At 53.9% G+C, this 56403-nt stretch carries 54 protein-coding genes, 1 tRNA gene and 1 pseudogene (1 of these 56 only partly in view); 31 read left to right on the top strand and 25 right to left on the bottom strand.

What is annotated here, in order from left to right:
* Together yjfF and FDX01_RS22385 are read left to right on the top strand one after the other, a co-directional pair.
* Positions 1–692, top strand: partial view of a galactofuranose ABC transporter, permease protein YjfF gene (gene yjfF, locus FDX01_RS22390; protein ID WP_096758532.1) — the 3' portion only. It extends 310 nt beyond the left edge of the window; only the last 692 of its 1002 coding nucleotides appear in the window; the start codon falls outside the window, past its left edge; its stop codon occupies positions 690–692.
* Positions 693–770: 78 nt separating this feature from the next.
* Entirely contained in the window at positions 771–1283 is a 513-nt protein-coding gene (locus FDX01_RS22385) for a DUF2569 domain-containing protein (protein WP_096758531.1), read from the top strand.
* Positions 1284–1321: 38 nt separating this feature from the next.
* On the opposite strand, the gene fbp is transcribed toward FDX01_RS22385, so the two are convergent.
* On the bottom strand, positions 1322–2320 hold the full coding sequence (gene fbp, locus FDX01_RS22380) for a class 1 fructose-bisphosphatase (RefSeq protein ID WP_096758530.1): 999 nt from the start codon (positions 2318–2320) through the stop codon (positions 1322–1324).
* A 175-nt stretch (positions 2321–2495) separates the two neighbouring features.
* Between fbp and mpl the strand changes: the two genes are divergently transcribed.
* The gene (mpl, locus tag FDX01_RS22375; protein WP_115259583.1) at positions 2496–3875 is read left to right on the top strand and encodes a UDP-N-acetylmuramate:L-alanyl-gamma-D-glutamyl-meso-diaminopimelate ligase; all 1380 of its coding nucleotides are present in this window, start codon (positions 2496–2498) and stop codon (positions 3873–3875) included.
* Positions 3876–3974: 99 nt separating this feature from the next.
* Here the strand turns inward: mpl and yjgA are convergent, their stop codons facing one another.
* Positions 3975–4526, bottom strand: a complete 552-nt coding sequence (gene yjgA / locus FDX01_RS22370) for a ribosome biogenesis factor YjgA (protein ID WP_115259582.1) — start codon at positions 4524–4526, stop codon at positions 3975–3977.
* A gap of 95 nt (positions 4527–4621) precedes the next feature.
* Between yjgA and pmbA the strand changes: the two genes are divergently transcribed.
* The 13 genes from pmbA to FDX01_RS22305 all read left to right on the top strand — a co-directional run bounded on the left by pmbA (position 4622) and on the right by FDX01_RS22305 (position 14851).
* Positions 4622–5974 (top strand): metalloprotease PmbA, encoded by a 1353-nt coding sequence (gene pmbA, locus FDX01_RS22365; RefSeq protein WP_096758525.1) that lies wholly within the window; start codon positions 4622–4624, stop codon positions 5972–5974.
* 80 nt (positions 5975–6054) lie between these two features.
* Positions 6055–6441 carry a cytochrome b562 gene (cybC, locus tag FDX01_RS22360; protein WP_096758524.1) on the top strand — a complete coding sequence of 129 codons (387 nt, stop codon included), beginning with the start codon at positions 6055–6057 and terminating at the stop codon, positions 6439–6441.
* A gap of 344 nt (positions 6442–6785) precedes the next feature.
* Positions 6786–7106 (top strand): glycine dehydrogenase, encoded by a 321-nt coding sequence (locus tag FDX01_RS22355; protein ID WP_115259581.1) that lies wholly within the window; start codon positions 6786–6788, stop codon positions 7104–7106.
* A 10-nt stretch (positions 7107–7116) separates the two neighbouring features.
* Complete coding sequence (locus FDX01_RS22350; RefSeq protein ID WP_096758522.1) at positions 7117–7479, top strand: SFCGS family glycine-rich protein; 363 nt, start codon at positions 7117–7119, stop codon at positions 7477–7479.
* 2 nt (positions 7480–7481) lie between these two features.
* Positions 7482–7781, top strand: a complete 300-nt coding sequence (locus FDX01_RS22345; protein WP_096758521.1) for a DUF4312 family protein — start codon at positions 7482–7484, stop codon at positions 7779–7781.
* Positions 7782–7803: 22 nt separating this feature from the next.
* On the top strand, positions 7804–8580 hold the full coding sequence (locus tag FDX01_RS22340) for a DUF4311 domain-containing protein (protein WP_096758520.1): 777 nt from the start codon (positions 7804–7806) through the stop codon (positions 8578–8580).
* 11 nt (positions 8581–8591) lie between these two features.
* Positions 8592–9236: a DUF4310 family protein gene (locus tag FDX01_RS22335; protein WP_096758519.1), complete on the top strand. Its 645-nt coding sequence runs from the start codon at positions 8592–8594 to the stop codon at positions 9234–9236.
* Between the two features lie 113 nt (positions 9237–9349).
* Positions 9350–10483 carry an amidohydrolase/deacetylase family metallohydrolase gene (locus FDX01_RS22330; protein WP_137400483.1) on the top strand — a complete coding sequence of 378 codons (1134 nt, stop codon included), beginning with the start codon at positions 9350–9352 and terminating at the stop codon, positions 10481–10483.
* Positions 10467–11585: a DgaE family pyridoxal phosphate-dependent ammonia lyase gene (locus tag FDX01_RS22325; RefSeq protein ID WP_096758517.1), complete on the top strand. Its 1119-nt coding sequence runs from the start codon at positions 10467–10469 to the stop codon at positions 11583–11585. The genes FDX01_RS22330 and FDX01_RS22325 overlap by 17 nt, the downstream gene beginning before the upstream one ends.
* The gene (locus tag FDX01_RS22320) at positions 11582–12322 is read left to right on the top strand and encodes a KDGP aldolase family protein (RefSeq protein WP_115259578.1); all 741 of its coding nucleotides are present in this window, start codon (positions 11582–11584) and stop codon (positions 12320–12322) included. Before FDX01_RS22325 ends, FDX01_RS22320 begins: the two co-directional genes overlap by 4 nt.
* A gap of 21 nt (positions 12323–12343) precedes the next feature.
* The gene (locus tag FDX01_RS22315) at positions 12344–14257 is read left to right on the top strand and encodes a BglG family transcription antiterminator (protein WP_137400482.1); all 1914 of its coding nucleotides are present in this window, start codon (positions 12344–12346) and stop codon (positions 14255–14257) included.
* A gap of 77 nt (positions 14258–14334) precedes the next feature.
* Entirely contained in the window at positions 14335–14577 is a 243-nt protein-coding gene (locus FDX01_RS22310) for a type II toxin-antitoxin system RelB/DinJ family antitoxin (RefSeq protein ID WP_115259576.1), read from the top strand.
* A complete protein-coding gene (locus FDX01_RS22305; protein WP_000220581.1) occupies positions 14567–14851 on the top strand; it encodes a type II toxin-antitoxin system RelE/ParE family toxin in 285 nt (94 codons plus the stop codon). The genes FDX01_RS22310 and FDX01_RS22305 overlap by 11 nt, the downstream gene beginning before the upstream one ends.
* Positions 14852–14854: 3 nt before the next feature.
* Here FDX01_RS22305 and nrdG read toward each other — a convergent pair whose 3' ends face one another.
* From nrdG to treR, 5 genes are all read right to left on the bottom strand, one after another.
* On the bottom strand, positions 14855–15319 hold the full coding sequence (gene nrdG / locus FDX01_RS22300) for an anaerobic ribonucleoside-triphosphate reductase-activating protein (RefSeq protein WP_096759476.1): 465 nt from the start codon (positions 15317–15319) through the stop codon (positions 14855–14857).
* A gap of 121 nt (positions 15320–15440) precedes the next feature.
* Entirely contained in the window at positions 15441–17579 is a 2139-nt protein-coding gene (gene nrdD / locus FDX01_RS22295; RefSeq protein ID WP_115259574.1) for an anaerobic ribonucleoside-triphosphate reductase, read from the bottom strand.
* A gap of 418 nt (positions 17580–17997) precedes the next feature.
* Positions 17998–19650 carry an alpha,alpha-phosphotrehalase gene (gene treC, locus FDX01_RS22290; protein ID WP_137400481.1) on the bottom strand — a complete coding sequence of 551 codons (1653 nt, stop codon included), beginning with the start codon at positions 19648–19650 and terminating at the stop codon, positions 17998–18000.
* Between the two features lie 49 nt (positions 19651–19699).
* Positions 19700–21118: a PTS trehalose transporter subunit IIBC gene (treB, locus tag FDX01_RS22285; RefSeq protein WP_137400480.1), complete on the bottom strand. Its 1419-nt coding sequence runs from the start codon at positions 21116–21118 to the stop codon at positions 19700–19702.
* Between the two features lie 110 nt (positions 21119–21228).
* Positions 21229–22176: a trehalose operon repressor TreR gene (gene treR, locus FDX01_RS22280; protein WP_137400479.1), complete on the bottom strand. Its 948-nt coding sequence runs from the start codon at positions 22174–22176 to the stop codon at positions 21229–21231.
* 387 nt (positions 22177–22563) lie between these two features.
* On the opposite strand from treR, the gene mgtA reads away from it, so the two are divergent.
* The 4 genes from mgtA to FDX01_RS22260 all read left to right on the top strand — a co-directional run bounded on the left by mgtA (position 22564) and on the right by FDX01_RS22260 (position 28526).
* Entirely contained in the window at positions 22564–25281 is a 2718-nt protein-coding gene (mgtA, locus tag FDX01_RS22275; RefSeq protein WP_137400478.1) for a magnesium-translocating P-type ATPase, read from the top strand.
* 378 nt (positions 25282–25659) lie between these two features.
* Positions 25660–26637 (top strand): TRAP transporter substrate-binding protein, encoded by a 978-nt coding sequence (locus tag FDX01_RS22270; protein WP_096758508.1) that lies wholly within the window; start codon positions 25660–25662, stop codon positions 26635–26637.
* Between the two features lie 62 nt (positions 26638–26699).
* Positions 26700–27209: a TRAP transporter small permease gene (locus tag FDX01_RS22265; protein WP_096758507.1), complete on the top strand. Its 510-nt coding sequence runs from the start codon at positions 26700–26702 to the stop codon at positions 27207–27209.
* 30 nt (positions 27210–27239) lie between these two features.
* On the top strand, positions 27240–28526 hold the full coding sequence (locus FDX01_RS22260; RefSeq protein WP_006686394.1) for a TRAP transporter large permease: 1287 nt from the start codon (positions 27240–27242) through the stop codon (positions 28524–28526).
* A 91-nt stretch (positions 28527–28617) separates the two neighbouring features.
* Here the strand turns inward: FDX01_RS22260 and ridA are convergent, their stop codons facing one another.
* From ridA to pyrL, 4 genes are all read right to left on the bottom strand, one after another.
* Complete coding sequence (gene ridA / locus FDX01_RS22255) at positions 28618–29004, bottom strand: 2-iminobutanoate/2-iminopropanoate deaminase (RefSeq protein ID WP_006686395.1); 387 nt, start codon at positions 29002–29004, stop codon at positions 28618–28620.
* A 76-nt stretch (positions 29005–29080) separates the two neighbouring features.
* A complete protein-coding gene (gene pyrI / locus FDX01_RS22250; protein WP_003025816.1) occupies positions 29081–29542 on the bottom strand; it encodes an aspartate carbamoyltransferase regulatory subunit in 462 nt (153 codons plus the stop codon).
* 12 nt (positions 29543–29554) lie between these two features.
* A complete protein-coding gene (gene pyrB, locus FDX01_RS22245; protein WP_115259569.1) occupies positions 29555–30490 on the bottom strand; it encodes an aspartate carbamoyltransferase in 936 nt (311 codons plus the stop codon).
* 2 nt (positions 30491–30492) lie between these two features.
* Positions 30493–30627, bottom strand: coding sequence for a pyr operon leader peptide (gene pyrL / locus FDX01_RS22240; RefSeq protein ID WP_096758504.1), 135 nt, complete (start codon positions 30625–30627; stop codon positions 30493–30495).
* A 239-nt stretch (positions 30628–30866) separates the two neighbouring features.
* On the opposite strand from pyrL, the gene FDX01_RS22235 reads away from it, so the two are divergent.
* A complete protein-coding gene (locus FDX01_RS22235; RefSeq protein WP_117342398.1) occupies positions 30867–31319 on the top strand; it encodes a YhcH/YjgK/YiaL family protein in 453 nt (150 codons plus the stop codon).
* Between the two features lie 117 nt (positions 31320–31436).
* Here FDX01_RS22235 and argF read toward each other — a convergent pair whose 3' ends face one another.
* On the bottom strand, positions 31437–32441 hold the full coding sequence (gene argF / locus FDX01_RS22230) for an ornithine carbamoyltransferase (RefSeq protein WP_137400477.1): 1005 nt from the start codon (positions 32439–32441) through the stop codon (positions 31437–31439).
* A gap of 164 nt (positions 32442–32605) precedes the next feature.
* Here argF and rraB point away from each other — a divergent pair, with 164 nt between their 5' ends.
* From rraB to FDX01_RS22215, 3 genes are all read left to right on the top strand, one after another.
* On the top strand, positions 32606–33031 hold the full coding sequence (rraB, locus tag FDX01_RS22225; RefSeq protein ID WP_137400476.1) for a ribonuclease E inhibitor RraB: 426 nt from the start codon (positions 32606–32608) through the stop codon (positions 33029–33031).
* A gap of 51 nt (positions 33032–33082) precedes the next feature.
* The gene (gene miaE / locus FDX01_RS22220; RefSeq protein ID WP_137400475.1) at positions 33083–33841 is read left to right on the top strand and encodes a tRNA isopentenyl-2-thiomethyl-A-37 hydroxylase MiaE; all 759 of its coding nucleotides are present in this window, start codon (positions 33083–33085) and stop codon (positions 33839–33841) included.
* A gap of 148 nt (positions 33842–33989) precedes the next feature.
* Complete coding sequence (locus tag FDX01_RS22215) at positions 33990–34820, top strand: topoisomerase II (protein ID WP_137400474.1); 831 nt, start codon at positions 33990–33992, stop codon at positions 34818–34820.
* 25 nt (positions 34821–34845) lie between these two features.
* Here FDX01_RS22215 and FDX01_RS22210 read toward each other — a convergent pair whose 3' ends face one another.
* From FDX01_RS22210 to pepA, 4 genes are all read right to left on the bottom strand, one after another.
* On the bottom strand, positions 34846–35349 hold the full coding sequence (locus FDX01_RS22210) for a GNAT family N-acetyltransferase (RefSeq protein ID WP_115259564.1): 504 nt from the start codon (positions 35347–35349) through the stop codon (positions 34846–34848).
* Positions 35350–35556: 207 nt separating this feature from the next.
* The gene (locus FDX01_RS22205) at positions 35557–38412 is read right to left on the bottom strand and encodes a valine--tRNA ligase (protein ID WP_137400473.1); all 2856 of its coding nucleotides are present in this window, start codon (positions 38410–38412) and stop codon (positions 35557–35559) included.
* A complete protein-coding gene (holC, locus tag FDX01_RS22200; protein WP_096758490.1) occupies positions 38412–38855 on the bottom strand; it encodes a DNA polymerase III subunit chi in 444 nt (147 codons plus the stop codon). Before holC ends, FDX01_RS22205 begins: the two co-directional genes overlap by 1 nt.
* A gap of 129 nt (positions 38856–38984) precedes the next feature.
* Positions 38985–40496: a leucyl aminopeptidase gene (gene pepA, locus FDX01_RS22195; RefSeq protein ID WP_115259562.1), complete on the bottom strand. Its 1512-nt coding sequence runs from the start codon at positions 40494–40496 to the stop codon at positions 38985–38987.
* Positions 40497–40649: 153 nt separating this feature from the next.
* On the opposite strand from pepA, the gene FDX01_RS23215 reads away from it, so the two are divergent.
* From FDX01_RS23215 to lptG, 3 genes are all read left to right on the top strand, one after another.
* Positions 40650–40700 carry a hypothetical protein gene (locus FDX01_RS23215; protein WP_212723231.1) on the top strand — a complete coding sequence of 17 codons (51 nt, stop codon included), beginning with the start codon at positions 40650–40652 and terminating at the stop codon, positions 40698–40700.
* A gap of 62 nt (positions 40701–40762) precedes the next feature.
* The gene (gene lptF / locus FDX01_RS22190; RefSeq protein WP_115259561.1) at positions 40763–41863 is read left to right on the top strand and encodes an LPS export ABC transporter permease LptF; all 1101 of its coding nucleotides are present in this window, start codon (positions 40763–40765) and stop codon (positions 41861–41863) included.
* Complete coding sequence (gene lptG / locus FDX01_RS22185) at positions 41863–42945, top strand: LPS export ABC transporter permease LptG (RefSeq protein ID WP_115259560.1); 1083 nt, start codon at positions 41863–41865, stop codon at positions 42943–42945. Before lptF ends, lptG begins: the two co-directional genes overlap by 1 nt.
* A gap of 123 nt (positions 42946–43068) precedes the next feature.
* Here lptG and FDX01_RS22180 read toward each other — a convergent pair whose 3' ends face one another.
* From FDX01_RS22180 to idnD, 5 genes are all read right to left on the bottom strand, one after another.
* Complete coding sequence (locus FDX01_RS22180) at positions 43069–44571, bottom strand: helicase HerA-like C-terminal domain-containing protein (RefSeq protein ID WP_115259998.1); 1503 nt, start codon at positions 44569–44571, stop codon at positions 43069–43071.
* A 79-nt stretch (positions 44572–44650) separates the two neighbouring features.
* On the bottom strand, positions 44651–45649 hold the full coding sequence (locus tag FDX01_RS22175; protein ID WP_096758486.1) for a LacI family DNA-binding transcriptional regulator: 999 nt from the start codon (positions 45647–45649) through the stop codon (positions 44651–44653).
* A 51-nt stretch (positions 45650–45700) separates the two neighbouring features.
* Positions 45701–47023 carry a gnt-II system L-idonate transporter gene (gene idnT / locus FDX01_RS22170; RefSeq protein ID WP_324187049.1) on the bottom strand — a complete coding sequence of 441 codons (1323 nt, stop codon included), beginning with the start codon at positions 47021–47023 and terminating at the stop codon, positions 45701–45703.
* Between the two features lie 79 nt (positions 47024–47102).
* Positions 47103–47867, bottom strand: coding sequence for a gluconate 5-dehydrogenase (gene idnO, locus FDX01_RS22165; protein ID WP_096758485.1), 765 nt, complete (start codon positions 47865–47867; stop codon positions 47103–47105).
* An 11-nt stretch (positions 47868–47878) separates the two neighbouring features.
* Positions 47879–48922, bottom strand: a complete 1044-nt coding sequence (gene idnD / locus FDX01_RS22160) for an L-idonate 5-dehydrogenase (protein ID WP_096758484.1) — start codon at positions 48920–48922, stop codon at positions 47879–47881.
* 217 nt (positions 48923–49139) lie between these two features.
* Here idnD and idnK point away from each other — a divergent pair, with 217 nt between their 5' ends.
* Complete coding sequence (idnK, locus tag FDX01_RS22155; protein WP_096758483.1) at positions 49140–49661, top strand: gluconokinase; 522 nt, start codon at positions 49140–49142, stop codon at positions 49659–49661.
* A 31-nt stretch (positions 49662–49692) separates the two neighbouring features.
* On the opposite strand, the gene FDX01_RS22150 is transcribed toward idnK, so the two are convergent.
* From FDX01_RS22150 to FDX01_RS22140, 3 genes are all read right to left on the bottom strand, one after another.
* The gene (locus FDX01_RS22150; RefSeq protein ID WP_096758482.1) at positions 49693–50712 is read right to left on the bottom strand and encodes an NAD(P)-dependent alcohol dehydrogenase; all 1020 of its coding nucleotides are present in this window, start codon (positions 50710–50712) and stop codon (positions 49693–49695) included.
* A gap of 74 nt (positions 50713–50786) precedes the next feature.
* Positions 50787–51368, bottom strand: a complete 582-nt coding sequence (locus tag FDX01_RS22145) for a class I SAM-dependent methyltransferase (RefSeq protein WP_096758481.1) — start codon at positions 51366–51368, stop codon at positions 50787–50789.
* Positions 51368–52381, bottom strand: a complete 1014-nt coding sequence (locus FDX01_RS22140; protein WP_137400472.1) for an HNH endonuclease — start codon at positions 52379–52381, stop codon at positions 51368–51370. Before FDX01_RS22140 ends, FDX01_RS22145 begins: the two co-directional genes overlap by 1 nt.
* A gap of 289 nt (positions 52382–52670) precedes the next feature.
* Between FDX01_RS22140 and FDX01_RS22135 the strand changes: the two genes are divergently transcribed.
* The 3 genes from FDX01_RS22135 (at position 52671) to FDX01_RS22120 (ending at position 55808) form a co-directional block, all read left to right on the top strand.
* Positions 52671–52755: transfer RNA gene (locus FDX01_RS22135), tRNA-Leu, on the top strand.
* Between the two features lie 198 nt (positions 52756–52953).
* Entirely contained in the window at positions 52954–54216 is a 1263-nt protein-coding gene (locus FDX01_RS22125; protein WP_137400471.1) for an integrase arm-type DNA-binding domain-containing protein, read from the top strand.
* Positions 54217–54419: 203 nt separating this feature from the next.
* Positions 54420–55808 (top strand): DNA methyltransferase, encoded by a 1389-nt coding sequence (locus FDX01_RS22120; RefSeq protein ID WP_212734024.1) that lies wholly within the window; start codon positions 54420–54422, stop codon positions 55806–55808.
* Between the two features lie 11 nt (positions 55809–55819).
* On the opposite strand, the pseudogene FDX01_RS22115 reads toward FDX01_RS22120, so the two are convergent.
* A pseudogene (locus tag FDX01_RS22115) lies at positions 55820–56365 on the bottom strand (IS3 family transposase); the annotation flags it as partial.
* Positions 56366–56403: the final 38 nt, after the last annotated feature.

The raw sequence follows: 56403 nt of genomic DNA, 5'->3' as shown, positions 1-56403 counted from the left end.
TTATGGGGTTACTGATTGATGCCCTGAAGATCCCGGCGTTTATTATTACGCTGGCGGGAATGTTCTTTCTGCGTGGCGTCAGCTATCTGGTCTCCGAAGAGTCTATCCCGATCAACCACCCGATTTATGACACGCTCTCCAGCCTTGCCTGGAAGATCCCCGGCGGTGGTCGTCTGAGCGCCATGGGACTGTTGATGCTGGGCGTAGTGGTGATCGGTATCTTCCTTGCGCACCGTACACGCTTTGGCAATCAGGTGTACGCCATTGGCGGTAGCGCGACGTCAGCTAACCTGATGGGGATCTCGACCCGCAGCACGACAATCCGCATCTATATGCTTTCTACTGGGCTGGCGACGCTGGCCGGGATTGTCTTCTCCATTTATACCCAGGCCGGTTATGCGCTGGCAGGCGTCGGCGTCGAGCTGGATGCCATTGCCTCGGTGGTGATTGGCGGTACGTTGCTGAGCGGTGGCGTGGGCACGGTGCTGGGCACCCTGTTTGGCGTGGCAATCCAGGGATTGATTCAGACCTACATTAACTTTGACGGCACATTAAGCTCATGGTGGACGAAGATCGCCATCGGTATTCTGCTGTTTGTTTTTATCGCCTTACAGCGCGGTCTGACGGTGCTATGGGAAAACCGCCAAAGTTCACCGGTCACACGGGTGAATACCACGAGCGCGTCAAAATGATGTCGTGGGCTGTTTTTCGCGTATAGCGGGTAATGCGTATACACTAGGAGGCTACACTTACTTAATGGAATCAAAAGCATGAAAGGAATCGAAGGCGAAGGGCTACCGACAGCATGCGCCAGCTGCGGGGAGAACGTACTGCCTCCGGATACCCACTGCACGCGTTGTGAGAATAAAAAATATACGGGAATTGGCGGCTGGCTTTATTTACCGGCGGTGACGCTGGTGATGTCCGTCATTTCTGGGGTCATTGGCTTTTTCGGTGTGGCGATGTTTGTTTTGCACACTGAAACGGACGTGAGTGCGCTGGTTATTTTTGAACTCGTCTGTATGGCCGTTCTCTTAATGCTGCTGGTTTACACGACGTTTTTGTTTTTCAAAAAGAAACGTCAGCTACCCAAGTTTTATACTGCCTTCATTTTAGGCACCACGCTTTACTACGCGATGGACAGCTGGCTGGGCGCCACGTTCTATGGCGTGGGGCTGAGCACTGACGATATAAAAGCGTTTGTCTCCTGCGCGGCGCAGATCCTTATCTGGATACCGTATTTCCGCGTATCAAAACGGGTCAAACTGACCTTCGTCAACTAAGCACGTAAAGGACGCCGGATTGCTCCGGCGTCTGAGTCTTACGCGTCCGGGAACTCACGGATTAAACGTTCAACGTCTTCAACCATATGGTCGTTACCGACGAAGAATGAACGACGCTGGTGCAGGCTCTCCGGGATAATATCCAGAATACGGTTTTTACCGTCACTTGCTTTGCCGCCCGCTTGCTCGGCCAGCAGGGCCATTGGGTTGCATTCGTACAGCAGACGCAGTTTTCCATCCGGATGGCTGGCCGTGCTCGGGTACAGATAGATCCCGCCTTTCAGCAGATTGCGGTGGAAATCCGCCACCAAAGAGCCAATGTAGCGCGAGGTATACGGGCGCTGGGTGGCTTTATCTTCTTCCTGGCAGAACTTAATGTACTTCTTCACGCCATTCGGGAATTTGATGTAGTTGCCTTCGTTAATGGAGTAGGTGCTGCCTTTGGCCGGGAAACGCATGCGCTCCTGGCTGAGGCAAAATACGCCCAGAGAAGGATCGTAGGTGAACGCATGTACGCCACAACCGGTGGTATACACCAGCATGGTGGATGAACCGTAAACGACGTAGCCCGCCGCCACCTGCTTGTTGCCCGGTTGCAGGAAATCCTCTTCCGTTACCGGCGTACCGACAGGGGTGACACGACGATAAATCGAGAAGATCGTGCCGACAGAGACGTTAACATCGATGTTCGATGAACCATCCAGTGGATCCATGAGTACAACGTATTTTGCGTGTTCACAGCCTTCGAAGACGACGATTTCATCTTCTTCTTCAGAGGCAATGCCCGCCACAATATCGCGTGCCTTCAGTGCAGCTTTCAGTTTTTCGTTCGCGAACAGATCGAGCTTCTGCTGAACCTCTCCCTGCACGTTCTCAGCACCGCTGGCACCCAGGATATCGACCAGACCGGCCTTGTTGATATCGCGGTGGATGATCTTGGCGCCCAGCTTTATTGCCGATAACAAAGCAGTCAGCTCACCGGTAGCATGAGAGAACTCGTGCTGCTTTTCGACAATAAATTCACCTAACGTTTTCATAACACTTTCCCTGCAAATTGTATGGAGTAAAGCGACCGCCATAATCTTAACAAATATTTCAGCCCTCGCGCTTAGGTGAATCGCGCCAGCAAACTGCGGATTATCCTGAAATGCGTTTCTCAGTTGCCTGACATGTGCGTAAAATGACCCCCAGATTAAAAAAGGATAGTGACGTATGCGCATTCATATTTTGGGAATTTGTGGCACCTTCATGGGCGGTCTGGCGATGCTGGCTCGCTCGCTCGGTCATGAAGTAACGGGTTCGGACGCCAATGTGTATCCGCCGATGAGCACCTTACTTGAGAAGCAGGGCATCTCACTGATTCAGGGTTACGATGCCAGCCAGCTCGACCCGCAACCGGACCTGGTGATCATCGGCAATGCCATGACACGCGGTAATCCGTGCGTGGAAGCGGTGCTGGAGAAGAACATTCCGTACATGTCTGGCCCGCAGTGGCTGCATGACTTTGTGCTGCGCGATCGCTGGGTGCTGGCAGTGGCGGGAACTCACGGCAAAACCACCACGGCTGGAATGGCGACCTGGATCCTCGAAGTCTGCGGCTATAAGCCAGGCTTTGTCATCGGCGGTGTGCCGGGGAACTTCGAGGTTTCTGCGCGTTTGGGTGAAAGCGACTTTTTCGTTATTGAAGCGGACGAGTACGACTGCGCATTCTTCGATAAGCGTTCCAAATTCGTACATTACTGCCCGCGTACGCTGATCCTCAACAACCTTGAGTTCGATCACGCGGATATTTTTGACGATCTGAAAGCCATTCAGAAACAGTTCCACCATCTGGTACGTATCGTGCCGGGTCAGGGACGCATCATCTACCCGGAAAACGACATCAATCTGAAACAGACGATGGCGATGGGCTGCTGGAGCGAACAGGAACTGGTTGGTGAGCAAGGTCACTGGCAGGCGAAGAAACTGACGACCGATGCCTCCGAATGGGAAGTGTTGTTAGACGGTGAAAAAGTGGGCGAAGTGAAGTGGGGCCTGGTCGGCGAACACAACATGCACAACGGCCTGATGGCCATTGCTGCCGCTCGCCACGTTGGTGTTCAGCCTGCGGATGCCGCTAATGCGCTGGGCTCGTTCATTAACGCACGTCGACGTCTTGAACTGCGCGGCGAAGCCCATGGCGTGACGGTGTATGACGATTTCGCCCATCACCCGACGGCGATTCTGGCAACGCTCGCCGCGCTGCGCGGAAAAGTCGGTGGCACGGCGCGCATTATTGCCGTGCTGGAACCACGTTCTAACACCATGAAAATGGGACTGTGCAAAGACGATCTGGCGCCGTCGTTAGGTCGTGCAGATGAAGTGTTTCTGCTGCAACCGCCGCACATTCCGTGGCTGGTATCGGAAGTCGCGGAAGCCTGCGTGCAGCCTGCTCACTGGAGCGGTGATGTTGACGCGCTGGCGGACATGGTGGTGAAAACCGCGCAGCCTGGCGATCACATTCTGGTGATGAGCAACGGCGGGTTTGGCGGTATTCATCAAAAACTGCTGGACGGCCTGGCGAAGAAAGCGCAAGCACAAGCAGAAGAGTAAAAAAATGCCCGGTGGCGCAATGCTTACCGGGCCTACGATCGACTGTAGGCCGGATAAGGCGTTTACGCCGCCATCCGGCACTTTCAGCATACGAAGAAATTAGACTTCGTTTTCTGCCAACTCACGCAAATACTGAAAAATCTGACGTGCTGATTTTGGCGGCTTATTGCCTTCCTGCTCTTTCTTCGCATTGCGAACCAGAGAACGAAGCTGTTGGCGATCGGCGTGCGGCCACAGTCTGAGGACTTCCGCTACCGCATCATCACCTTCAACGATCAAACGATCGCGCAGCTGCTCCAGCTTGTGAAACATTACAACCTGTTGGTTGTGACGGTTCTTCAGCTTATCCAGCGCCTGACGGATAGGATCGACATCGCGCTGACGCAGCATCTTGCCAATCAGCTGCAGCTGGCGGCGACGGCCTTCCATCTTAATACGCTGAGCCAGCTCAATGGCGGCACGTAAATCCGCATCGAGCGGGATTTTATCCAGCGCGTTTTTCCCCAGTTTTACCAGTTCCACGCCCAGGTGCTTTAACTCCTCGGCGTCACGTTTTATTTCACTTTTACTGACCCAGATAATTTCATCGTCTTCGTCTTCGATGTCATCACCGGGAACGTCGTCGAGCCAGTCTTCGGGCTGCTTAGTCATGTCAGGCTCCTTAAAAAAAGAGGCTAATGTTACCAGTTAAGATGCGCACTGAAAAACGGTTCTCTGTTAGACTTCAGAGAAACTCTCTCTACATTATGGCATTTGCGATGAAAGTAATCTCACAAGTTGAAGCGCAGCGTAAGATTCTGGAAGAAGCAGTCTCGACAGCACTGGAATTAGCATCAGCTCAGTCGGACGGTGCAGAAGTCGCCGTAAGCAAGACGACGGGTATTAGCGTCAGCACCCGTTATGGTGAAGTGGAGAACGTAGAATTCAACAGCGACGGGGCGCTGGGCATTACGGTGTATCACCAGAACCGTAAAGGTAGTGCGTCGTCCACCGATTTAAGTCCACAGGCGATTGCGCGTACCGTGCAGGCTGCGCTGGATATTGCTCGTTACACCTCGCCGGACCCGTGCGCAGGCGTGGCGGATAAAGAACTGCTGGCCTTTGATGCGCCAGATTTAGACTTGTTCCACCCGGCGGAAGTCTCGCCTGACGAAGCCATCGAACTGGCGGCACGTGCTGAACAAGCGGCGTTGCAGGCCGATAAGCGCATTACTAACACCGAAGGTGGCAGCTTTAACAGCCACTACGGCATCAAAGTGTTTGGTAACAGCCACGGTATGCTGCAGGGCTACTGCTCCACGCGTCATTCTCTCTCCAGCTGCGTGATCGCCGAAGAAAATGGCGATATGGAACGCGACTACGCCTACACCATTGGCCGCGCAATCGGCGATCTGCAAACGCCGGAATGGGTGGGGGCCGACTGTGCGCGCCGCACCTTATCCCGTCTGTCACCGCGTAAACTGTCCACAATGAAAGCACCGGTTATTTTCGCCAATGAAGTGGCGACCGGCCTGTTCGGACACCTGGTCGGGGCCATTGCCGGTGGCTCGGTGTATCGTAAATCTACCTTCCTGCTGGACTCGCTGGGCCAACAAATTCTGCCGGAATGGTTGACCATTGAAGAACACCCGCATCTGCTGAAAGGGCTGGCCTCTTCGCCGTTCGACAGCGAAGGCGTGCGTACGGAACGTCGCGATATTATCAAAGACGGCGTCCTGACTCAGTGGCTGCTGACCAACTATTCTGCCCGCAAGCTGGGACTGAAAAGCACCGGTCATGCCGGTGGTATTCATAACTGGCGTATTCCCGGACAAGGTCTAAGCTTCGAGCAGTTGCTCAAAGAGATGGGCACTGGTCTGGTCGTAACCGAGCTGATGGGGCAGGGCGTGAGTGGTATCACCGGCGATTATTCGCGCGGCGCGGCTGGCTTCTGGGTCGAAAACGGTGAAATTCAGTACCCGGTGAGTGAAATCACCATCGCCGGTAACTTGAAAGACATGTGGCGCAATATTGTCACCGTCGGTAACGATATTGAAACGCGCAGTAATATACAGTGTGGTTCTGTGCTACTGCCGGAGATGAAAATCGCCGGGCAGTAATACCCGTCATACTTCGAGCTGCGGCGTGAATTATTACGGGTATCTGGCGTTATTCTTAATAATAAAAAAGGAAGTGAGCAATGCGTAAACACCTGTTAGCGATCGTCGCGGCTTCAACGCTGGTTTTAGGTTCATCTGCGTTTGCAGCCGATCTCGAAGACGATATGGGGATCCTCAACGACAACCTGAAAATCGTGGAAAAAACGGATAACGCAACTGAACTGAAAGACGCGTTAACCAAAATGCGTGCAGCCGCGCAGGATGCACAAAAAGGAACGCCACCGAAGCTGGAAACTAAATCCCCGGACAGCCCGGAGATGAAAGATTTCCGTCACGGCTTTGACACGCTGATCGGCCAGATCGACGGCGCGTTAAAACTGGCGAACGAAGGTAAAGTCAAAGAGGCGAAAGCGGCAGCGGAGGAGCTAAAAACCACCCGCAACGCTTACCATAAGAAGTACCGTTAATTTATGTATCCGGCCTGCGCGACGTCGTAGGCCGGATAAGACGCGACAGCGTATCCATCAGGCACCGCCCCCCATAAGTAAACGCTCTACCCATCACATTTTTTAACTTTTAACGCCAACCCGTTTTTCCTGCCGCTTGCGGTTTCCCTGCTATCTCGTGCGATCCCCATCACGTTATCCAGGCGATAAATAACCAATCCCGCCCTTTTTGCGGCACAGATCACTATCGTTGCTCACCTTTCCACTTCGAAGTGGAAAACAACTCGCTACAAACTTTTAACCTCCACCGTTAGTTTACGCTTAGAGCCATTAGTGGGGTATGACGAGTGAATAACGGAGCGGTAATGAATGACAGGGGGGAATCGGTGACACCGTCTGGTGAACTGGCCGAACGCATGCTGGCGCAGGTGTATGCCCTGTTGCGCGCACGCCACATCATTCCCAATGCCGTACAGGAACAAATGCTGACATCGCATGTTCGTGCCATGGCGCACCGCTCGGTGACGGGTGAGCCTTTACCCGACGTTGATGCCAGCTTATTTGATGAAATTTCAGCCGAATCAATGGCACTTGCCCGCGACATCGTGGCGGAGTTTGGCAACCTTCCTGAAGAAGAGGCCTGGCTGCTGTCGGTACATTTCGAAGTCGCAAAAGAGAACCTTTAAGGAGCACAAGATGGAACAGATTACTGTGGTGATTGGCGATCGTCTGGGTAAAGGCCAGAAAGTGGCGGCAGGCGTTGAGAAAGCAGGCGGACGTGCGGTCGTGGTACCGGGCGTGGCGGCAGATATGAAGCTGGGTGACATGATGAAAGCGGAAAACGCCACCTTTGGCATTTCGTTTTGCGGCAGCGGCGGCGCGGGGGCTATCACCGCGCAGACCAAATATGGTTACAAAGCCAAATACGGTATGCGCTCGGTTGAAGAGGGCGTCACCGCCATCAACGAAGGCTGCAACGTGCTGGGATTCGGCTTTATGGACAAAGAAGAGCTCGGCGAGCGCCTGGTGCAGGCGTGGCAAAAGAAATACGGCGCTTAAGTATGAAAGAGCAATTCACCACAACGGTGAGAGTCACGGGTAAGGGTGACGCCAAAGCGCGCGCCTTTGCCGATGCCCTGAACCACGTTCAGGCCGCGGTGATGAAAGGGTCGCCGCATATCTTACTGCGTATTGAGCCACAGGATGTGCAGGTTGTTCAAGCGCGTGAAACGGTGCGTAAAGAGGCGTTCTTATTCCTCTTTTTGCGCCGCGAAAGACGCACTTTCAGCGTGGAGCTGGATGTGACCGTCAACGTGACTGCCATCAATCTTGAGAAGGTGGATTTCGTCACGCAACGCTGATTCACTATTAAAAGGCATAATTATGTTCCTGATAATATTAATAAAATCGCTCATCATCGGCGCGCTGGTTGGCGTAGGTGTCGGCGCTGGGGCTGCACGCATGTTTCATGCGCCTACCTCTCAGGGGATGGGCGCGTTTCGTACTCTGGGGGAGCTGAATTCCTGTGAAGGGGATCCTGCTTCTCACTTCTCATTCGGCCTGGGCTTCTTCTTTAACGCCTGGGCTTCATCCGTTGCGGCGGGGGCGTTCACGCAGGACGTTGACCACCGCATCATCCCTAACTGGGGTGCGGCGGCATTGATGCTTAAAAACCGTAATGTCGGTGAGACGCTGCATGACCCCAGACGCATGGCGATTGCCTGTGGCGTGATTGGCATGATTGTCGTGACCTTCCTGAACCTGACCGCGTCATCCGTACCGGCGGCGCTGCAGGTTACTGCCGTGAAGGTGCTGGTACCGGCGGCAAACCTGCTGGTCAACACCGTGATGCCGGTGATCTTCTGGCTGGCGGCAATCGATGCCGGCAAGAAATCGGGCTTCTGGGCGACCGTCTTTGGCGGCGCGGCGCAGCTGATAATGGGCAACGCCGTACCGGGTCTGGTGCTCGGTATTTTGATTGGTAAAGGCGTCGAAGAGAGCGGCTGGAACCACGTCACTAAAGTGATGATGGTGGCTATCGTGGCGCTGTTCGTGCTGAGCGGTTTCTTCCGCGGCTTCGATATGAAGATGATCGAATCCTTCCATCTGACCGTGCCGAACTGGCTGGAACTGATCCACAACTCACTCAGCGGCAAATAACGGAGGCCACAATGGAACAGAATAAAGGTTTTTGGTTCGCCGACTGGTCATTCCCGATCTTCGTGGGCCTGCTCTCCTCCGGTGTCTTTGCCGGCACGCACATGTACTACCTGTATGGCATCGGTGCGTTTAACGAAGTGGCCTTTGTGGCAATGCTGAAAGCGGGAATGGACACCGGTTCTTACGGGGCGGTAGCGGCGTTTGGTGCGAGCTTCCTGTTTGCCCGCATTATTGAAGGTTCGCTGGTGGGGATCCTGGACATCGGCGGGGCCATCCAGACCGGCGTTGGTTTGGGCGTGCCGGCACTGCTGCTGGGGGCTGGCATTATTTTCCCGGTCGCTAACTTTGCTGCCTCGCTGGTCACCGGTCTGGTGATTGGCCTGGCAATTGGCTACATCATCATTCTGGCGCGTAAGTTCACCATCAATCAGAGCGATTCGACCTACGGGGCGGACGTGATGATGGGAGCCGGTAACGCCTCAGGTCGCTTCCTTGGACCGCTGATCATCCTCAGCGCGATGACGGCTTCCATCCCTATCGGCGTCGGTTCTCTGGCCGGGGCGCTGCTGTTTTACCTGTGGCAGAAACCGATCACCGGCGGTGCGATCCTTGGGGCCATGATCCTCGGTTCCATCTTCCCGATTGCGATTAGCTAATTGCCTGATGGCGCTGCGCTTATCAGGCCTACAGCATCGTACTCGTTGTAGGCCGGATAAGACATTTATGTCGCCATCCGGCAACCGATTTCCTCTTTCTACAGGAGAGTGTGATGTTTGATTTACTCCTGCGCCATGCGCGTCTGGTAGACGATACGGTAAGCGATATTGCGGTCAAGGACGGCAAAATTGCGGCGCTGGGCGAGATAACCGATCCGGCGGTGAAAACCGTCGACTTACGCGGTGAGTGCTACGTCAGCGCCGGGTGGATTGATTCTCACGTCCACTGCTACCCGAAATCCCCGATTTATCATGACCAGCCTGACAGCATCGGGATTGCCACCGGCGTCACCACGGTGGTGGATGCCGGCAGCACCGGCGCTGACGATATTGATGATTTCTATACCTTAACCCGCGAAGCGACCACCGATGTTTATGCCTTGCTGAATATTTCCCGCGTGGGGCTGATTGCGCAAAACGAGCTGGCCAATATGGCTAATATCGACGCTGACGCGGTGAAGCAGGCGGTGCAACGTCACCCGGACTTTATTGTCGGCCTGAAGGCGCGGATGAGCAGCAGCGTGGTCGGTGAAAATGGCATTATCCCGCTTGACCACGCCAAAGCGATGCAAGCGCAGAATGGTGACCTGCCGCTAATGGTGCACATCGGTAACAACCCGCCGGATCTGGATGAGGTAGCCGAACGCCTGACAGCGGGCGACATTATTACCCACTGCTATAACGGCAAACCGAACCGTATTCTGACGCCAGAAGGCGAATTACGGGCCTCGGTAACGCGGGCGATTTCGCGCGGCGTACGCCTCGATGTTGGACACGGTACCGCCAGTCTGAGCTTTGCGGTGGCGAAACGCGCCATCAGCTTAGGCATTTTGCCGCACACCATCAGCTCAGATATTTACTGCCGCAACCGCATCAGTGGCCCGGTGCATTCATTGGCCAACGTAATGTCGAAATTTCTCGCCATCGGTATGTCGCTCCCGCAGGTCATTGAGTGCGTGACCGCCAGTGCCGCCGACGGCCTGCGCCTGAAAAATAAAGGCCGACTTCAGGTCGGTCTGGATGCCGATCTCACCCTCTTTACGCTGAAGCGCCAGCCCGCCGTGCTGGTCGATGCCGAAAACGACAGCCTGCAGGCTGAACAACTGCTGGTACCGCTTGCCGCAATACGTGCGGGCAAGGGCTATATGACCGAACAAGGGAGCGCGGAACATGCCTTCGATTTTTGAGAAATACCATTTAAAACAGGTTATTAATACCTCTGGTCGCATGACGGCGCTTGGGGTCTCTACGCCGCGACCCGAAGTGGTACAGGCCGCGATGGCGGGGATGAATCAGTACTTCGAAATGAAAGATCTGGTCAATAAAACCGGAGACTACATCGCGAAGTTGCTCGAGGTGGAAGGCGCCACGGTGGTGTCCTGTGCCTCGGCGGGGATTGCCCTGTCAGTGGCGGCTGTGCTGGTAAAAGACAGCGACTGGCTGCTGGAAAACCTGCACGCCACGCCAATCGACAACAACGAAATCGTGCTGCCTCGCGGCCATAACGTCAACTTTGGCGCACCGGTTGGCAGCATGGTGGCGCTTGGCGGCGGCAAGTTAGTCGAGGCCGGCTACGCCAATGAATGCTCGGCGGCGCAGCTGACAGCCGCCATCTCGCCGCGCACGGCAGCCATTCTGTATATCAAATCGCACCACTGCGTACAAAAAAGCATGCTCAGCGTAGAGCAGGCCGCCGTGGTCGCACGTACGCATAATCTGCCGCTGATTGTGGATGCAGCGGCGGAAGAAGATTTGCAGTGCTACTACCGTGTCGGTGCGGACCTGGTGATTTACAGCGGCGCCAAGGCGATCGAAGGGCCAACCAGCGGCCTGGTGATTGGTAAAACACAATATGTGGAGTGGGTGAAACGCCAGACGGCAGGTATTGGCCGGGCGATGAAGGTCGGCAAAGAGGGCATTCTCGGGCTGACCTGCGCCATTGAACTGTACCTCAGCGCGCAGAAAGAGAGCGGCGCGGAGATGGTCGAAAAAATGACGCCGTTTATTAATACGCTGAATACCTTCAATGGCGTCAGTGCGCGGGTGGTGTGGGACAGCGCAGGGCGCGACATTGCGCGTACCGAAATTAAGTTTGACGAAGCGGTAACCGGGATCGCCACCGGCGAGCTGGTTGAGGCGCTTAAGCAGGGCGAGTATGCGATCTACTTCCGCGGCTACAAAGCCAACGAAGGTATTATTGAAGCGGACGTGCGCAGTGTAGACCGCGCGCAGCTGGAGATAGTGGCGCGTCGTATTGCGGACGTGACCGGGCAGGAGAAAAAAGCATGAAACTGACGCCTAACTTTTATCGCAATCGCGTCTGCCTGAACGTGCTGGCGGGGTCAAAAGAGAACGCCAGTGATATTTACGCGGCGGCCGAAGGCCATGTGCTGGTCGGCGTGTTGTCCAAAAATTACCCGAGCGTTGAAAGCGCGGTGGCGGATATGCGTGAATACGCGGCGCTTATCGACAATGCGCTGTCCGTTGGTCTCGGGGCGGGCGATCCGAACCAGTCGGCGATGGTCAGTGAAATTTCCCGTCAGGTGCAGCCGCAGCACGTCAATCAGGTGTTTACCGGCGTGGCGACCAGTCGGGCGCTGCTGGGGCAATCTCAAACGGTGGTCAACGGTCTGGTTTCGCCAACCGGTACGCCGGGTTGGGTGAAGATCTCCACCGGCCCGCTCAGCAGCCAGTCAGCAGATGGCGTGGTACCGGTGGCAACCGCCATTGCACTGCTGAAAGACATGGGCGGCAGCTCGATTAAATACTTTCCGATGGGTGGTCTGCAATGCCGCGACGAATATCAGGCGGTGGCTGAAGCCTGCGCCCGGCATGACTTCTGGCTGGAGCCTACGGGCGGTATCGACCTGGACAACTTTACTGAGATTCTGCAGATTGCCCTTGATGCCGGCGTGAGCAAAATCATTCCTCACATTTATAGTTCTATTATTGATAAGGTGAGCGGCAACACCCGGCCTGACGATGTGCGCCAGCTGCTGGCAATGACCCGGGCCTGCGTAGGTTAACTGATTAGTGAGGAAACTGACGTGCGATTCCCCAACCAACGTTTAGCGCAGCTGTTTGGCATGCTGCAAAGCGAGGCGCTGCCGCAGGATGAGCTGGCGCAGCGGTTGTCGGTTTCCACACGCACGGTCAGGGCGGATATTACCGCGCTGAACGCGCTTCTCACCCCGTATGGCGCGCAGTTTGTCCTTAGCCGGGGCAATGGTTATCAGTTGAAAATTGACGATCCGGCACGCTACCAGACATTACAAACGCAGCAGCCCGAGCGGTTGCTGCGCATTCCGCGTACCAGCCAGGAGCGGGTACACTGGCTGGTGGTTCGTTTTCTGACATCGGCTTTTTCGCTGAAACTGGAAGATTTAGCTGATGAATGGTTCATCAGCCGGGCGACGCTGCAAAACGACATGGCAGACGTGCGTGAGCACCTGCAACGCTATCGACTGACGCTGGAAACGCGCCCCCGACATGGGATGAAGCTGTTTGGCAGTGAGATGGCGATCCGCGCCTGTCTGACCGATCTTCTGTGGACGCTGGCGCAGCAGGACCCGGCCCATCCACTGGTGATGGAAGAGGCGCTCAATGCGGGCGTCCCGCAACAGCTGCAGCCGGTTTTACAGGATATTTTCACCCGCTTTCATATTCGCCTGACCGACGAAGGAGAGCTCTTTCTGCGCTTATATTGTGCGGTGGCGGTACGCCGGATTAGCGAGGGCTATCCGCTGCCGGAATTTACCGCAGAAGAGGTGGAACATGAGGTGTGCCTGGCGACGCGGGAAATTGCTTCGGTCCTGCACCAACTGGCAGACAAACCACTCTCCGTGTTTGAGGAGAACTGGCTGAAGGTACATATCGCCGCCCGTCAGGTACAGGATATCGCCCCCAGCGCGATTAACGCCGATGATGACGAAGCGCTGGTCAATTACATCCTGCGTTTTATCAACACGCAGTACAATTACAACCTGATGAACGATCGGCAACTGCATGCCGATCTACTGACTCATATTAAGACCATGATCACCCGGGTACGCTACCAGATCATGATCCCCAATCCGCTGCTGGAAAATATTAAACAGCACTATCCGATGGCATGGGATATGACGCTGGCCGCCGTGTCGGGGTGGGGGAAATACACCCCGTATACCATTAGCGAAAATGAGATTGGCTTCCTCGTGCTGCACATTGGCGTTGGGCTGGAACGTAGTTACAACATCGGTTACCAGCGACAGCCTCGTGTGCTGTTGGTTTGTGACGCAGGAAACGCCATGGCGCGAATGATTGAAGCGGTGCTGGCGCGTAAATATCCGCAGATTGAGATTGTCGACACCGTGACGCTGCGCGACTACGAACAACGGGACGTCATCAGCGAAGACTTCGTGATTTCTACCGCACGAATAAATGAAAAAGATAAGCCCGTGGTGATGATCGCCCCGTTCCCCACTGATTATCAGCTGGAGCAAATTGGTAAGCTGGTGCTGGTGGATCGCACCCGCCCGTGGATGCTGAACAAGTTCTTCGACGCCGCCCATTTTCGCATTATTGACGAACCGATGGATCAACAGACGCTGTTCAACACGTTATGCGGCCAGCTGCACGATGAAGGCTTTGTCGATGCGGAGTTTCTCGACTCCGTCGTTGAGCGCGAGGCCATCGTCAGCACCCTGCTGGGTGACAGTATTGCCCTGCCGCACTCCCTCGGTTTGCTGGCTAAAAAAACGGTGGTCTATACGGTGCTCGCCCCGCAGGGCATCGCCTGGGGAGACGAAACCGCCCACGTGATCTTCTTGCTGGCCATCAGTAAAAGCGAGTATGAAGAAGCGATGGCCATCTACGATATTTTCGTCACCTTCCTGCGTGAACGCGCTATGACGCGGCTCTGTGCGTGTCAGAATTTTACCGAGTTCAAAACGGTTGCCATGGAGTGCGTCAGTCGTTTTTGAGAGGTGTTATCCATAATTCGATGTAATGCGAATGTAATGCTAAACTGCATTACACATTCGATTCTACCGGAGGCATAATGGCCACGCTGAACGTCCGTCTGGATGACAAACTCAAAAATGAGGCTTATGCCGTGCTGGATAAACTGAACATTACTCCAACGGAAGCCGTGCGATTACTGTTCCAGTACGTCGCAGAAACGGGGCGCATGCCAGTGAAAACCGTCACTCTTAGCGATAGTGAAGATGCACTGATTCAGACAGTTCGGGAGAGGCTGTCTAGTCCGCAAAAGGGAATCAAGGTTAGTCTGGATGACTTATGAACTGGAATTCGACCCGAGAGCCTTAAAAGAGTGGCATAAGCTGGGCGATACAGTGAAGGCTCAGCTTAAGAAAAAGTTGGCTGATGTGCTATTGAACCCCAGAATTGACTCTGCCCGTTTAAACGGTCTTCCTGACTGCTATAAAATTAAGCTTAAATCGTCCGGCTATCGTCTGGTGTACCAGGTTCGGGATGAAGTTGTGATTGTGTTTGTTGTCGCGGTAGGCAAGCGAGAACATTCAGCCGTCTATCACGATGCAAACAAACGGCTTTAGCGATCATCGCAAGTGATGTACCACCTGGTTGCTGCTGCCGCGCCAGATCAGCGCCGGGTCTTTCAGATCCTGCACAAATTTGCCATCGACCAGCACGTTGATGAGATCCACCACCTGCATTTGCGCGGCGTTGAGTTCATCAAGCTTGTAGCCGGTCCATACCCAGATGTCTTTCCCCGGACACTCAGCGTGAATGCGTTGCACCAGTTTCAGGATATCCGGCACGTTTTGCGGATGTAGCGGATCGCCGCCGGACAGCGAGATCCCCTGGCGAGGGATCCGCGTATCGTTGAGATCGGCAATGATCTTATCTTCCATCTCTTTGGTAAACGGCTCGCCGGAGTTCAGACGCCAGGTGCTTTTGTTATAGCAGCCTGGGCATTCATGCACGCATCCAGACACAAACAGGGTGCAGCGCGTACCGGGGCCGTTGACGATGTCGACGGGGTAGTATTGATGATATCGCATAGAGGATGTCCAGAAAGAATGTAGGCCGGATAAGGTGCTTGCACCGCCATCCGGCAACATTGTGATACCTGATGGCGACGCGATTGCGCCTTATCAGGCCTACGGTCTTTGCAAACGGAAATTAACCGAGCTGCCCGTTACCTAAGTGCTTCACGCGGCGCTTCACTTCTTCCTGCTTACCGGCGTTAAACGGACGTGCGTCCGGGCTGCCTAAATAGCCGCAGACGCGACGGGTGACTGACACGCGAGCAGCGTCGTGGTTACCGCATTTCGGGCAGGTGAAGCCTTTGCTGGTGCATTCGAATTCACCGGTAAAGCCGCACTCGTAGCACTCATCGATCGGCGTGTTGGTTCCGTAATACGGCACGTGCTGATAGCTGTAATCCCAGACGTCTTCCAGCGCTTTCAGGTTGTGCTGAATGTTCGGGTACTCGCCGTAGCAAATGAAGCCGCCGTTCGCCAGCGGCGGATACGGTGCTTCGAAATCGATTTTGTCGTACGGGTTAACCTTTTTCTCCACGTCGAGGTGGAAGCTGTTGGTGTAGTAGCCTTTGTCGGTCACGCCCGGCACTACGCCAAACTCGGCGGTATCCAGACGGCAGAAGCGGTCGCACAGGTTTTCACTTGGCGTGCTGTACAGGCTGAAGCCATAGCCGGTTTCGTCTTTCCATTTATCGACGGCCTGACGCAGGCGTTCAACAATGGCGATGCCTTTGGCGCGAAGCTGCTCGCTGTCGTACATATGCTTTTCGCCAAACAGCGCGTTGATGGTCTCGTGAATACCGATGTAGCCCAGAGAGATCGACGCCCGGCCGTTTTTAAAGATTTCAGACACATCATCGTCGGCTTTCAGACGCACGCCGCAGGCACCTTCCATATACAGGATTGGCGCCACGCGCGCTTTTACGCCTTCCAGACGCGCGATACGGGTCATCAGCGCTTTGCGCGCCAGCACCAGGCGATCGTCCAGCAGTTTCCAGAAGGTGGCTTCATCACCGTGTGCTTCCAGTGCAATACGCGGCAGGTTGAGGCTAATCACGCCAAGGTTGTTACGCCCGTCGTGAACCTGTTCGCCGTTCTCGTTTTCCCATACGCCGAGGAAACTGCGACACCCCATCGGGGTTTTGAACGAACCGGTCACTTTTACGACCTGATCGTAGTTCAGGATGTCCGGATACATACGCTTGCTTGCGCATTCCAGCGCCAGCTGTTTGATGTCGTAGTTTGGATCGCCAAACTTGTGGTTTAGACCGTCACGAATCGCAAACACCAGTTTCGGGAACACGGCGGTTTTACGGTTTTTACCCAAACCGGCAATGCGGTTGCGCAGAATAGACTGCTGAATCAATCGTGATTCCCAGCTGGTCCCCAGGCCAAAGCCAAAGGTGACGAATGGAGTCTGGCCGTTGGCGGTATGCAGCGTGTTCACTTCATACTCGAGGGACTGGAATGCGTCGTAGCACTCTTTCTCGGTACGGGAATGCGCATAGCCGTCGGCATCCGGGATCTGCCACTCTTCTGCGGTTTTACGGTGCTTGTTAAAGCTCTCGGTGACGAACGGCGCGAGAACTTCATCGATACGGTTAATGGTGGTGCCGCCGTATATGTGGCTGGCAACCTGGGCGATAATCTGCGCGGTGACTGCGGTCGCCGTGGAGATGGATTTTGGCGGCTCAATCTCCGCGTTACCCATCTTAAAGCCCTGCGTTAGCATGCCTTTCAGGTCGATAAGCATACAGTTAAACATCGGGAAGAACGGCGAGTAATCGAGATCGTGGTAGTGAATATCACCGCGCTCGTGTGCCTGTACCACATCACGCGGCAGCAGGTGCTGGCGCGCATAGTGCTTGGCGACGATACCGGCCAGCAGGTCGCGCTGGGTTGGGATCACTTTACTGTCTTTGTTGGCGTTTTCGTTCAGCAGCGCGGAGTTGGTTTGCTCAACCAGACCCCGAATTTCCTGGTTCAGGCGGCCACGTTTTTCACGCTGGATATCACGGTCGTGGCGATATTCGATGTACGCACGGGCGAGTTGTTTGTACGGGCCAGACATCAGCTGGTTTTCCACCGCTGTCTGGATCTCGTTGATATCGACCTGGCTGCGCTCATTCATCTGGCTGCTAACGACTTCTGCGACGGTGGCACAGTAATCTGCGTCATCGACTCCCGCTGCTTTAGCTGCACGCAGAATGGCTTCTTTGATGCGCTCTGATTTAAACGGCACTTTACAGCCATCACGCTTCATCACATGCGGTGTCATGATCACTCCATATTTATAAGAACATTATAAGAACAGGTTATCCACAGAGGGTGGGAAGCACTCACTGGTTTATTCATCTCTCTGGTCAATGACTTCCCGTAATTCAGACCCCATTTATCCACATTTCCACCGCTACCGAGGGAAATGGCGTTGTAGCAATTGTAGTCGATTAATACAACATATTGGGTCGGCGTGCATTTTAAGTTCTATATGTAGTGATTTGCATCAAGGATGTTTGCGATTTTATTGATGTAGCTCAAAGTAAAAACCAGAGCGTACAGATGACGGGCAGTACAGCGATTGTAAATTGCCCGTAGAAAATTCTGATTAATTATTCAGCAAAAACAGACGGGTAAGTTGAGCGTATGCCGTGAAGCCCGGCAGCGCTATACGCGCCGGGCTTGATGCCAATTGCAAGCTATTTTTGCAGCCACCAGATAGCTTCAAAAGGACGTAGCGTCATCGCGCCGGGCTGGCGGGCGACCTCGTCATAGTTGTGCATCAACACCTGCCAGTTGTCGCGAGTGTGCGCCGGTTGCCAGGGCTGGAAGGCGTTGCTCAGATTAGCAACGACCAGCAGCCGTTGTCCCTGCCATTCGCGCTGATAGCACCAGACATGCGGACTGTCCGGCAACAGATCCTGATAATCGCCCCAGGTGAGAATCGGTTCTGTTTTGCGTAAGGCAATCAGCTTCTGATAGGTGTAAAACACCGAATCGGAATCCCTTAGCGCTGCAGCAACGTTGATCTCCGCCGCGTTGTCGCACAGGTTGATCCACGGCTCCCCCTGGGTAAAGCCCGCGTGTTGGCTTCCGTCCCACTGCATCGGCGTGCGGCTGTTATCGCGGGATTTACTGGCGAGGATCGCCAACAGCTCGTCGGCATCACGCCCGCTAGCATTCAGCTCGGCAAACATGTTATGGCTTTCGACGTCGCGATAATCGGTAATCTGGCGAAAATGTGGGTTGGTCATGCCAATTTCTTCGCCCTGATAGATATAAGGCGTGCCCTGCATCCCGTGCAGCACCATCGCCAGCATTTTGGCGGCCGGTACGCGATATTGTCCTTCATCGCCAAAGCGTGAAACGATGCGCGGCTGATCGTGATTACACCAGAACAGCGCGTTCCACGCGACGTTGTGCATCCCCTGCTGCCAGTGGCGGAACAGGGTTTTCAGCGCCACGTAATCCGGTTTGGCTAACGACCACTTTTCACCATTCGGGTAATCGACTTTCAGGTGGTGGAAGTTAAAGGTCATCGACAATTCGCTGCCGTCCAGTGCGGCGTATTGCTGGCAATGTTCGAGCGTGGTGGAGGACATTTCACCCACTGTCATCAGGCTGCGTGGGGTGAAGACATCGCGGTTCATCTCGCGTAAGAATTCATGCACGCGCGGACCATCGGTGTAAAAACGGCGGCCATCACCGTCAGGATCGCTCGGGAAGTCCTGATCCTTGGAGATCAGATTCACCACGTCGAGGCGCAGTCCGTCTACGCCGCGATCGGCCCAGAACTCACACACTTTTTTCAGCTCGGCGCGAACCGCCGGATTTTCCCAGTTCAGGTCGGCCTGTTCCGGGGCAAAGAGGTGTAGATAATACTGTTCGCTTGCGGCGTGCCAGTCCCAGGCGTTGCCGCCAAATTTGGAGCGCCAGTTGTTCGGGCAGGCCTCTGGCGTACCGTCACGCCAGATATAGAACTGACGATACGGACTGTCTTTATCCAGCGCTTCACGAAACCAGGCGTGCTGCGTCGATGTATGGTTAAACACCATATCAAGAATAATGCGTATGCCGCGCGCTTTCGCCTGCGCCACCAGTTCGTCGAAGTCATCTAGCGTGCCGTAGGCCGGGTCAACGGAGATATAATCTGCAACGTCGTAGCCGTTATCAACCTGTGGCGAAATGTAGAACGGCGTCAACCATATCGCATCAACGCCCAGCGTTTGCAGATAGTCGAGACGCTGCGTAACGCCGCGCAAATCGCCGGTGCCGCTGCCGGTGGTGTCCTGAAAACTCTTGGGGTAAATCTGATAGATAACGCCGTGTTGCCACCAGTGTGGAATAGTCATTGTGGTTTCCTGCAAATGCGGAGGGGTGCAATGGCACCCCAAAAAAGAGTCAGACAATTTGTAACGTGCCCTGACGGTATTTACGCTGGTAAACGAACGAGGTCAGTACCATCGGGATAACAATCGCGATGACCATCGCCAGGCCAAATACCTGCCAGTAAGTCGGCTGGATGGAGAGGATGCCAGGTATACCGCCGACGCCAATCCCGTTCGCCATCACGCCGTTCAGGCCGCACAGCAGACCGGCGAGGCCGGAACCGATCATTGCGCACAGCATCGGGAAGCGGTATTTCAGGTTGATGCCGTACATTGCCGGTTCGGTCACGCCGAGCCAGGCGGAGATAGCGGCAGGTACCGAGATTTCACGTTCGTTTTGCTTGCGGCTGGCGATGATAATCCCTATTACCGCCGAGCCCTGGGCGATATTTGACAGTGCAATCAGCGGCCACACCGGCGTGCCACCCATGCTTTGGATCATCTGCATATCAATGGCCAGCGTAGTTTGATGCACGCCGGTGATCACCAGCGGGGCGTACAGGAAGCCAAACAGCGCTGCGCCAATTGGGGCAAAGCTGCCGGTCATCAGATGACGCACGGCAAAGGCGACGCCATCACCAATCCAGCGACCAAACGGACCAATAAACGCGTGGGCGAGGAACACCGCGAGGATCAGCGAGCACACCGGGACGATCACCAGATACAGGTAATCAGGGACGAGACGTTTCAGGCGCGTTTCAATCAATCCCAGCGCCAGACCTGCCAACAGAGCAGGAATAACCTGCGCCTGGTAGCCGACTTTTTCGATCGTAAACAGGCCGAAGTTCCACACTTCCGGCACCTGCTGGCCCAGCAAATACGCGTTCATCAGCTGCGGTGAAACCAGCGTGACGCCCAGCACGATGCCGAGGATCGGCGTGCCACCCATTTTCTTCACCGCTGACCAGCAGATGCCGACCGGCAGATAGAAAAAGATCGCTTCCCCGATCAACCACAGGAAGTCATAGAGGGTTTTCAGCGACGGGTACATCTGCGCCAGCGTCTGACCGTTGCTCATCGGCAGATCGCCGATCACATTGCGAAAACCTAAGATCAGGCCGCCGCTGATCAGCGCGGGCATCAGGGGGAAGAAGATCTCCGCGAAGTGCGAGATCAACTGCTCGTGCCATTTCATGTTCTGTCGCGCGGCTTTTTTCGCTTGCTCTTTGTCGGCACTGGCCTGTCCGGTGGTGGCCAGCAGCGCTTTGTAGTAGTCGCCCACCTCGGTGCCAATCACTACCTGAAACTGCCCGGCGTTGGTGAAGCAGCCTTTGACCATCGGCAGCTGCTCGATCTCTTTCGGTCTGGCATTCGCGGGCTGATTCAGCACAAAACGCAGGCGCGTGATGCAATGACTCACCGTGGCGATATTGTCGCGCCCGCCCACCAACTCAATCAGCTGGTCGATATCCGCTTGTTTTACTTTGCTCATGATTAAGCCCTGTTGTTGACCTGGCGCCAGAGTATATCTTCGCTGGATATTTAAATATGGGAACGTTCCCGAAACGCAGCGAAGATCACAAATTAGCGCTCAGAAAGCGATCAGGAAAGGGTGGCGGGAATGACGATCTGTCGGGGTTCGCTGCGGCCGTTGATCTGCTCGATCAACTGCAACGCCGCCTGTCGACCGGCTTCGGCGTAACCGGGATCGACGGTGACGATCTCCGGATGGAGGAATTTCATCAGCGGTGTGCTGCCCACGCTCGCCAGCTGCAGATGTTCAATGCGCTGCTCCTGCAAATATTTGCTGACCCCAAGAGCCAGAGTATCCGTGGCGCACACTAAGGCGGTGGTCTCTGGGGTAATGACATCGGCAGCGTGTTCGTAGCCCTGCTTCATGGCGAGACCCGGCAGGGCCGCAACAGGATGCAGTTGATGTTTTTTACAGAAGGCCAGGTAGGCGGCATGACGCCGTTGACCGGTGGTGACGTCGCTGTGGGGAACGCCAAGAAAACTAATATGGCGGTGTTGGCGATCGTATAAACGCTGCATCAGGGTATGGATTGCGCCTTCATCGTCATAACAGACCGAGGCAAAACCGTTAGCATCCCTTGCCAGCAGCACCAGGGAGTCCTGCCAGGAGGCGATCATCGCTTCGGTAATACCGGTAAAACCGAACAGCACCACGCCGTCAATGTTGCGGCGTCGGAGCATACCCAGGTGTTCTTCCACTAGGTCGGGCGAGAACTGGCTTTCCATCATAATCGGGTCGTAGCCCTGCTCATAGAAGGCGGGCAGCATGGTCTGCACGGCCAGATTCTCGGAAAGCGAATCCAGTCGCGTGACGATAATCGCCACCACTTTGTCACTTTGCCCACGCATGGCACGGGCAGAGCGGGAAGGGGAAAAACCGTGCTGATTCATCACCGCTTCAACGCGTTCGCGGGTGCGCTCACTGACGCCGCTTTCATTGTTGAGGACGCGGGAAACGGTTGATTTTCCCACACCGCTTAAGCGGGCGATGTCTTTAATGGTCAGCCGATTTTGCATCCTGTATTCCCGTGTCGCGTGTGAAGTTATGCCAAAAGAGAATAACTTTACTCATGCTCAGCGCAATGGGCAAAGTCTGGTATACGTTTGGTTTAGTTTCTGTGCTTTATCATACCGCCATAATTGCCACGAACCTTATAGATTTATCCCTATAATGCGCGGGGCAAATCATTCACTTACCGGAGGCTGTATGGATCCCGATCCCACCCCTCTCCCGAAACGGAGAAAAACCCCTTTCCGGTAAGCCTGCATTCACTGTCTTACCGGAAACGTAAGACAGTGACGTTCTGACGTCCCTGTTGTGATTTTATGATTGCCATCAGGCAAGGCTTTGCCACGCCTGAAGGATTTACTGCGCCTGTTGATACCGGCGCAGAGGGACTGCCTATGTTTAAAAATATCACCCGCCAGCTGTTTGCCCGGCTGAACCGCCATTTACCGCATCGTCTGGTGCATCGTGATCCGCTGCCGAACGCCCAGACCGTTGCCAGCACGCCTATTCCGCCTTCTCTGAGTGAACATTGCCTGAAGATGGCGCTGATGAACGAAGAGACGCTGTGGAAAACCTTTAATACCCACCCTGAAGGCTTGAACGCCGCGGAAGTGGAAAGCGCCCGTGAGCAGCATGGCGAAAACCAGCTGCCGGCGCAGAAACCGTCGCCGTGGTGGGTACATCTGTGGGTCTGTTACCGCAACCCGTTTAATATTCTGCTCACCATTCTGGGCGGGATTTCCTATGCCACCGAGGATCTGTTTGCCGCAGGCGTGATTGCCCTGATGGTGATTATCTCGACGCTGCTGAATTTTGTGCAGGAGGCGCGCTCCACCAAAGCGGCGGATGCGCTAAAAGCGATGGTCAGCAACACCGCCACGGTCCTGCGGGTGATTAACGAGACCGGCGAAAACGGTTGGGTTGAGCTGCCTATCGATCAGCTCGTGCCCGGTGACATTATCAAGCTGGCGGCGGGGGATATGATCCCGGCGGATTTATGCATCGTTCAGGCGCGCGATCTGTTTGTCGCGCAGGCCTCGCTGACCGGTGAGTCACTGCCGGTTGAGAAGGTGGCGACCAGCCGTGACCCGCAGCAAAGCAACCCGCTGGAGTGCGATACCCTGTGCTTTATGGGCACCAACGTGGTGAGTGGTACGGCGCAGGCGATCGTCATTTCTACCGGGGCGAACACCTGGTTTGGACAGCTGGCGGGTCGCGTGACCGAGCAGGATAGCGAGCAGAATGCATTCCAGAAAGGGATCAGCCGCGTCAGCATGCTGCTGATCCGCTTTATGCTGGTGATGGCGCCGATTGTGCTGATTATCAACGGTTACACCAAAGGCGACTGGTGGGAAGCGGCGCTGTTTGCCCTGTCCGTGGCAGTAGGCTTAACGCCAGAAATGCTGCCGATGATCGTCACCTCAACGCTGGCGCGCGGGGCGGTGAAGCTGTCAAAACAAAAAGTTATCGTTAAGCACCTCGACGCCATCCAGAACTTTGGTGCGATGGATATTCTGTGTACCGATAAAACCGGTACGCTGACCCAGGATAAAATTGTGCTGGAGAATCATACCGATATCTCCGGTAAACCCAGCGAGCACGTTCTGCATTCTGCGTGGCTGAACAGCCATTATCAGACCGGGCTGAAGAACCTGCTGGATACGGCGGTGCTGGACGGTGTGGATGAAGAATCGGCGCGTCAACTCTCGACCCGCTGGCAGAAAATCGATGAGATCCCGTTTGATTTCGAACGCCGCCGCATGTCGGTGGTGGTGGCAGAAGTGGGCGATGTTCACCAGTTAGTGTGCAAAGGCGCGCTGCAGGAGATCCTCAACGTCTGTACCCAGGTGCGCCACAACGGTGAAATTGTTCCGCTGGACGACAACATGCTGCGTCGGGTGAAGCGCGTGACCGACACGCTGAACCGTCAGGGGCTACGCGTGGTGGCAGTGGCAACCAAATACCTGCCCGCGCGTGAAGGGGACTACCAGCGTATTGATGAGTCCGATCTGATCCTCGAAGGGTACATCGCATTCCTCGATCCACCGAAAGAGACCACCGCCCCGGCGCTGAAGGCGCTGAAGGCGCTGAAGGCCAGCGGCATTACGGTAAAAATCCTCACCGGCGACAGCGAACTGGTGGCGGCAAAAGTGTGTCATGAAGTCGGTCTGGACGCGGGTGAGGTGGTGATTGGTAGCCACATTGAAGGGTTGAGTGACGACGAGCTGGCCCGGCTTGCCCAGCGCACCACGCTGTTTGCCCGCCTGACGCCAATGCACAAAGAACGCATAGTGACCCTGCTCAAACGCGAAGGCCACGTGGTCGGCTTTATGGGCGATGGCATCAACGATGCCCCGGCGCTGCGCGCGGCGGACATTGGTATCTCCGTCGATGGTGCGGTCGATATTGCCCGTGAAGCGGCGGATATCATCCTGCTGGAAAAGAGTCTGATGGTGTTGGAAGAAGGGGTGATCGAAGGGCGTCGAACCTTCTCGAACATGCTGAAGTATATCAAAATGACGGCCAGCTCCAACTTTGGTAACGTCTTTAGCGTGCTGGTGGCGAGCGCATTTCTGCCGTTCCTGCCAATGCTGCCGTTGCACTTACTGATCCAGAACCTGCTGTACGATGTATCCCAGGTGGCAATTCCGTTTGATAACGTCGATGAAGAGCAGATCAAAAAACCACAGCGCTGGAATCCCGCTGAACTGGGGCGCTTTATGCTGTTCTTTGGACCGATTAGCTCGATCTTCGACATTCTGACCTTTTGCCTGATGTGGTTTGTCTTCCATGCCAATACGCCAGAGCATCAGACGTTATTCCAGTCGGGCTGGTTTGTGGTGGGGCTGCTGTCACAAACGCTGATTGTGCATATGATCCGTACCCGCCGCGTACCGTTTATCCAGAGCCGTGCCGCATGGCCGCTGATGCTGATGACGCTGGTGGTGATGGTGGTGGGGATTGCGCTGCCATTCTCCCCGCTGGCGAGCTACCTGCAATTGCAGGCATTGCCGCTGAGCTACTTCCCGTGGCTGATTGCGATTCTGGCGGGTTACATGACGTTGACCCAATTAGTGAAAGGTTTTTATAGCCGCCGTTACGGCTGGCAATAACCGTTTCGTTTCTCTGCCGAATGGTGCGGGTACAGCCATTCGGCATTTTTCTTTTTCATTCGAAGATATTCCCTCGCAATATTTGTGTTTTAATTTTATTGAAATACTAACGGGGTAAAGTATTAACATATCCCGTTCTCGCCTTTTGTTTTTTCTCAATAAAACGATCTCCGTTGCAAAAATGAAACAGTGTGCTAAAAATTATTAGCATTGACGTTTTTTTGTGAAGGCAGTCATCGAAATAAATTGTTACACCAGCTAGTCTGCGCAGGTAACGTCGTTAAAAAAGTTTCTCGCTGCCCATTTTTAATTCCGGCAGTCATTTGCTCTGCATGCCATTTCTATTAATGGAAATTATGAACTTCTGGAGAAGGACAAATGAAACTGACAAAAAACCTGTTAAGCCTGTGTATTGGCGCGTCAGTCTTGCTGGCCAGCCATACCACGTTAGCCCAAACCTTCCGCGCCGCTGATGTGCATCCGGCTGATTACCCGAACGTTGTTGCCGTGAAGCACATGGGGGAAAAACTCAGTGCAGCGACCGACGGGCGTCTGGAGATTAAAACCTTTCCCGGTGGCGTATTAGGCGATGAGAAACAGATGATTGAGCAGGCGCAATTAGGCGCCATCGATATTATTCGCGTCTCAATGACCCCAGTTGCCGCCATACTCCCTGAAATTAACGTCTTTACCCTGCCGTATATTTTCCGCGATGAAGACCATATGCATAAGGTGCTGGACGGGATGATTGGCCAGGAGATTGGCGACCGTCTGACCGCAAACAGTAAATCACGACTGGTATTCCTTGGTTGGATGGATGCAGGTACGCGCAACCTGATCACTAAAAATCCGGTTATCAAGCCAGAAGATTTACACGGGATGAAAATCCGCGTGCAGGCCAGCCCAATCGCGCTGGATACCTTAAAAGCGATGGGCGCGAACTCCATTGTGATGGGGGTCAGCGAAGTGTTTAGCGGCATGCAGACCGGCGTAATTGATGGCACGGAAAATAACCCGCCAACGTTTGTGGCGCACAACTATTTACCGGTAGTTAAAAACTACACCTGGAGCAAACATTTTATTATTCCTGAGCTATTCCTGTTCTCGAAAACGAAATGGGATAAATTGAAAAAAGAAGATCAGGATCTCATTATTAAGCTCGCGAAAGAAGCGCAGGTAGAACAGCGTAAATTGTGGGAAGCCTATAATGCGAAATCACTGGAAACTATGAAAGCCAATGGTGTTCAGTTCCATGATATTGATACTGATGTTTTCTATAAAGCCACGCAGTCGGTAAGGGATAATTACGGTAAAGATCACCAAGATTTGATCAAACGTATTCAGGATGTGAAGTAGTTCATCAGGCGGATGGTATCCACCATCTGCCTGAGTCTTTTGATTAATTCGAGGTGATGATTATGGGTGAATGCTATTCATCGGTAATGGATTTTTTTTACCGGGTCTCAATGTGGATTGCCGGGATGGCATTATTAGTGATGGTCGCCATCATTCCGATTGGGATATTTGCACGATATGTTCTGAACAATGCCCTGTCATGGCCTGAGCCTGTCGCTATTCTCTGTATGGTGACATTCACCTTTATTGGCGCCGCGGTGAGTTATCGCGCAGGTTCGCATATCGCGGTAAGCATGGTGACCGATCGTTTGGGTGAAACCGCCCGCCGTTACTGCTCTCTTATCGCCGATATTATGCTGACGGCGATTAGCCTGTTTATTCTCTGGTACGGCACCACGCTGTGTCTTGAACTGTGGGAACAACCCGTTGCGGAATTCCCGCTGTTAAGTGCCGGGCAAAACTACCTGCCGTTACCGATTGGCTCTGCCATCACGCTGCTTTTTATTGTTGAGAAGATCTGCCGTGGTCCGCAGTACCAACGTCCTGTTGTCATGCTGGGTTCGACCAGCTAGTTACCGCCCCCATTTCAGAAAGGAAAGCAGATGGATGCATTTATTCTCGTCTTTACGCTCGGCATTATGCTGGCGATTGGGGTACCGGTAGCGTACGCGGTGGGTATTAGCGCGATCATTGGCGCCTGGTACATTGATATTCCACTGGAAGCGGTAATGATCCAACTGACCAGCGGGGTGAATAAATTTTCATTGCTGGCGATCCCGTTCTTTATTCTGGCCGGAGCGATTATGGCCGAAGGCGGGATTGCGCGTCGGCTGGTGAATTTTGCCTACATATTTGTGGGCTTTATTCGCGGCGGACTGTCGCTGGTGAATATTGTGGCCTCCACCTTTTTTGGTGCAATTTCCGGATCGTCCGTAGCCGACACCGCCTCTATTGGTTCGGTGATGATCCCGGAGATGGACAAAAAAGGCTACCCGCGTGACTTTGCGGCGGCGGTGACCGCCAGCGGATCGGTACAGGCGATCCTGACGCCCCCCAGCCATAACTCGGTGATTTACTCGCTGGCGACCGGCGGTACGGTGTCTATTGCCGCGCTGTTCATTGCCGGCATCTTACCGGGTCTGTTGTTGAGCTTTAGCCTGATGGTGATGTGCGTAGCGTTTGCGCACAAACGCGGTTATCCAAAAGGGGAGCGCGTACCGTTTCGCCAGGCGTTGAAGATTTTTGTCGACACGCTGTGGGGCCTGATGACGGTGGTGATCATTATGGGAGGGATCCTCTCGGGTATCTTCACCGCGACAGAATCCGCGGCGATCGCCTGTCTGTGGGCCTTCTTTGTCACCATGTTTATCTATCGTGACTACAAATGGTCTGAGCTGCCGAAGCTGATGTTCCGCACGGTGAAAACGGTCACTATCGTGATGATCCTGATCGGCTTTGCCGCCGCTTTCGGCGCGGTAATGACCTATATGCAGCTGCCGATGCGTATCACCGAAGCCTTTACCAGCATCTCGGACAACAAATACGTCATTCTGATGTGCATTAACATCATGTTGCTGCTGATTGGTACGCTGATGGACATGGCGCCGCTGATCCTGATCCTGACTCCGGTCCTGCTGCCGGTGACCAACGCGTTGGGTATCGATCCGGTGCATTTTGGCATGATCATGCTGGTGAACTTAGGGATTGGCCTGATTACGCCGCCGGTAGGATCGGTGCTGTTTGTCGCCAGTGCGGTGAGTAAGCAGAAGATTGAGCAGGTGGTGAAGGCGATGCTGCCGTTCTATGCGGTGCTGTTCCTGGTGCTGATGTTGGTGACGTATATTCCGGCGATTTCGTTGTTCCTGCCGAAACTGTTTGGCGTAATGTGATAAATGCCCGGTGGCGCTCGCGCTTACCGGGCCTGCAAACTACGCTTCCCCAGGTCGGATAAGGCTAAGCCGCCATCCGGCACAAGAAGGTTTAGCGACGAACGGCGATCGCTTCAATCTCGATTTTCACGTCTTTTGGCAGACGGGCCACTTCCACGCAAGAGCGTGCCGGGAAGGTCGCGTTGTGCTCGGTGAAGAACGCTTCGTAGGTAGCGTTGACGGTGGCGAAATCGTTCAGGTCTTTAACGAAGACCGTAGTTTTTACGATGTCGCCCACTTTCAGGCCTGCTGCTTCTACGATAGCTTTAACGTTTTCCAGCGACTGACGCGCCTGAGCGGACACGTCTTCCGATACGGCACCGGTTTTTGGGTCAACCGGGATCTGACCGGAAGTGATTACCATGCTACCCAGATCAACACCCTGAACGTATGGGCCGATTGCTGCTGGTGCATTTTCCGTCGCGATAGTCTTGCTCATGATTTCTCCTGAATTACAGCGGTAATAGAATGTTCCCGCTCATTATAGGGAGCCGGGATCTCATAACCAACCCCAATTAGTTGGCCAGCACCACATAATGGGAAAACTCTTTTTCACAGTATTTGCATTTGAGTGCGATGTCATCGGCACGCTTTTTCACTGCAAAACTGGAGGAAACCGGCTCGGCATGACTGATACAGTTACTGTTCGGGCACACCAGCACGTTATCGATACGCTCAGGCAGGCTGGGACGTGATTTACCCACCACGTCATAGTCATCAATGCGGTTTACCGTGGCCTGCGGGGCGTACAGCGAGAGCTGGTTGACCTGCTCGTCGGTCAGGAAGGTATTTTCAATTTTGATCAGGTCTTTACGCCCCATCTCACCGGACGGCAGGTTCAGGCCGATGGTGATACGCTGATCGGTCTCTGTCAGTTTGAATAGTGTCAGCAGCTTAAAACCCACCTGTGCGGGAATATGGTCAATCACGGTGCCACGTTTGATGGCTTCAACCTGCAGTTTGTTATCGTGTGTCATCGTCATGTCCTCTTACAGTGCCAGTTCGCTATTCAGTACCAGTGCCAGTAACGCCTGGCGGGCGAAGATGCCGTTGCCTGCCTGCTGGAAATACCAGGCGTGTGGCGTCTTATCGACGTCGGGAGTGATCTCATCGATGCGCGGCAGCGGGTGCAGCACCTTCATGTTCTCTCTGGCACCTTCCAGGTCACTGGCGCGCAGAACGAACTGTGCTTTCACGTTGGCGTATTCGGACGGGTCCAGGCGTTCTTTTTGCACGCGGGTCATGTAGAGGATGTCTACGTCCGCCATCACTTCTTCAATCGTGCCGTGCAGGCTCCAGGCGATACCTTTTTCATTCAGCATGTCCAGAATGTACTGCGGCATTGCCAGCGCATCCGGGGCGATAAAGTAGAAGCGGTTGCCTTCGAACTTCGCCAGCGCCTGAGTCAGAGAGTGAACGGTACGGCCATATTTCAGATCGCCCACCATCGCAATTTGCAGATTGTCCAGGCGACCCTGCGTTTCCTGAATGGTGAACAGGTCCAGTAGCGTCTGGGTCGGATGCTGGTTAGAGCCGTCTCCCGCGTTCAGTACCGGCACATTGCCGGAGAACTCCGTGGCCAGACGCGCGGCGCCTTCCTGCGGATGACGCATTACAATGGCGTCGACGTAGGTGCTGATTACGGAAATGGTGTCAGCCAGCGTTTCACCTTTTTTGCCCAGTGAGGTGTTGCTGCTGTCAGAGAATCCCACCACGCTGGCGCCCAGACGGTGCATCGAGGTTTCAAAAGATAAACGGGTGCGGGTTGAGGCTTCGAAGAAACAGCTGGCGATCACCTTATGCTTCAACAGCTCCGGCTGCGGGTGGGCTTTTAGTTTCGCCGCCGTCGCGAGTACCAGATTGAGGTCATCGCGGCTGAGGTCGTTTATGGAAATGATGTGTTTTTGATAGAGCGGGTTAGCCATGTTTATCTCCTGACGCCTGGGCAAAAAAAAAGCCCCTCAATTGAGGGGCTTAGAATGATGAGCAACGGGAAGAAAAACGGCAGGCCAGCGTCTTTTTTCAGACGCGGTAAGACAAAATGTCGTACACACTGAACCATAGATCCTCCCGGCAAATTGTCGGCGATTATACTCAGCTACGTTATAGGATCAAGCGAATAATGCACAAATTATTCATCGCAAACGATTCTCATGAATATTCATTCACCCAAGCCCGCGGAGACCGCCGCAGGCGATAAACATGCGTTGACGCAAAATATCGGTAAATAGCAGTGGTATGGCAGACGTATTTTTCGTATAACAATTAAAATGAAACAATGTTTTAATTAAGGGGTTTGAAATGATTATCGGCAATATTCATCACCTGGAAGCATGGCTGCCGGAAGAGCTGCGTCAGGCAATTGAACACATTAAAGCGCACGTGACGGACACAACCGAAAAAGGGAAACATGATATCGACGGTAACCGCCTGTTTTATCTGATCGCCGAAGATATGACCGAGCCGTTTGAGCAGCGTCGCGCCGAGTATCATGCCCGTTATCTGGATATTCAGATCCTGCTAAAAGGCCAGGAAGGGATGACCTTCAGTACGCTGCCTGCGGGCACGCCGGAAACCGACTGGCTGGCGGACAAAGATATCGCTTTCTTGCCGGAAGGGGCGGAAGAGAAGACGGTGGTGCTGAATGAAGGTGATTTTGTGGTGTTCTATCCGGGCGAAGTGCATAAGCCGCTGTGCGCGGTAGGTACGCCTGCGCTGGTGCGCAAAGCCGTGGTAAAAATGCTGGTCGAATAAGTGATTTTATGATGCCGGATGGCGACGCAATAGCGTCTTATCCGGCCTACGGGAGCACGGTTGTAGGCCGGATAAGATGCGTAGCATCGCCATCCGGCATTCTTTTTACCGACGTACTCACTTCGCTAATGTCGCCACCATCACCGCTTTAATGGTGTGCATGCGGTTTTCTGCCTGATCAAAGACAATACTGGCAGGTGACTCAAAGACCTCATCGGTTACTTCCATCCCACCGTGCAAACCGTATTCTTGCGCCATTTGTTTACCCAGCGTGGTTTGGTCATCATGAAATGCTGGCAGGCAGTGCAGGAATTTCACCTGCGGATTGCCGGTTAGCGCCATCATCGTGCTGTTGACCTGATAGTTACGCAGCAGGGCAATTCGTTCGGCCCACTTCTCTTTGGCTTCACCCATGGATACCCAGACGTCGGTATAAATGAAGTCCGCACCTTTCACGCCTGTCGCAATATCGTCGGTCAGGGTGATATTACCGCCGTTTTTCTGTGCCAGCGCTTTGCATTCGGCTACCAGGCTCTCTTCTGGCCAGCAAGCCGGTGGTGCAACCAGGCGCAGATCCAGCCCGGTTAATGCGGCGGCTTCCAGCATTGAATTGCCCATGTTGTTACGGGCATCGCCGGTGTACACCAGCGTCATCTCATTAAACGCTTTGCCCGGCAGGTGTTCCTGCATGGTTAGCAGATCGGCCAGTAACTGGGTGGGGTGGAATTCGTTGGTCAATCCGTTCCATACCGGAACCCCGGCATATTCGGCCAGCGTCTCCACCACCTCCTGACCGTGGCCGCGATACTGGATACCGTCATACATGCGGCCCAGTACGCGGGCGGTGTCTTTTATCGACTCTTTATGGCCAATCTGGCTGCCGCTTGGCCCGAGATAGGTCACGCGCGCGCCCTGATCGTAAGCGGCAACTTCGAAAGAGCAACGAGTACGGGTCGAGTCTTTTTCGAAGATGAGCGCAATATTTTTACCGGTCAGCATAGCGACCTCTGTGCCGTTTTTCTTGTCCGCCTTGAGCCGGGCGGCGAGCTGCAGCAGTGACGTGAGTTCAGCAGAGGTAAAATCGAGCAGTTTCAAGAAGTGCTTCTGATAAAATGCAGACATGGTTCCCTCACATGGCTTAGGCCATTTATTGAATTAAAATTCAATTTATATGTATGTTTATTCATTTGCAACCTTGTTTAACAAATCTTTCCTGGAAAGGTGGAGGCAATGTCAGCGGTATGTGACAATAAGAGTATCGGCAGGACATTATGAGGATATGAGCCATGGCAAACCCGGAACACCTGGAAGAACAGCGTGAAGAAACACGCTTGATTATTGAAGAGTTACTTGAAGATGGTAGCGATCCTGACGCGCTGTATACCATTGAGCATCACCTTTCCGCGGATGACTTTGAAACCCTGGAAAAAGCAGCGGTAGAAGCCTTCAAGCTGGGTTATGAAGTCACCGAGCCGGAAGAGCTGGAAGTGGAAGAAGGCGACACGGTCATTTGCTGTGACATCCTCAGTGAATGTGCGCTGAAGGCCGAGCTGATTGACACTCAGGTTGAACAACTGATGAACCTGGCTGAAAAATTTGACGTGGAATACGACGGATGGGGCACTTATTTTGAAGACCCTAACGGCGAAGAAGGTGAAGACGGCGACGATGACGATCTCGTCGACGAAGATGATGACGGCGTGCGTCACTAAGTCATCTGCTGACCTACGGCGGCGCATGCTGCCGTAGGGCAAGGACAACGTATGGATTACCCGCAAATACTCTCCCCGATTCTGGATTTCCTGCACTGCAAAACGCCCGAGGCCTGGCTTGATAAAGCGCGCGACCCGGCAAATCTTCCCCTGCTGCTGACCGACCATCTGGTCTGCGAGCTGAAAGCGGCGCAAACCGCGATGCTGCTGGTGCGTAAATATGTTGCGGATAAGCAGGGATCGCAGGCGATGCTGGAGTGGCTGAAACCCTATGAAGCCTTTGCCTTCCGAGAAGGGGAAGAGCCGGATTTCACCTTGCTGAACAAGCAGATCAGCAAAAGCATCATGCCCCGGACTGACGACCCGTGGGGGCAACAGCTTATCGACAGCATGGTGCTGCTGATCAAAGAAGAACTACACCACTTCTGGCAAGTGCGTGAAGCGATGCTAAGCCGCCAAATTCCGTATATCAAAATGACCGCCAGTCGTTACGCCAAGGGCATGCTTAAAGAAGTCCGTACCCATGAGCCGTTAACGCTGATTGATAAGCTGATCTGCGGCGCCTACATTGAGGCGCGATCCTGCGAGCGTTTTGCCGCGCTGGCACCGTATCTGGATGATGAATTACAGGCGTTTTATCTGTCGCTGCTGCGCTCAGAGGCGCGCCATTATCAGGATTATCTGGCGTTGGCACAGCAGGCGGCCGACCATGACATCAGTGACCGGGTACGGTTTTTTGGTGAGGTGGAAGCATCCCTGATCTTATCGCCGGACGATGAGTTTCGTTTTCATAGCGGCGTGCCAGCCTAGCTCCACTCTCTGGTACGGTGTCTCTCTTCCTCCTTCCCGGTAGCTAAAATCTGGTGGCTAGAAATCGATCGCACCTGCCGCAATAATCAAACCACTTGAAGGGGGAATATATCCCCGCTATATGCATTGATATGAAAAAGGATGGTGAATGAACTGGGCACACGTATTGTTGGCAGGCTATATCGGGGCGGTGATTGCGACCGTGGTGGGCGTCTGTCGTAAAAAGGGCTGGGTAGGTAAGGTCTCCGGTGCGGTGATTTTTGTCGTGGCGATTATCGGCTGGAATCTGTTTGATACGCACTATCTCATCCCGCGCGAAAGTCCGGACTATGGGCTGACTGAAACGCAGAAATTCGAGAAAGCAATGCTGACAATGCCCGTCTATGAGGTCATTAAGGAGCAGGAACCCGCGCTATGGCAGACGATTCTCAACCAGGCGGTGGAGATGAAAACGGCGGGGAAAAGCGAGCAGCAGATTATTGACACCATACAGCCGCAGATCCTGACGTTCCAGATGGCGCGCTTACAGCAGGCACCCGATGCCAACGTGATTGCCTATATGCAGGTGAACCTCGCGCAAATGGACGCGATAGCGAAAGTAGGCGGTGACGAATGCTTTCGATTCCTGTTCCCGGCGGTAAAGGGCGGTATCAACCCGGTACAGCTTATTCCACGTGAAATTATGAGTCGCCGTATGGCGAATGACATGACGATGCTGCAGGCGGCTTACGGCCCGGGAAAACATACAGTTACGGCGGAAGAAAAAGAGCTGGCGCTTCAGGATCTGCAAGCCATGAGTCCGGGGCTGGTGCAGCGCTATGGGCCGGATATTCAAATCATGGCCGACCCGAATAAAGGCGTGGGTAAAGAGCAACTGGCTTGCGATATGGTTCAGGATCTGTGGACGCAGGTTCTCAAATTGCCGACCGCTCGCGCCGCCGGCGTGATTCGTCTGATGCTCTCAGCCGAAATGCAATAACGCAGTATTGCCCCTTTGCCTAACGTCAGAGGGGTTTTAGCATCCGCACTTCGCAATCTACATGCCCCGTGCAGCCCAGCGGCTCGGCAATATGCGCAAAGCCCAGACGTTCGTAGAGGTGAATCGCCTCGGTTAGAAATTCGGTGGTTTCCAGATAGCACTGTTTAAATCCCTGCTCACGGGCGTGATCGAGAGCCATCAACGCCAGCTTTTTCGCCAGTCCCTGACCACGCACGCTCGGCAGAAAGTACATCTTCTGTAATTCGCAAATATCCGGCTCGCTACAGCCTAATGGCGCAACGCCACCGCCACCGACGACCTGCCCATTTTGTTCAACCACCCAATAGGCCGCACCCGGCTGGCTGTATACCTGGAATAACTCATCGAGATTAGGGTCAGCCACCGTGTAACCTTTATCAGCGGTCAAACCGTATTCGGCGGAGACCTGGCGGATCACGTGGGCAATGGCGGTGTTATCGTCGGCAGCAATGCGACGCAGCGTCGCCGAGACAGGTGTAATGACACTCATAGCGAACTCATGACGTAAAAGTGGGACATATGCAGTTAATACCACTGCGGAGAGGGAAAGCGCAAGCGAGGATAATTCAATAAAAAGCCTCTGGGCGAGTGCGTCAGAGGCTTTTATCGTCTGCGGTGTCGGATGCGCTACGCTTATTCGACCTACGATGACGGTGCCTGTTTGCCGGATAAGCGTAACGCCATCCGGCAAACAGCTTTACAGCGCGGCAATAACCGCCTGCTGTTCAATCAGCTTCGCTTTCGCTTCAGCGTAACCTTCCAGCTTCTCACGCTCTTTAGCGATCACCGCTTCCGGCGCGCGTGCGACAAAGCCTTCGTTGGACAGTTTGGCTTCAATGCGGCCAATCTCACCGTCGATTTTGGTCACTTCTTTCGCCAGACGTGCCAGCTCATCTTCTTTATTGATCAGGCCAGCCATCGGGATCAGCAGCTCGGCGCCGTCGATAATTTTAGTCACAGAAACCGGACCTTTATCATCAGCAGGCAGCACGGTGATGCTTTCCAGACGTGCCAGGTTCAGCAAGAAGCTACGGTTGTCGTTCACACGACGCATCGCGGCTTCGCTGCAACCACGCAGCAGCAGCTCCAGCGGTTTGCCCGGCGCGATGTTCATTTCCGCACGGATGTTACGGATGGCCACGATTGCCTGCTTCAGCCATTCGGTATCGGCCAACGCGGCTTCATCTACCTGCGCCGCATCGTATTCCGGGAACGGTTGCAGCATGATGGTGTCGGCAGTGTTACCGCAAATAACCTTCACTCGCTGCCAGATGGTTTCGGTGATGAATGGGATGATTGGGTGCGCCAGGCGCAGCAAACCTTCCAGCACGGTTACCAGCGTATGGCGGGTGCCGCGCAGCTCAGACTCAGAACCACCGGTCATGACCGGCTTGGTCAGCTCCAGGTACCAGTCGCAGAACTGGTTCCAGGTGAACTCGTACAGAATGCCCGCGGCGATATCGAAGCGGAAGTTATCCAGTGCCTCGCGGTACGCTTTGATGGTCTGGTTGAATTCCGCCAGAATCCAACGGTCCGCCAGCGACAGGGTCATTTCGCCGCCGTTGAAGCCGCAATCCTGATCTTCAGTGTTCATCAGCACAAAGCGGCTGGCGTTCCACAGCTTGTTACAGAAGTTACGGTAACCTTCCAGACGCTTCATATCCCAGTTGATATCGCGACCGGTTGAGGCCAGTGCCGCCAGGGTGAAACGCAGGGCGTCGGTACCGTGCGGCTCGATGCCGTCCGGGAACTGCTTCTCGGTACGTTTAGCAATTTTCTCAGCCAGCTGCGGCTGCATCATGTTGCCGGTACGTTTCTCCAGCAGATCCGGCAGGGAAATACCATCAACCATATCCAGCGGGTCGATAACGTTACCCTTGGACTTGGACATCTTCTGGCCTTCGTCGTCACGAATCAGACCGGTCATGTAGACCGTCTTAAACGGAACCTGTGGCTTGCCGTTTTCATCTTTGATGAAGTGCATGGTCATCATGATCATGCGGGCAATCCAGAAGAAGATGATATCGAAGCCAGAAACCATCACGCTGGTTGGGTGGAACTGACGCAGCGCGTCGGTGTTTTCCGGCCAACCCAGCGTAGAGAAGGTCCACAGCGCGGAGGAGAACCAGGTGTCGAGAACGTCTTCGTCCTGACGCAGTGCAACGTCGGCGCCGAGGTTGTTTTCCTGACGCACTTCGTCTTCGGTACGGCCGACATAGACGTTGCCGTCGTTGTCATACCAGGCCGGGATGCGGTGACCCCACCACAGCTGACGGGAGATACACCAGTCCTGGATATCACGCATCCAGGAGAAGTACATGTTTTCGTACTGCTTCGGCACGAACTGAATGTCGCCGTTCTCAACCGCTTCTACCGCCGGTTTTGCCAGCACGTCGGCACGGACGTACCACTGGTCGGTTAGCATCGGTTCGATAACCACGCCGCCACGGTCGCCGTAAGGCACGGTCAGGTCGTGCGGTTTAATCTCTTCCAGCAGGCCCAGCGCGTCGATAGCGGCAACCACCGCTTTACGTGCGGCAAAGCGCTCCAGCTTCTGGAACTCAGCCGGGATCGCGTTGGAATAGACGTCAGATTCTTCGCCTTTGGTGTCGTACACTTCCGCGGTTTCGCGGATGTCGCCGTCAAAGGTCAGGATGTTGATCATCGGCAGGCCGTGACGTTTACCGACTTCATAGTCGTTAAAGTCGTGCGCCGGGGTGATCTTCACGCAGCCGGTACCTTTTTCCATATCGGCGTGTTCATCACCAACAATCGGAATACGGCGGTTAACCAGCGGCAGGATAACGAATTTGCCGATCAGATCTTTATAACGCGGATCTTCCGGGTTGACGGCCACACCAGTATCGCCCAGCACGGTTTCCGGACGCGTGGTGGCGACCACCAGATAATCTTTCCCGTCTGCGGTTTTTGCGCCGTCAGCCAGCGGATAGCGGATGTGCCACATTGAGCCTTTTGACTCGCGGTTTTCTACTTCCAGATCGGAGATGGCGGTGCGCAGTTTCGGGTCCCAGTTTACCAGGCGCTTGCCACGGTAAATCAGGTCTTCTTTGTACAGGCGAACAAAGACTTCTTTCACGGCATTGGAAAGACCTTCGTCCATGGTGAAGCGCTCGCGCTCCCAGTCCACGGAGTTGCCCAGGCGGCGCATCTGACGGGTAATGGTGCCGCCGGATTCCGCTTTCCACTGCCAGATTTTATCGATAAACGCATCGCGACCGTAGTCGTGACGGGTTTTACCTTCTTCAGCGGCAATCTTACGCTCAACCACCATTTGGGTGGCGATACCCGCGTGGTCGGTACCGGCCTGCCACAGGGTGTTTTTACCCTGCATGCGCTGGTAGCGAATCATGGTGTCCATGATGGTTTGCTGGAAAGCATGACCCATATGCAAACTGCCGGTGACGTTCGGCGGCGGGATCATGATGCAGAAGGACTCTTTGCTTTCATCGCCGTTAGGTTTGAAATAGCCCTGCTTTTCCCAGTGCTCGTAAAGCGGCTGTTCGATATCTTGTGGGTTGTATGTCTTTTCCATTATTTCCAGGTTGCCGTATTCAGGTTAAAACCAGCCACGCGGTAAGCTTTGTAGCGCTCGCGTGCCGATTGTTTCAAAGAATCTTCATAAGGGACGAAGTCTACCACTTCTGTGAAAGCGGTGGCAAAATCTACAAAGCCGACGCGCAAACTGATCAGCAGATCGCGTGGGCTGCTGTTGCGTTTTTCTGGCCAGGCAATTTCGACCGGAGCACCACCACGCGGACCTTCCCCCGCCAGATTATGCGGCACGAAGCTTTCTGCCGGTCTTGCCCACAGCGCTTCATCCAGCCGAATAGCCTGTTTTTCGTCTTCACAGGCGATCAGTACGCGCTTGCCCGCGCGCCAACGTTCTGCGGCAATTTCACACACCAGTTGTTCAACGGCGCTTAAGCCATCTTGTTGTGTGTCGTTATCCAGAAGATAGAACGTTGCGTTTCTCATAATATGGGGCTTCTTGTTGTGGATTTAAATGCAAAGCCGGATGGCGCTACGCTTATCCGGCCTACGGTTAAATACTCACTGTAGGCCGGATAAGACGCGTATGCGGCGCCATCCGGCAATCAAGCAAACTTACTCTTCGCCGTTAAACCCGGCGCGATTGAGCAGGAACTGCGACAGCAGCGCCACCGGACGACCGGTTGCGCCTTTGGCTTTTCCTGAACGCCAGGCGGTTCCCGCGATGTCGAGGTGTGCCCAGTTGTACTTACGGGTAAAGCGCGACAGGAAGCAGCCAGCGGTAATCGCGCCACCAGGGCGTCCGCCGATGTTCGCCATATCTGCGAAGTTGGACTCCAGCTGTTCCTGGAACTCATCACCCAGCGGTAAACGCCATGCGCGATCGCCCGCCTGTTCGGACGCGCCAATCAGCTCGTGCGCCAGCGGGTTGTGGTTCGACATCAGGCCAGTGATGTGATGACCCAGCGCAATCACGCAGGCACCGGTCAGGGTGGCGACGTCGATGACCGCTTCAGGTTCGAAACGCTCGACATAGGTTAACACGTCGCACAGCACCAGGCGGCCTTCGGCATCGGTGTTCAGTACTTCAACAGTCTGACCGGACATGGTGGTTAACACATCACCCGGACGATACGCGCGCCCGCCTGGCATGTTTTCACAGCCCGCCAGCACGCCGACAACGTTGATGGGTAACTGAAGTTCCGCCACCATGCGCATCACGCCGTACACTGCCGCCGCGCCGCACATGTCGTATTTCATTTCATCCATGCCTTCGGCAGGCTTGATGGAAATACCGCCGGAGTCAAAGGTTAGCCCTTTACCGACCAGCACAATCGGGCGCACGTCTTCTGACGGGTTGCCTTTGTACTCGATAACCGACATCAAGGACTCGTTCTGCGAACCCTGGCCGACGGCAAGATAAGAGTGCATACCCAGCTCTTTCATCTGCTGCTCGCCAATGACGCGCGTGACGACATTTTTGCTGTAGCTGTCGGCCAGTTGACGCGCCTGAGAAGCCAGGTACGCTGCGTTACAGATGTTCGGCGGCATGTTGCCGAGATCTTTCGCGGCTTTAATACCGGCGGCGATCGCCAGGCCGTGCTGAATGGCGCGCTCGCCGCTGGTCAGTTCACGGCGGGTAGGGACGTTGAACACCATTTTACGCAGCGGGCGACGTGGCTCGCTTTTGTTGGTCTTCAACTGATCAAAACTGTAGAGGGTCTCTTGTGCTGTCTCGACAGCCTGACGCACTTTCCAGTAGTTGTTACGGCCTTTAACGTGCAGTTCGGTCAGGAAGCAGACGGCTTCCATGGAGCCGGTATCATTCAGAGTATTGATGGTTTTCTGAATAACCTGCTTGTACTGGCGCTCATCAAGCTCACGCTCTTTGCCACAACCAATGAGAAGAATGCGCTCAGACAGAACGTTAGGAACGTGGTGTAGCAACAGGGTCTGACCCGGTTTGCCTTCCAGTTCGCCACGACGCAGCAGGGCGCTGATGTACCCGTCGCTGATCTTATCGAGCTGCTCTGCAATCGGAGAAAGGCGGCGTGGTTCAAAGACGCCCACGACGATGCAGGCACTCCGCTGTTTCTCTGGGCTACCGCTTTTTACACTGAACTCCATGCACTACGCTCCTGAATCTTAAAGACAACGGCGGTGGCTACGGATAGAATTGCAAGCTTTCGTAACTCATACCCGCTGTTGCGGTGACTTCGTGTTAATCTTAACGTTATTACGGCATTGGCACGTCAGAACAATTTCTGAGAGGTGGATCCGTTGAGTATAATGATCTTAGCGACGATTTCGACGACTCAAGAGAATAAATGACGTTTAAGCCATGAAACAAGCTATTTTCCTGCAAAAGACGGGTTTTTACGGGCGTATTTAAAGTGATAATCATAAGATATCTGGTACGGGAAACGCTCAAAAGCCAACTTGCGATCCTATTCATCCTGCTGTTGATCTTCTTTTGTCAAAAGCTGGTCAGGATCCTCGGTGCGGCGGTTGACGGTGACATCCCGGCAAATCTGGTGCTCTCGCTGCTGGGGCTGGGCGTGCCAGAAATGGCGCAACTTATCTTGCCATTAAGCCTGTTCCTCGGGCTGCTCATGACGCTGGGCAAACTGTATACCGAAAGTGAAATTACGGTGATGCACGCCTGCGGGCTGAGTAAGGCCGTACTGGTGAAAGCGGCGATGGTGCTGGCGCTGTTTACCAGTATCTTTGCGGCGATCAACGTGATGTGGGCGGGGCCCTGGTCTTCAAAGCATCAGGACGAAGTGCTGGCGGAAGCGAAAGCGAACCCCGGCATGGCGGCACTCGCGCAGGGACAGTTCCAGCAGGCCACTAACGGCAGCTCGGTGCTGTTTATCGAAAGCGTCGATGGCAGTAATTTCAAAGATGTGTTCCTCGCGCAGATCCGCCCAAAAGGTAACGCCCGTCCTTCCGTGGTCGTGGCCGATTCCGGACATCTGACGCAACTGCGCGATGGCTCCCAGGTGGTGTCGCTGAACGAAGGTACGCGCTTTGAAGGGACCGCGCTGCTGCGTGACTTCCGCATTACCGACTTCAAGGACTATCAGGCGATTATCGGCCATCAGGCCGTGGCGCTGGATCCGAACGACACCGACCAGATGGACATGCACACGCTGTGGACGACCGACACCGATCGCGCCCGTGCGGAGCTGCACTGGCGTATCACGTTAGTATTCACGGTGGCGATGATGGCGCTGATGGTGGTACCGCTGAGTGTGGTGAATCCACGTCAGGGACGCGTACTGTCGATGCTGCCCGCCATGCTGCTGTATCTGATGTTCTTCCTGATCCAGACCTCACTGAAGTCGAACGGCGGCAAAGGGAAACTGGATCCAGTGTTCTGGATGTGGACGGTTAACCTGAGTTATCTGGCTCTGGCGATTGCGCTTAACCTGTGGGATACGGTGCCTGTGCGCCGCTTGCGTGCCCGTTTTCTGCGTAAAGGAGCGGTATAATGCAGCCCTTTGGTGTACTTGACCGCTATATCGGTAAAACCATTTTTACCACCATCATGATGACGTTGTTCATGCTGGTGTCGCTCTCCGGCATCATCAAGTTTGTTGACCAGTTGAAAAAGGCCGGGCAGGGGAGCTACGACGCGATGGGGGCCGGGCTGTATACGCTGCTCAGTGCCCCTAAAGACATTCAGATCTTCTTCCCGATGGCGGCGCTGCTCGGCGCGCTGCTGGGATTGGGCATGCTGGCCCAGCGTAGTGAACTGGTGGTGATGCAGGCGTCTGGTTTTACCCGGATGCAGGTTGCGCTGTCGGTGATGAAAACCGCTATTCCGCTGGTGCTGTTGACGATGGCTATCGGGGAATGGGTTGCGCCGCAGGGTGAACAGATGGCGCGTAACTACCGCGCACAGCAGATGTACGGTGGTTCGCTGCTGTCTACCCAGCAAGGGCTGTGGGCGAAAGACGGCGACAGCTTTGTCTACATTGAGCGGGTGAAAGGCGACGAAGAGTTAGGGGGTATCAGTATTTATACCTTTAACGACCAGCGTCGTTTGCAGTCCGTGCGCTATGCGGCGTCTGCCAAATTTGATAAAGACAATAAGGTCTGGCGTCTGTCGCAGGTGGATGAGTCCAACCTGCAGGATCCGAAGCAGGTTACCGGTTCACAAACCGTGAGCGGCACCTGGAAGACCAACCTCACGCCAGACAAACTCGGTGTCGTGGCGCTGGATCCGGATGCGCTGTCGATCAGCGGTCTGCATAATTACGTGAAGTACCTGAAGTCCAGCGGCCAGGACGCCGGACGCTACCAGCTCAACATGTGGAGTAAAGTCTTCCAGCCGCTGTCCGTGGCGGTGATGATGCTGATGGCGCTGTCGTTCATCTTTGGCCCGCTGCGTAGTGTGCCGATGGGCGTGCGTGTAGTGACGGGGATTAGCTTCGGTTTCGTGTTCTACGTACTGGACCAGATCTTTGGTCCGCTGACGCTGGTATACGGTATTCCACCGATTATCGGGGCGCTGCTGCCAAGTGCCAGCTTCTTCCTGATAAGCCTGTGGCTGATGCTGCGTAAATCGTAATTACAGCCCGCCATCCGGCAACGTCACACGCAGTGCCGGATGGCGCTGCGCTTATCCGGTCCTACTCAGGACCCGTAGGCCAGATAAGGCGTTAACGCCTTATCTGGCAAAGTAACACAGGCACTAGCGTTTTCTTCCGCCCATCAAACTTCCCAACATGCCACGAATAATCTGATTGGTGACCTGACGCGCCGCGCTTTTCGCCACGCTCTGCACCACACCATCACGCTTGCCGCCGCGCGGCCCGGTGCTGCCAAACAAGATATCCTTCAGCCCGCCGAGAATACCGTCGTCCACTGCGACCGCTTTGCCGTTGGCGGGAGGTGTGTTTTGCTGCTCAGTACTGGCCTGCACGCCTTGCTGTAAACGCTCATAGGCCGACTCACGGTCAACCTCTTCTTCATATTTGCCGTACAGCGCGGAGTGATTAATCAGCCCGTTGCGCTCATCGTCGGTTACCGGTCCCATGCGCGAGCACGGCGCAATCACCATCGCCCGCTCCACCACCGACGGACTGCCTTTGGCATCGAGGAACGAGATTAGCGCCTCGCCGGTCCCCAGTTCCTGAATGGCTTTTTCGGTATCAAATGCCGGATTGGCGCGCATGGTTTGTGCCGCAGTTTTCACCGCTTTCTGGTCTTTGGGTGTGAACGCGCGCAGGGCGTGCTGCACGCGGTTACCCAATTGACCGAGCACGTTGTCCGGAATATCGGCGGGGTTTTGCGACACGAACCAAACACCGACGCCTTTCGAGCGGATAAGGCGGATCACCTGTTCGATTTTATCCAGCAATACCTGCGGGGCATCGTTGAACAACAGATGGGCTTCGTCGAAGAAGAACACCAGCTTGGGTTTTTCCAGATCGCCCGCTTCCGGCAACTGCTCGTACAGTTCGGAGAGCATCCACAGCAGGCTGGCGGCGTACAGTTTGGGCATCTGGTACAGTTTTTCTGCGCTAAGGATGTTGATTATCCCCTTGCCGCTGGCGTCGGTGCGCATCCAGTCTTTGATATCCAGCATCGGCTCACCAAAGAAATGCGCCGCGCCCTGTTGCTCCAGCGACAGTAGCCCGCGCTGGATAGCCCCGACCGAGGCGCTACTGATATTGCCGTACTGATTCTGGAAGGATTTGGCGTTATCGCCGATGTACTGAGTGATAGCCCGCAGGTCTTTGAAATCGAGCAGCAGCAGCCCCTGGTCATCCGCAATGCGGAAGATAATATCCAGCACGCCGGACTGCACATCGTTCAGGTTCAGCAGGCGGGCCAGCAGCAGCGGGCCGAGATCCGATACCGTGGCGCGCACCGGGTGACCTTTCTCACCGAAGATATCCCACACCGTGACCGGATTATCATGCGGCTGCCAGTCGGTAATACCGATGTTGTTCAGGCGGGTCAGCAGCTTTTCAGACGCCTGTCCTGCCTGCGCTACGCCGGTTAAGTCGCCTTTAACATCGGCCATAAACACCGGCACGCCGATCTCCGACAGCGATTCGGCCAGCTTCTGCAAGGTGACGGTTTTACCGGTCCCGGTCGCGCCGGTAATCAGCCCGTGGCGGTTGGCCATGCCAGGCAGTAAAAACAGTTCGGTGTCCGGCGTGCGGGCAATTAACAGGGGTGCGCTCATTGAGATTTCCTCCATTTATCCTGCCTGGAGTATAGGCAATGTCGATGAAAGAGAATATGCGCAGGGGAGAGAAAATGACTTAAAGCGTATTGCCGTGATAAATCTGATATCCCAAATCTACGGTGTTGTGGTTATGGTCGTTGTTCTTGATTTTACTGAGCAACATCTGCGCCGCCATGCGACCAATGTCGAAACGTGGGGTGATCACGCTCGCGAGGCTTGGGATCATCTGCCTGCCCATTTCCAGCCCGTGGAATCCGGCAATCGAGATCTGCTCCGGCACAGCCAGATCGCGCTCGCGGCACAGCAGCAGCGCGCCCATCGCAATATCGTCGTTGGTACAGAACACGCCGTCTACATCCGGGTGCGCAGCCAGCGCGTCACGCATCATCTGGGTACCGAGATGGATGGAGGAGATGGCGCGCGGATTCACGCGCAGTGGTTCCAGACCCCGGCGAGTCATGGCATCGCAATAGCCGCGATAGCGCTGCTCGTCACGGACGTCGTCTTTCGAACCCAGATACAGGATTTTGTGGCGCGGGCGTTTATCCAGCATGGTGCTGACCATATCAAACGCCGCCTGGCGGTTATCGAATCCCACCTCCATATCCAGACGATCGCCCTGGATATCCATCAGCTCAACCACCGGAATAGTCGCTGAACGCAGAAACTTCACGGTACGTAAAGTGTGATATTTCTCGGAAAGAATAATGCCGTCGATGTTGTACGACAGCAGGTTGATAACCGATTCTTCCTCGGACTCCCGATCGTAATTGTAGTTGGCGATCAGCGTTTGATAGTTATGGTCCGAGGTCACGGATTCAATCCCCGCCAGAATGTCGGCAAACAGCTGGTTTTGAAACGAGGGGATCAGCACGCCGAGCGTATAGCTTTGCGCGTTCAACAGCATTGCCGGCGCGCGGTTGGGGATGTAGTTAATCTCCTCCATAATCTGCGCGATGCGCTCGCCGGTTTCCTTTGCGACTTTTTTCGGCGAGCGGATGTAGCGACTCACCGTCATTTTGGTCACACCCGCCAGGGTGGCGATATCTTGCAAAGAAATTCTGTGGTTCCTCATCTTCTCTCCTGAGCCGGGGAGCGCTGGCTTGTGCTCCCCGGTAATGCCGAACTAATGCAGAATGGCGTTAAGCGCCAGAACCCCAAGGAGTCCCATAATGGAAATCAACGTTTCCATGACTGTCCAGGTGCGCAACGTTTCGCCGACGCTGAGATTAAAATAGCCTTTAAACAGCCAGAATCCCGGATCGTTAACGTGGGAAGCAATCACGCTGCCCGCACCGGTTGCCAGCACCATCAGCGCCGGATCGGCATGGGTGACGTTAATAATCGGCAGCACCACGCCCGCGGTAGTAATCGCCGCCACGGTGGCTGAACCGAGTGCGATGCGCAGCAACGCCGCGACCGTCCAGCACATCAGCAGCGGAGAGAGTGAGGTACCGGTCATCAGGTGTGAGATATACTGGCCCACGCCGCTGTCGACCAACACCTGCTTAAACGCCCCACCGCCGGCGATGATAAACACAATCATGGCGATGGCGCCGATAGAGTCGCCAATGATATCCATTATTTGCTCGATCGTACGTCCGTTACGACGGCCAAGGGTAAAAATGGCGAGGACGATGGCAATAAACAAGGCGACAGCAGGGTTACCGATAAACTCAAAGAACACCCGCACGCTGTTGGTCTTCGGTAGCGTAATTTCGCACACTGCGGCGACCGCCATCAGTATGACCGGGATAACCGCGGCAAAGATACTGTTCCAGAACGACGGCATCTCTTCTTCGGTGAACAAGTGAGGGTTAAATAAGCCTTCCGGCGGCGCTTTCTCAAAGCGGGTCAGCAGCTTGGAGAACAGCGGCCCGGCGACAATCACCGTCGGGATAGTAATGATAAAGCCGTACAGCAGCGTGGTGCCAAGGTTGGCCTCGAAGATCGTGGCAATCGCCGTTGGTCCCGGATGAGGCGGCAGAAAACAGTGGGTCACGGACAGCGCCGCCACCATCGGCACGCCGACGTACAGCAGCGGCAGTCCGGATGAGGCCACCACCGTAAACACCAGCGGCAGCAGCAGAACAAAACCGACTTCGAAGAACATCGCCAGACCGACGACCAGCCCGGTAATGACCAGCGCCCACTGCACGCGTTTTTTACCGAACGTGCCAATCAGCGTAGTGGCGATGCGCTGGGCCGCGCCTGTATCGGAGATTAGCTTTCCGAGCATGGCGCCGAACCCGAGGATCATCGCCAGCCCGCCGAGCGTCCCGCCGATCCCATTTTGTATTGAGTGCAGAACGGCCTGGGCATCCATCCCTTCGGCAAAACCGACGACCGCCGCTACCAGGACCAGAGCAATAAAGCCGTTAACTTTAAAGCCAATCATCAGGACCAGGAGCAGCGCGACGCCTGCCGCAATAATAATTAATGGCATAATCTTTTCTCTTATAAATTATGTAGAGTGGTGTGCCAAAAATGCAGCGCCAGGGCGCTGCGTGATGTTGCGTTGTGTTGTATCAGACGGCGACCAGCATGCCGCCATCGACAAACAGCAGGTGTCCGTTAACAAAATCGGATGCTTTGGACGAGAGGAAAACCGCCGCACCAATTAGCTCCTGCGGATCGCCCCAACGTGCGGCAGGCGTCCGTTTGCACAGCCAGGCGGTGAAGGCTTCGTCTTCGACCAGCGCTTTGGTCATCTCGGTTTTGAAGTAGCCCGGCGCGATGCCGTTCACCTGGATATTGTGGCGCGCCAGCTCAACGCACATCCCACGGGTGAGCATTTTTACCGCCCCTTTTGAGGCGGCATATGGCGTGATGGTGTCGCGGCCCAGTTCGCTCTGCATGGAGCAGATGTTGATGACTTTCCCGGCCTGGCGTTCCACCATGCGACGAGTGACCGCCTGCGACACCAGGAATACTGCCGTCTGGTTCACCGCAATCACGTCGTTCCAGTCCTGTTCCGGGAACTCGGTGAACGGATGACGGCGCTGAATACCGGCGTTATTCACCAACACATCAATCGGGCCAATATCTTTTTCGATATGGTCAATGGCGGCGTCGATATCCTGTTTATGCGTAACATTGAAAGGCGCGGCAACGGCGCGGATCCCTTCCTGCTGCAGTTTTGCCACGGCGGCTTCTGCGCGTTCCGGCGTAATGTCATTGACGATGATCTGCGCGCCATATTTGCCCAGCCCGGTCGCCAGTAAATAACCAATTCCCTGCGCCGAACCGGTGATCAGAATATTTTTGCCATCCAGTGAAAAAAGATCGTTCATCATGCTATTCCTTATTTTATGTCTTCAAAAACGAGCTGGACTTTCGCCGCCTGGGTTTTATCCCCGGCGAAGATCAGCGCCTGTTCAAGGTCGGTAAACGGATATTCGGCGCTGAGTAACGGCAGCGGATCGATAACGTTATTTGCCAGCCACGACACCGCGGTATTGAATTCGGTGGTAAAGCGGAACGAGCCTTTAAGCGCGATCTCTTTGCCGATCAGCATCATCATCGGGAACTCTGGTACCGCGCCGCCCATGCCGACCTGCACCATCACGCCTTTCGCGCGGGTGACTTCCAGACAGGTGGTGATTGAGGAAGGATGGCCGGAGACTTCGAAGCTGACGTCAAAATAGCCTTTCTCTTTTTTCCATGCGTCGAGCGAGTCTTGTTGCGGATTAATCAGCGTGTCTGCGCCCATCTGTTGCGCCAGCGAAAGCGAACGCGGGCTGACGTCTGCACAGACGATTTCTGCTGCGCCGAGCGTTTTCACTGCGCTGACGATCAGGCAGCCAATTGGCCCAACGCCGGAGATAAACACCCGTTTACCCTGCAGGTCGCCCGCTTCATGCGCGGCATGGATTGCTACCGCCAGCGGTTCGGCAAAGGCCATGACTTTTTCATCGGCCTGCTGCGGGTAGGGGATGCACTGCGCGGTATCGACGGTTTTAAACCGGGTAAAGCCGCCGTCAACATGGGGAAAATACATGGCGCTGCCAAAAAATCGCATCTCTGTACACTGATTTTCTTCATGCTGCAGACAGTATTTGCAGTGGCCGCAGGGCTTCGACGGGTTAATCGCCACCGACTGACCTTCATGTAATTCAGGTGAATCACTCTGGACCACTTTACCAATAACTTCATGGCCTAAAATCATCGGGGCTTTAACGGTAAAATTACCGACTTTGCCTTCCTGATAATAATGTAAATCGGAACCACAAATTCCCCCGCGGGTAATTTGCACTAACGTTCCTTTATTATTCCATTCAATATTTTGGTCGGTAATGGCAACAGCTTTCTTACCCGCGACAACGCAGGATTGGGTTTTGACTTGCATAAATTCCTCACTGGTCAGGTAGTAACCTCGGCAGCATTTAAACGGTTTTAATTGTTATTATTTGTGATGAAGATCACGCTGGAAAATTGTTACACTACAATGTTACGCATAACGTGATGCGCCTTGTAAATCTGCTCCGTGGTACTGAAAAAGCGTGAATTTCCCCATCAGCAAGGCGTAATATCGCGCCATGGAATATGAATCTGGAGTTTTTTAGATGGCTGGGGAAAGTTATATTTTGATGGGCGTTTCTGGTAGCGGTAAATCACTCATTGGCAGCAAAGTTGCCGCCGTATTATCCGCTAAATTCATAGATGGTGACGATCTCCATCCCGCCAAAAATATTGATAAAATGTCGGAAGGTATTCCATTAACTGATGAAGACCGGCTGCCGTGGTTAGAACGGTTAAATGACGCGTCATACAGCCTGTATAAAAAGAATGAAACCGGATTTATTGTCTGCTCGTCATTAAAAAAACAGTATCGCGATATATTGCGCCAGGGCAGCCCGAATGTGCATTTTTTGTGGCTGGATGGCGATTACGAGACTATTCTGGCGCGCATGCAGCGTCGGGCAGGGCATTTTATGCCGGTGGGATTACTAAAAAGCCAGTTCGACGCGCTGGAGTGCCCGCAGGAAGATGAACGCGATATTGCCCGCATCGACGTGAACCATGACATCGAGCATGTGACGGAACAGTGCCGCCAGGCGGTGCTCGCATTTCGTCATGGGCAATAAGCTCAGCCCCTTACGGGACTGAGCCACCGCATCAGAAATCGGCTTTTAGCACCACGCGGTAACGGGCTTTGCCGTCGCGCACGTGCTGGATAGCTTCATTGATTTTTGACATCGGGTACTGCTCGGTGACTGGCGACACCTTGCTGCGCCCGGCAAACTTCATCAGCTTGCGCAGTTCGAACGGTGTGCCGGTTGCCGAACCGGAGACGCTGCGATCGCCGGCAATTAAAGTAAACGCCGGCACTGGCAGCGGCTTCAGCACCGCGCCGACGGTGTGGAAATTACCGCCGTAGGCCAGCGCTTCAAAATAGGGCTGCCAGTCGAGATCGACGTTAACCGTATTAATGATGAGATCGAACTGGCCCGCCAGCGCTTTCAGCGCCTCCGGATCGCGACTGTTAACCACTTTATCGGCCCCCATCGCCAGCACTTCCTGTTCTTTCGCTGGGTTGGAGCTGAACGCGGTGACTTCGCACCCCATCGCGTGTAACAGCTTAATGGCGATATGCCCCAGGCCGCCGATACCAATCACCCCGACGCGGCTGGTGGCGGTGATGTGGTGCATCAGCAGCGGTTTGAACACCGTGATGCCGCCGCACAGCAATGGACCGGCAGCCGCATGATCGATGCTCTCCGGCAGCGGGATCACCCACTGCCAGTCTGCACGCAGCTTCTCGGCAAAGCCGCCGCGATTGAGGATCGTGGGAACGGCACCTTCCAGGCAATTAATCTGATTACCGCTGATACAGGCATCGCAGTGCCCGCAACTGCGCGCCGTCCAGCCGATGCCGACGCGCTGGCCGACCTTCAGGCCTTTATCCTGCGCCGCACTGCCGAGCGCCGCCACGCGACCAATCACCTCATGCCCGGCAACCAGCGGATACTGAGAGAACCCCCATTCGTTGTCGATCATCGACAAATCGGAATGGCAGATACCGCAGTATTCGACCTGTACTTCGACATCTTCCGGCTTTAGCTCGCCCGCATCATATTCATAGAGTTCGAGTTCGCTGCCCGCCTCTTTTGCGGCGTAGCTTTTTATCATCGACATCGTGTTTCCCTCAGTGTGGTGTTGAACAGGAAGTGTAGAGCATGGGGAAATAGGGTGCTTCGCAGAAGGGGGGATTAGGGCCTTTTCTGCAGCAATGCGTTGAGCCACATTTCGTCGCGGTCAGGACGCTTATCGAGCGTCGTCCAACTGCTGATTAGCGTGATATCGCTCAGCGGTGCGATCAGCTTTTCCAGTCCCTGCTCGGTGAGATCGGTAAAGTGACGGCCGTCTTTCACTCTTTCTGTTTCGCCGTATTTGAACGAGACATACCATATCCCCCCGGTTTTAAGCGCGTGAGCGAGTTTGCTCATTACACCGGGTAACGCTTCGGCGCTCACATGCAGCAACGATGCACAGCACCAGATACCATCATAGCGTTCGGTGTCGGCGATATCGTTAAATGTCATCTGTTTGACGCACAGTCCGGTATGCTGGCTGGCAAGGTTAACCATTTCTGCAGAGGCATCGAATGCTTCGACTTGATAACCTTTTTCCAGGAAGGCTTTACTGTCACGGCCGGAGCCGCAGCCTGCATCCAGAATACGTCCGCTCTGCGGGAGGTGTCGCAGGAAGGGGAGATAAAGCGATTCCATATCGACATTAACCGTAGAGCTAAAAAAATCCTGCGCGTGGCGCTGGTAATATTCGAGAGTCATCAGAATGTATCCGTTCCTTGTGCAAGGGGTTCCCATTGGTGAAAGAGTATTTTAAGCGCCTCGTTCCAGCTGTCGTTCAAAAATGTGTTTCTCAGCGTCGGGGTCGCGCCCGTCTGGCGAATCAATGTTTCACGCAGTGGAAGATGGCTGTTTATGAAATATTCATTTCTGTCCCGAAGACGCTGAAGTAGCCTGGGTGAGGGAAGTTGGGCAAATTTGCCTTTCCCACCCCGGTTACATTCTTTGCAGGCGAGTACCAAATTCCAGACGCCATCGATATTTGCGACCTGTCCCCGAGCTTTCCACGGGATAAAATGATCAACATCGGCAAAGGTGTCGTCGCCAGGGAGCAAACTAATAGGCGCAAAACAGTAGAAGCAGCGCCCCTTCTGATAACCGTTAAGGCTGTCCCGACAGCTGGAGATCGTCACCCGCCGGTCACTGTTCCTGCTAAACAGCATTTGGTCATCGTTGTCATACTCGACATTTATCAGGTGGCTGGAGATATTCATTGCCCAGGCTTGTTCGACGAGGCTCCAGCGCGCATCTGTTTCAAAAATAAGGTTTCGGTATTGCAGGCGCTCACCCAGATTGTAGAAATTATCCGTCATCCGGATGCCTTTATGCGTTTTACGCTCATCAATAAAAAAGCGTTTTTCAATTTCGCCCTGATTCACATTATGAAAGGCATCAATCACGTTATTAAACCCTTGCCGGACCGTGATGGCGGTGAGTTCATCACGCGTGATCTCGCCGTTATTAAATTGCGTACAGGCGGCAATAAACTGGCTGCTGCGTGAGGTTATCTGCTTTGGCGCATGTCTGAGATGGCGGCATAAATGGCTGCTGAACGGTACAGCCAGATCTTCAAGCGTGATGAGATCGCTGCCATCAGGTTTGAGTTCGTGCAATGCATGGGCGAGTGCAAACTTGTAGGAAGCCACATTCTTGCCAAAGAGGATAATCCCGCGCCAGTAGTTTTCCAGCGTGGGTTCAACCTGATAGAAACGCATAACGGTGTCCTGAGAACGGTTGGTAACTGCTATTACTGGATTCAGTAACGACATCTCATAGTAAACAGCAGCAAATGTAAACCGAGCGGGTCACGTTGCATTTTTTTGCGAGGTAAATTCCGGAAAAATTCAGGTTAGAGATGAGAATAGCGGGAGGAAGAAGGGCGCGTGGGCGATCGAACCGCAATGGTGCTGTTTTTTTCAACACTTAGCGCGACTATCGTGCGCTGCCGCTTGCATGGTGGCGTGCGACAGGTATAATCCACAACGTTTTCCGCATCCCTTCCGTGCCGGAGTGGCGAAATCGGTAGACGCAGTTGATTCAAAATCAACCGTAGAAATACGTGCCGGTTCGAGTCCGGCCTTCGGCACCATCGGAACATCAATAGACGTCAACAGACGTCTTTTTTTGTGCCTGAAATCCAGTATCCGCAAGGCTTTCCTCGCTTTTTCACTCAACCTAAGTCAACCTGATTCAATCTACATCAACTTATTGATGCGGGTACAACTGCGGGTATATCCCGGTTCGATAATGTTTGTACCCACACAGAACCCTTGAAAGGATATTCATCATGGCTCTGAGTGATGTGAAGGTTCGTTCGGCAAAGCCTGAAGCAAAAGCCTATAAACTTACTGATGGTGAAGGCATGGTTTTGCTGGTTCACCCTAACGGCTCCAAATACTGGCGGTTTCGTTATCGTTTCGGTGGTAAAGAGAAGATGCTGGCGCTAGGGAAGTATCCTGAAGTTTCGTTAGCTGATGCTCGATCGCGGCGAGACGAAGCGCGTAAGCTTTTAGCGAACGGCGTCGATCCCAGTGAAAACAAGAAAGCGGTTAAGGTAGAACAGGAGCAAGAGGCGATAACGTTTGAAGTGGTCGCCAGAGACTGGCATGCCAGTAATCAGAAGTGGTCTGCATCGCATAGTGCTCGTGTATTGAAAAGCCTAGAAGATAATCTCTTTGCTGCTATCGGTAAGCGGAACATTGCAGAGCTTAAGACTCGGGATCTTCTTGTACCCATTAAAGCGGTGGAGTCATCCGGACGTCTTGAAGTCGCCGCCCGTTTACAGCAGCGAACTACCGCGATTATGCGCTTTGCCGTTCAGAGCGGCTTAATCGACTACAACCCCGCGCAAGAGATTGCCGGTGCGGTTGCCACTGCTAAAAGACAGCATCGTGCGGCTCTGGAGCTTAACCGCATACCTGAATTACTTCACCGCATTGATCATTACTCCGGCAGGCCGTTAACTCGACTGGCTGTCGAACTCACTTTGTTAGTTTTCATCCGTTCAAGCGAACTGCGCTTTGCCCGTTGGTCAGAAGTGGATTTTGAAACGGCCATGTGGATGATCCCCGGTGAGCGTGAACCGTTGGACGGTGTTAAACATTCTCAGCGTGGTTCGAAGATGCGAACTCCCCATCTTGTACCCTTATCGCGGCAGGCCTTAGCTATTTTGGGAAAGATCAAAAGCATGAATGGAAATCGAGAGCTGATTTTTGTGGGCGATCACGATCCGCATAAGCCGATGAGTGAGAATACGGTGAACAAGGCTTTGCGAGTTATGGGCTATGACACCAAAACAGAAGTCTGTGGGCATGGTTTCAGGACGATGGCCTGTAGTTCACTTATTGAATCAGGATTGTGGTCGAGGGATGCGGTAGAAAGGCAGATGAGCCATCAGGAGCGTAGCTCTGTTAGGGCTGCCTACATCCATAAAGCGGAGCATCTGGGGGAGCGCCGGTTGATGCTGCAATGGTGGGCGGATTATCTGGATGCTAATCGGGAGAAAGGGGTTAGTCCGTTTGATTTTGGGAAACTAGAGTCTACGCGGTAGTAACGGCTGTCTTGAGGATAAATTTCCGCTGACGATTAAGTACTCTGAGCGAAGCCTGCCGCCTTGCGGTGGCAGGCATAGGGCTTAAGTTTTCTATTTTTTTGATACAACCTAGGTAACGCATTGGAACTACTTGATAAAATTTTCTTCGGTTAGAATGAGTGCATCATCCTCTACGGGTACTGTATTTTTTAGGAAAAATAATGGCTGTTAATCAGGCGAAAATTTTTGAGCATCTCGAGCAACTACTTGAAGGCACTGAGAAAAATGAATTTATATACGGCTTTTTAACTGCTTTTGAGTTCCCTAAATCTACCCTGAGTCAGATTCGGCAAGGTGGGGCGCGTAATGTTGCGAAAGAGCTAGGACACGTTGCATTAAAAAATAAACTCTACTACCAGCCAGTAGCGGATAATGATGATCTTGAATCTGCTTTTGACCAACGTATTGCCGATGCGGCAGTTGTAAAAAATAAGATCCGCTTTGTTCTAATAACAAATTTTGTTCGTTTTTTAGCCTGGGACACACTGACACAGGAACGTCTCGATATTGAGTTTGAAGAGTTACCACGTAACTACGGTTTTTTCTTACCGCTGGTAGGGTTGGAAAAGGCTATTCTCAATAGTGAAAACCCGGCCGATGTGAAAGCCGCTGAGAAGATGGGAAAGCTGTTTGATCTTATCAAGGAGCGTAATGATTTAAGCAAAGCAGAAGATATTCACGCGCTTAATGTTTTTCTCACTCGTTTGTTGTTTTGCTTTTTTGCCGAAGACACGGGCATCTTTGAAAAAGGTCAGTTTACTTCCGCAGTTAAGAGCTACACCGCCGAAGATGGCAGTGATTTAGATCAGTTTCTGACAGATCTGTTTGCCGTGATGAACAGCAAACCGAATAGCAAATTACGCCTGTCACTTCCGATTCATTTAGCCGCATTCCCTTATGTTAATGGTGGTTTATTCGCCAGTGATGAGCCTGTTCCAGAGTTGGGGTTGAAGGGCAGACGTATCTTACTTGAATGCAGTGCAATGGACTGGAGTGAGATTAACCCTGACATTTTCGGCAGCATGTTCCAAGCTGTGATTGATGTGGAGCAGCGTAGCCGCTTAGGACAGCATTACACTTCATACAGCAATATCATGAAAGTTATACAACCATTATTTCTGGAGCCATTGCGTTCAGAGCTTGAAAAACAACGCACAAACACGAATGGTCTCAAACGGTTGCTTCTCCGTCTGGGGAAAATGAAGGTTTTTGATCCTGCGTGTGGTTCAGGGAACTTCTTGATTGTCTCCTATAAAGAACTACGTCTTTTAGAAATGGACGTGATTCAGGCTCTTTTACAATGCGACCCACAATCCATTTTTATGAGCGGTATCCATCTCGACCAGTTTTACGGCATTGAGATTGATGATTTTGCTTGTGAAATAGCTCGGCTTTCTCTCTGGCTTGCGGAGCATCAACTAAATAAGCAGTGGGAAGAACATATTGGTTCAGCACCACCAGCGTTGCCGTTGCGATCATCAGGTAAAATTTGGAGCGGTAATAGCCTGCAAAAAGACTGGCAGGCAGTGTGTCCAAAGGGGACTGAATAGCCACGGATAATCTAGACACTTCCGAGTCGTTGATAATATTGGTTTTCATACTCCGTCGGTGGCATCTGATCGCTCGAACCATGTCGACGCTTACTGTTATAAAACATTTCGATGTAATCAAAAATATCGCTGCGTGCTTCTTCCCGTGTTCCGTAAATCTTTTTCTTTATCCGTTCACGCTTCAGTAGCTGGAAAAAGCTTTCTGCAACTGCGTTGTCGTGACAGTTACCACGACGGCTCATACTACCCTCCAGACCGTGTGATTTCAGGAACGACTGCCACTCATGGCTTGTGTACTGACTACCTTGATCAGAATGAACCAGAACCTGTTTTTGGGGATTACGTCGCCACACGGCCATCAAAAGCGCATTCAAAACAATATCTTTTGTCATCCGCGGTTGCATTGACCAGCCGATAACTTTGCGCGAGAACAGGTCAACAACTACGGCAAGATACAGCCAGCCTTCGTGGGTTCGGATGTACGTTATGTCCGTTACCCACCGTTCATCCGGTGCTTCCGGGTTGAACTGCCGCTGGAGTCTGTTGGGTGTCACGATACTGGCTTGTAGTGGTCAACAAAAACTGGCCACAGCTT

This window comes from Citrobacter sp. wls613 (genome assembly GCF_005281195.1).
GTDB classification, from domain to species: Bacteria; Pseudomonadota; Gammaproteobacteria; order Enterobacterales; family Enterobacteriaceae; genus Citrobacter; species Citrobacter gillenii.
This window is presented reverse-complemented; position numbering and strand designations above follow the sequence as displayed.

Excerpts from the sequence above, each read along its gene's own strand:
- FDX01_RS22385 (WP_096758531.1), top strand. The coding sequence starts at position 771 with ATGAAAGGAATCGAAGGCGAAGGGCTACCGACAGCATGCGCCAGCTGC.
- fbp (WP_096758530.1), bottom strand. The coding sequence starts at position 2,320 with ATGAAAACGTTAGGTGAATTTATTGTCGAAAAGCAGCACGAGTTCTCT.
- mpl (WP_115259583.1), top strand. The coding sequence starts at position 2,496 with ATGCGCATTCATATTTTGGGAATTTGTGGCACCTTCATGGGCGGTCTG.
- yjgA (WP_115259582.1), bottom strand. The coding sequence starts at position 4,526 with ATGACTAAGCAGCCCGAAGACTGGCTCGACGACGTTCCCGGTGATGAC.
- pmbA (WP_096758525.1), top strand. The coding sequence starts at position 4,622 with ATGGCATTTGCGATGAAAGTAATCTCACAAGTTGAAGCGCAGCGTAAG.
- cybC (WP_096758524.1), top strand. The coding sequence starts at position 6,055 with ATGCGTAAACACCTGTTAGCGATCGTCGCGGCTTCAACGCTGGTTTTA.
- FDX01_RS22355 (WP_115259581.1), top strand. The coding sequence starts at position 6,786 with ATGAATGACAGGGGGGAATCGGTGACACCGTCTGGTGAACTGGCCGAA.
- FDX01_RS22350 (WP_096758522.1), top strand. The coding sequence starts at position 7,117 with ATGGAACAGATTACTGTGGTGATTGGCGATCGTCTGGGTAAAGGCCAG.
- FDX01_RS22345 (WP_096758521.1), top strand. The coding sequence starts at position 7,482 with ATGAAAGAGCAATTCACCACAACGGTGAGAGTCACGGGTAAGGGTGAC.
- FDX01_RS22340 (WP_096758520.1), top strand. The coding sequence starts at position 7,804 with ATGTTCCTGATAATATTAATAAAATCGCTCATCATCGGCGCGCTGGTT.
- FDX01_RS22335 (WP_096758519.1), top strand. The coding sequence starts at position 8,592 with ATGGAACAGAATAAAGGTTTTTGGTTCGCCGACTGGTCATTCCCGATC.
- FDX01_RS22330 (WP_137400483.1), top strand. The coding sequence starts at position 9,350 with ATGTTTGATTTACTCCTGCGCCATGCGCGTCTGGTAGACGATACGGTA.
- FDX01_RS22325 (WP_096758517.1), top strand. The coding sequence starts at position 10,467 with ATGCCTTCGATTTTTGAGAAATACCATTTAAAACAGGTTATTAATACC.
- FDX01_RS22320 (WP_115259578.1), top strand. The coding sequence starts at position 11,582 with ATGAAACTGACGCCTAACTTTTATCGCAATCGCGTCTGCCTGAACGTG.
- FDX01_RS22310 (WP_115259576.1), top strand. The coding sequence starts at position 14,335 with ATGGCCACGCTGAACGTCCGTCTGGATGACAAACTCAAAAATGAGGCT.
- FDX01_RS22305 (WP_000220581.1), top strand. The coding sequence starts at position 14,567 with ATGACTTATGAACTGGAATTCGACCCGAGAGCCTTAAAAGAGTGGCAT.
- nrdG (WP_096759476.1), bottom strand. The coding sequence starts at position 15,319 with ATGCGATATCATCAATACTACCCCGTCGACATCGTCAACGGCCCCGGT.
- nrdD (WP_115259574.1), bottom strand. The coding sequence starts at position 17,579 with ATGACACCGCATGTGATGAAGCGTGATGGCTGTAAAGTGCCGTTTAAA.
- treC (WP_137400481.1), bottom strand. The coding sequence starts at position 19,650 with ATGACTATTCCACACTGGTGGCAACACGGCGTTATCTATCAGATTTAC.
- treB (WP_137400480.1), bottom strand. The coding sequence starts at position 21,118 with ATGAGCAAAGTAAAACAAGCGGATATCGACCAGCTGATTGAGTTGGTG.
- treR (WP_137400479.1), bottom strand. The coding sequence starts at position 22,176 with ATGCAAAATCGGCTGACCATTAAAGACATCGCCCGCTTAAGCGGTGTG.
- mgtA (WP_137400478.1), top strand. The coding sequence starts at position 22,564 with ATGTTTAAAAATATCACCCGCCAGCTGTTTGCCCGGCTGAACCGCCAT.
- FDX01_RS22270 (WP_096758508.1), top strand. The coding sequence starts at position 25,660 with ATGAAACTGACAAAAAACCTGTTAAGCCTGTGTATTGGCGCGTCAGTC.
- FDX01_RS22265 (WP_096758507.1), top strand. The coding sequence starts at position 26,700 with ATGGGTGAATGCTATTCATCGGTAATGGATTTTTTTTACCGGGTCTCA.
- FDX01_RS22260 (WP_006686394.1), top strand. The coding sequence starts at position 27,240 with ATGGATGCATTTATTCTCGTCTTTACGCTCGGCATTATGCTGGCGATT.
- ridA (WP_006686395.1), bottom strand. The coding sequence starts at position 29,004 with ATGAGCAAGACTATCGCGACGGAAAATGCACCAGCAGCAATCGGCCCA.
- pyrI (WP_003025816.1), bottom strand. The coding sequence starts at position 29,542 with ATGACACACGATAACAAACTGCAGGTTGAAGCCATCAAACGTGGCACC.
- pyrB (WP_115259569.1), bottom strand. The coding sequence starts at position 30,490 with ATGGCTAACCCGCTCTATCAAAAACACATCATTTCCATAAACGACCTC.
- pyrL (WP_096758504.1), bottom strand. The coding sequence starts at position 30,627 with ATGGTTCAGTGTGTACGACATTTTGTCTTACCGCGTCTGAAAAAAGAC.
- FDX01_RS22235 (WP_117342398.1), top strand. The coding sequence starts at position 30,867 with ATGATTATCGGCAATATTCATCACCTGGAAGCATGGCTGCCGGAAGAG.
- argF (WP_137400477.1), bottom strand. The coding sequence starts at position 32,441 with ATGTCTGCATTTTATCAGAAGCACTTCTTGAAACTGCTCGATTTTACC.
- rraB (WP_137400476.1), top strand. The coding sequence starts at position 32,606 with ATGGCAAACCCGGAACACCTGGAAGAACAGCGTGAAGAAACACGCTTG.
- miaE (WP_137400475.1), top strand. The coding sequence starts at position 33,083 with ATGGATTACCCGCAAATACTCTCCCCGATTCTGGATTTCCTGCACTGC.
- FDX01_RS22215 (WP_137400474.1), top strand. The coding sequence starts at position 33,990 with ATGAACTGGGCACACGTATTGTTGGCAGGCTATATCGGGGCGGTGATT.
- FDX01_RS22210 (WP_115259564.1), bottom strand. The coding sequence starts at position 35,349 with ATGAGTGTCATTACACCTGTCTCGGCGACGCTGCGTCGCATTGCTGCC.
- FDX01_RS22205 (WP_137400473.1), bottom strand. The coding sequence starts at position 38,412 with ATGGAAAAGACATACAACCCACAAGATATCGAACAGCCGCTTTACGAG.
- holC (WP_096758490.1), bottom strand. The coding sequence starts at position 38,855 with ATGAGAAACGCAACGTTCTATCTTCTGGATAACGACACACAACAAGAT.
- pepA (WP_115259562.1), bottom strand. The coding sequence starts at position 40,496 with ATGGAGTTCAGTGTAAAAAGCGGTAGCCCAGAGAAACAGCGGAGTGCC.
- lptG (WP_115259560.1), top strand. The coding sequence starts at position 41,863 with ATGCAGCCCTTTGGTGTACTTGACCGCTATATCGGTAAAACCATTTTT.
- FDX01_RS22180 (WP_115259998.1), bottom strand. The coding sequence starts at position 44,571 with ATGAGCGCACCCCTGTTAATTGCCCGCACGCCGGACACCGAACTGTTT.
- FDX01_RS22175 (WP_096758486.1), bottom strand. The coding sequence starts at position 45,649 with ATGAGGAACCACAGAATTTCTTTGCAAGATATCGCCACCCTGGCGGGT.
- idnO (WP_096758485.1), bottom strand. The coding sequence starts at position 47,867 with ATGAACGATCTTTTTTCACTGGATGGCAAAAATATTCTGATCACCGGT.
- idnD (WP_096758484.1), bottom strand. The coding sequence starts at position 48,922 with ATGCAAGTCAAAACCCAATCCTGCGTTGTCGCGGGTAAGAAAGCTGTT.
- idnK (WP_096758483.1), top strand. The coding sequence starts at position 49,140 with ATGGCTGGGGAAAGTTATATTTTGATGGGCGTTTCTGGTAGCGGTAAA.
- FDX01_RS22150 (WP_096758482.1), bottom strand. The coding sequence starts at position 50,712 with ATGTCGATGATAAAAAGCTACGCCGCAAAAGAGGCGGGCAGCGAACTC.
- FDX01_RS22145 (WP_096758481.1), bottom strand. The coding sequence starts at position 51,368 with ATGACTCTCGAATATTACCAGCGCCACGCGCAGGATTTTTTTAGCTCT.
- FDX01_RS22140 (WP_137400472.1), bottom strand. The coding sequence starts at position 52,381 with ATGCGTTTCTATCAGGTTGAACCCACGCTGGAAAACTACTGGCGCGGG.
- FDX01_RS22125 (WP_137400471.1), top strand. The coding sequence starts at position 52,954 with ATGGCTCTGAGTGATGTGAAGGTTCGTTCGGCAAAGCCTGAAGCAAAA.
- FDX01_RS22120 (WP_212734024.1), top strand. The coding sequence starts at position 54,420 with ATGGCTGTTAATCAGGCGAAAATTTTTGAGCATCTCGAGCAACTACTT.